Origin of the sequence: Collinsella aerofaciens (genome assembly GCF_040915545.1) — a bacterium.
GTDB lineage: Bacteria > Actinomycetota > Coriobacteriia > Coriobacteriales > Coriobacteriaceae > Collinsella > Collinsella aerofaciens_BE.
Genome location: NZ_JBCPDH010000010.1, coordinates 1 through 49,658, shown reverse-complemented (window position 1 = coordinate 49,658; position 49,658 = coordinate 1). Strand labels below are relative to the sequence as shown.

At 58.3% G+C, this 49,658-nt stretch carries 39 protein-coding genes and 5 tRNA genes; 26 read left to right on the top strand and 18 right to left on the bottom strand.

Annotated elements, in window-relative coordinates:
* Position 1: 1 nt before the first annotated feature.
* From AB5202_RS04995 to AB5202_RS04950, 10 genes are all read right to left on the bottom strand, one after another.
* Positions 2-75, bottom strand: a tRNA-Ile gene (locus AB5202_RS04995).
* A gap of 4 nt (positions 76-79) precedes the next feature.
* Positions 80-155: transfer RNA gene (locus AB5202_RS04990), tRNA-Ala, on the bottom strand.
* Positions 156-222: 67 nt separating this feature from the next.
* A tRNA-Ile gene (locus AB5202_RS04985) sits at positions 223-299 on the bottom strand.
* A 295-nt stretch (positions 300-594) separates the two neighbouring features.
* The gene (gyrA, locus tag AB5202_RS04980) at positions 595-3,303 is read right to left on the bottom strand and encodes a DNA gyrase subunit A (protein ID WP_368143666.1); all 2,709 of its coding nucleotides are present in this window, start codon (positions 3,301-3,303) and stop codon (positions 595-597) included.
* Between the two features lie 41 nt (positions 3,304-3,344).
* On the bottom strand, positions 3,345-5,375 hold the full coding sequence (gyrB, locus tag AB5202_RS04975; protein ID WP_368143653.1) for a DNA topoisomerase (ATP-hydrolyzing) subunit B: 2,031 nt from the start codon (positions 5,373-5,375) through the stop codon (positions 3,345-3,347).
* Positions 5,376-5,480: 105 nt separating this feature from the next.
* Positions 5,481-6,044, bottom strand: a complete 564-nt coding sequence (locus AB5202_RS04970) for a DciA family protein (RefSeq protein WP_368143652.1) — start codon at positions 6,042-6,044, stop codon at positions 5,481-5,483.
* Positions 6,031-7,137 (bottom strand): DNA replication/repair protein RecF, encoded by a 1,107-nt coding sequence (gene recF, locus AB5202_RS04965; RefSeq protein WP_368143651.1) that lies wholly within the window; start codon positions 7,135-7,137, stop codon positions 6,031-6,033. Before recF ends, AB5202_RS04970 begins: the two co-directional genes overlap by 14 nt.
* Positions 7,138-7,145: 8 nt before the next feature.
* Positions 7,146-8,249, bottom strand: coding sequence for a DNA polymerase III subunit beta (gene dnaN / locus AB5202_RS04960; protein ID WP_117647803.1), 1,104 nt, complete (start codon positions 8,247-8,249; stop codon positions 7,146-7,148).
* 238 nt (positions 8,250-8,487) lie between these two features.
* The gene (locus AB5202_RS04955) at positions 8,488-10,212 is read right to left on the bottom strand and encodes a DnaA ATPase domain-containing protein (protein WP_368143649.1); all 1,725 of its coding nucleotides are present in this window, start codon (positions 10,210-10,212) and stop codon (positions 8,488-8,490) included.
* Positions 10,213-10,227: 15 nt separating this feature from the next.
* Positions 10,228-11,580, bottom strand: a complete 1,353-nt coding sequence (locus AB5202_RS04950) for an ATP-binding protein (protein WP_368143648.1) — start codon at positions 11,578-11,580, stop codon at positions 10,228-10,230.
* A 345-nt stretch (positions 11,581-11,925) separates the two neighbouring features.
* Here AB5202_RS04950 and rpmH point away from each other — a divergent pair, with 345 nt between their 5' ends.
* The 9 genes from rpmH (at position 11,926) to AB5202_RS04905 (ending at position 16,967) form a co-directional block, all read left to right on the top strand.
* The gene (rpmH, locus tag AB5202_RS04945; protein WP_019127408.1) at positions 11,926-12,060 is read left to right on the top strand and encodes a 50S ribosomal protein L34; all 135 of its coding nucleotides are present in this window, start codon (positions 11,926-11,928) and stop codon (positions 12,058-12,060) included.
* A gap of 20 nt (positions 12,061-12,080) precedes the next feature.
* Positions 12,081-12,419 carry a ribonuclease P protein component gene (gene rnpA / locus AB5202_RS04940; protein WP_006236191.1) on the top strand — a complete coding sequence of 113 codons (339 nt, stop codon included), beginning with the start codon at positions 12,081-12,083 and terminating at the stop codon, positions 12,417-12,419.
* The gene (gene yidD / locus AB5202_RS04935) at positions 12,416-12,640 is read left to right on the top strand and encodes a membrane protein insertion efficiency factor YidD (RefSeq protein ID WP_368143647.1); all 225 of its coding nucleotides are present in this window, start codon (positions 12,416-12,418) and stop codon (positions 12,638-12,640) included. Before rnpA ends, yidD begins: the two co-directional genes overlap by 4 nt.
* Before the next feature lie 29 nt (positions 12,641-12,669).
* Positions 12,670-13,440, top strand: coding sequence for a YidC/Oxa1 family membrane protein insertase (locus AB5202_RS04930; protein ID WP_368143645.1), 771 nt, complete (start codon positions 12,670-12,672; stop codon positions 13,438-13,440).
* A 45-nt stretch (positions 13,441-13,485) separates the two neighbouring features.
* The gene (locus AB5202_RS04925; RefSeq protein WP_368143644.1) at positions 13,486-14,055 is read left to right on the top strand and encodes a Jag family protein; all 570 of its coding nucleotides are present in this window, start codon (positions 13,486-13,488) and stop codon (positions 14,053-14,055) included.
* Between the two features lie 97 nt (positions 14,056-14,152).
* A complete protein-coding gene (gene rsmG / locus AB5202_RS04920; RefSeq protein ID WP_368143642.1) occupies positions 14,153-14,890 on the top strand; it encodes a 16S rRNA (guanine(527)-N(7))-methyltransferase RsmG in 738 nt (245 codons plus the stop codon).
* Positions 14,891-15,024: 134 nt separating this feature from the next.
* On the top strand, positions 15,025-15,825 hold the full coding sequence (locus AB5202_RS04915) for a ParA family protein (protein WP_368143641.1): 801 nt from the start codon (positions 15,025-15,027) through the stop codon (positions 15,823-15,825).
* A complete protein-coding gene (locus tag AB5202_RS04910) occupies positions 15,818-16,723 on the top strand; it encodes a ParB/RepB/Spo0J family partition protein (RefSeq protein ID WP_250787716.1) in 906 nt (301 codons plus the stop codon). The genes AB5202_RS04915 and AB5202_RS04910 overlap by 8 nt, the downstream gene beginning before the upstream one ends.
* A complete protein-coding gene (locus AB5202_RS04905; protein ID WP_368143640.1) occupies positions 16,713-16,967 on the top strand; it encodes a hypothetical protein in 255 nt (84 codons plus the stop codon). The genes AB5202_RS04910 and AB5202_RS04905 overlap by 11 nt, the downstream gene beginning before the upstream one ends.
* A gap of 198 nt (positions 16,968-17,165) precedes the next feature.
* Here AB5202_RS04905 and rlmN read toward each other — a convergent pair whose 3' ends face one another.
* Positions 17,166-18,218, bottom strand: a complete 1,053-nt coding sequence (rlmN, locus tag AB5202_RS04900) for a dual-specificity RNA methyltransferase RlmN (protein ID WP_343007493.1) — start codon at positions 18,216-18,218, stop codon at positions 17,166-17,168.
* A gap of 85 nt (positions 18,219-18,303) precedes the next feature.
* On the opposite strand from rlmN, the gene AB5202_RS04895 reads away from it, so the two are divergent.
* Complete coding sequence (locus tag AB5202_RS04895) at positions 18,304-19,269, top strand: D-alanine--D-alanine ligase family protein (protein WP_349090258.1); 966 nt, start codon at positions 18,304-18,306, stop codon at positions 19,267-19,269.
* Positions 19,263-22,157 (top strand): helicase C-terminal domain-containing protein, encoded by a 2,895-nt coding sequence (locus tag AB5202_RS04890; RefSeq protein ID WP_368143639.1) that lies wholly within the window; start codon positions 19,263-19,265, stop codon positions 22,155-22,157. Before AB5202_RS04895 ends, AB5202_RS04890 begins: the two co-directional genes overlap by 7 nt.
* Here AB5202_RS04890 and AB5202_RS04885 read toward each other — a convergent pair.
* Together AB5202_RS04885 and AB5202_RS04880 are read right to left on the bottom strand one after the other, a co-directional pair.
* Positions 22,154-23,071, bottom strand: coding sequence for a helix-turn-helix transcriptional regulator (locus tag AB5202_RS04885; protein ID WP_368143637.1), 918 nt, complete (start codon positions 23,069-23,071; stop codon positions 22,154-22,156). The two genes, AB5202_RS04890 and AB5202_RS04885, sit on opposite strands and share 4 nt — an antisense overlap.
* A complete protein-coding gene (locus AB5202_RS04880) occupies positions 23,058-24,080 on the bottom strand; it encodes a helix-turn-helix transcriptional regulator (protein ID WP_368143636.1) in 1,023 nt (340 codons plus the stop codon). Before AB5202_RS04880 ends, AB5202_RS04885 begins: the two co-directional genes overlap by 14 nt.
* A gap of 198 nt (positions 24,081-24,278) precedes the next feature.
* Between AB5202_RS04880 and AB5202_RS04875 the strand changes: the two genes are divergently transcribed.
* On the top strand, positions 24,279-27,416 hold the full coding sequence (locus tag AB5202_RS04875) for a hypothetical protein (protein WP_368143634.1): 3,138 nt from the start codon (positions 24,279-24,281) through the stop codon (positions 27,414-27,416).
* A 22-nt stretch (positions 27,417-27,438) separates the two neighbouring features.
* On the top strand, positions 27,439-27,657 hold the full coding sequence (locus AB5202_RS04870; protein ID WP_368143633.1) for a hypothetical protein: 219 nt from the start codon (positions 27,439-27,441) through the stop codon (positions 27,655-27,657).
* A 65-nt stretch (positions 27,658-27,722) separates the two neighbouring features.
* On the opposite strand, the gene AB5202_RS04865 is transcribed toward AB5202_RS04870, so the two are convergent.
* From AB5202_RS04865 to AB5202_RS04845, 5 genes are all read right to left on the bottom strand, one after another.
* Positions 27,723-31,154, bottom strand: a complete 3,432-nt coding sequence (locus tag AB5202_RS04865; RefSeq protein ID WP_368143632.1) for a SpaA isopeptide-forming pilin-related protein — start codon at positions 31,152-31,154, stop codon at positions 27,723-27,725.
* A 301-nt stretch (positions 31,155-31,455) separates the two neighbouring features.
* Positions 31,456-32,334, bottom strand: a complete 879-nt coding sequence (locus AB5202_RS04860; RefSeq protein ID WP_368143631.1) for a dihydrodipicolinate synthase family protein — start codon at positions 32,332-32,334, stop codon at positions 31,456-31,458.
* 57 nt (positions 32,335-32,391) lie between these two features.
* The gene (locus tag AB5202_RS04855; RefSeq protein WP_368143630.1) at positions 32,392-33,303 is read right to left on the bottom strand and encodes an amidohydrolase family protein; all 912 of its coding nucleotides are present in this window, start codon (positions 33,301-33,303) and stop codon (positions 32,392-32,394) included.
* Positions 33,304-33,434: 131 nt separating this feature from the next.
* The gene (locus AB5202_RS04850; protein ID WP_368143629.1) at positions 33,435-34,568 is read right to left on the bottom strand and encodes a PTS transporter subunit EIIC; all 1,134 of its coding nucleotides are present in this window, start codon (positions 34,566-34,568) and stop codon (positions 33,435-33,437) included.
* 39 nt (positions 34,569-34,607) lie between these two features.
* Positions 34,608-36,134 (bottom strand): UxaA family hydrolase, encoded by a 1,527-nt coding sequence (locus tag AB5202_RS04845; RefSeq protein ID WP_347492282.1) that lies wholly within the window; start codon positions 36,132-36,134, stop codon positions 34,608-34,610.
* Between the two features lie 199 nt (positions 36,135-36,333).
* Here AB5202_RS04845 and AB5202_RS04840 point away from each other — a divergent pair, with 199 nt between their 5' ends.
* The 13 genes from AB5202_RS04840 (at position 36,334) to AB5202_RS04780 (ending at position 48,917) form a co-directional block, all read left to right on the top strand.
* A complete protein-coding gene (locus tag AB5202_RS04840) occupies positions 36,334-37,089 on the top strand; it encodes an IclR family transcriptional regulator (RefSeq protein WP_368143628.1) in 756 nt (251 codons plus the stop codon).
* A 120-nt stretch (positions 37,090-37,209) separates the two neighbouring features.
* Positions 37,210-37,284: transfer RNA gene (locus AB5202_RS04835), tRNA-Gly, on the top strand.
* 426 nt (positions 37,285-37,710) lie between these two features.
* Positions 37,711-39,057: an adenylosuccinate lyase gene (purB, locus tag AB5202_RS04830; RefSeq protein ID WP_368143627.1), complete on the top strand. Its 1,347-nt coding sequence runs from the start codon at positions 37,711-37,713 to the stop codon at positions 39,055-39,057.
* 138 nt (positions 39,058-39,195) lie between these two features.
* On the top strand, positions 39,196-40,032 hold the full coding sequence (locus AB5202_RS04825) for a substrate-binding periplasmic protein (RefSeq protein ID WP_368143626.1): 837 nt from the start codon (positions 39,196-39,198) through the stop codon (positions 40,030-40,032).
* Positions 40,029-41,828, top strand: coding sequence for a GGDEF domain-containing protein (locus tag AB5202_RS04820; RefSeq protein WP_368143625.1), 1,800 nt, complete (start codon positions 40,029-40,031; stop codon positions 41,826-41,828). Before AB5202_RS04825 ends, AB5202_RS04820 begins: the two co-directional genes overlap by 4 nt.
* Before the next feature lie 113 nt (positions 41,829-41,941).
* The gene (locus AB5202_RS04815) at positions 41,942-42,205 is read left to right on the top strand and encodes a TIGR03905 family TSCPD domain-containing protein (RefSeq protein WP_055287275.1); all 264 of its coding nucleotides are present in this window, start codon (positions 41,942-41,944) and stop codon (positions 42,203-42,205) included.
* Positions 42,205-43,416 carry a hypothetical protein gene (locus AB5202_RS04810; RefSeq protein WP_368143624.1) on the top strand — a complete coding sequence of 404 codons (1,212 nt, stop codon included), beginning with the start codon at positions 42,205-42,207 and terminating at the stop codon, positions 43,414-43,416. The genes AB5202_RS04815 and AB5202_RS04810 overlap by 1 nt, the downstream gene beginning before the upstream one ends.
* A 153-nt stretch (positions 43,417-43,569) precedes the next feature.
* On the top strand, positions 43,570-44,292 hold the full coding sequence (locus AB5202_RS04805; protein WP_117735814.1) for a response regulator: 723 nt from the start codon (positions 43,570-43,572) through the stop codon (positions 44,290-44,292).
* A 12-nt stretch (positions 44,293-44,304) separates the two neighbouring features.
* Positions 44,305-45,870, top strand: coding sequence for a sensor histidine kinase (locus tag AB5202_RS04800; protein ID WP_368143623.1), 1,566 nt, complete (start codon positions 44,305-44,307; stop codon positions 45,868-45,870).
* 118 nt (positions 45,871-45,988) lie between these two features.
* A complete protein-coding gene (locus AB5202_RS04795) occupies positions 45,989-46,867 on the top strand; it encodes a phosphoribosylaminoimidazolesuccinocarboxamide synthase (RefSeq protein ID WP_368143665.1) in 879 nt (292 codons plus the stop codon).
* The gene (locus tag AB5202_RS04790) at positions 46,868-47,443 is read left to right on the top strand and encodes a hypothetical protein (RefSeq protein WP_368143622.1); all 576 of its coding nucleotides are present in this window, start codon (positions 46,868-46,870) and stop codon (positions 47,441-47,443) included. It begins immediately after the preceding gene.
* 89 nt (positions 47,444-47,532) lie between these two features.
* Positions 47,533-48,813, top strand: a complete 1,281-nt coding sequence (locus AB5202_RS04785; protein ID WP_368143621.1) for an aminopeptidase — start codon at positions 47,533-47,535, stop codon at positions 48,811-48,813.
* Positions 48,814-48,841: 28 nt separating this feature from the next.
* Positions 48,842-48,917 (top strand) — tRNA-Lys (locus AB5202_RS04780).
* Positions 48,918-49,658: the final 741 nt, after the last annotated feature.

Genomic DNA, 49,658 nt, shown 5'->3' with positions numbered 1-49,658 from the left:
GTGGACCTGACAAGATTCGAACTTGTGACCTCCCGGTTATCAGCCGGACGCTCTAACCAACTGAGCTACAGGTCCATCATGGTGGAGGTTAGGGGGATCGAACCCCTGACCTCAGGCTTGCAAAGCCCGCGCTCTCCCAGCTGAGCTAAACCCCCACGGAGAAAGTAATAAACACCCCAGCGGCGACTCGGCTCTCGCTGGGGTGTTTATTGCGAAAGAAAGTGGTGGACCTGACAAGATTCGAACTTGTGACCTCCCGGTTATCAGCCGGACGCTCTAACCAACTGAGCTACAGGTCCATCGCGCAAGGGATATATTAGACGAGTCGTTACGCGCGCGTCAACAACTTTTTTGAAAAACTTTGGAGGGTGCCCGCCGAGTGGGCGAGATGGGTTAGGTTTGCTGCTCGGACAGTCCTGCGCAAGACGAAGGCCACATTAAGTGGCCTTCTTTGCGTGCGGAACTCGCGACAAACCTAACCCATCTCGCCCACTCGGCGGGCACGGGGTCCAAGGTTTTCAAAAAAGCGGTCGGCGCGCAGGTGCGCCGACCGCCGATATATGGGGTCTGATATTTCCTACCAGCTAGTTCCTCTTACTCGTCGAGGAGATCTTCTGGCATGTCGTTGCCGTCGCCTAGGTCGACTGGAGCCTCTTCGGCGTCGGCTGCGGCCTCGGCACCTTCGCCCTCGGGCTTCTCTTTGGCGGCCGTCATGCGGGCTACGGCGCAGATGCGGTCGTTATCGTCGACGGTCATCATCTTGACGCCCTGGGTGGCGCGACCGGTTTGGCTGATCTCGTCGGTCTTGACGCGAATAACCGTCGCGCCCTCCGTCACGATGAACAGCTCATGCTGCGGGCCCACCGTCTTCATGGCTGCGAGGTTACCCTTGCGCTCGGTCATCTGGATGGTGTAGACACCCTGACCGCCGCGGTTCTGCTCCGGGTAATCCGAGACCGGCGTGCGTTTGCCGTAACCGCGCTCGGTAATGACAAACAGGTCGCCGTTACCGTTGGTAATCTCCATACCAAGAACGCTCACGCCTTCCTTCATGCCAATGCCGCGGACACCGCTGGTATCGCGGCCGGTGGCGCGCACCTGGTCCTCGGGGAACATAATCGCCTTGCCCGCGGTGGTTGCCATGATGATCTTGTCACCCTCGCGCACGCGACGTACAGCGAGCAGCGCGTCGTCGTCCCTCAGGTTGATGGCGATCAGGCCGTCGCGGCGGCTACGGTCGTAGGCGCTCATCACGGTCTTCTTGACCATGCCACTCTTGGTGGCAAACATCAGGTACTCGTCGGCGGGGAACTCGCGGCAGCTGATGACGCTCGCGATCTTCTCGCCCTCCTCGAAAGGCAGCAGGTTGACGATCGCGGTGCCGCGCGCCTGGCGCGTGCCAACCGGCAGCTCGTGCACCTTCAGGCGATAGACTTTACCCTTGCTCGAGAAGAACAGCACGTACTCGTGCGTGGATGCGATAAACATCTCGTCGATAACGTCGTCCTCTTTAAGGTTGACGCCCGACACGCCCTTGCCGCCGCGCTTTTGGGCGCGATAGGCGGCCACCGGGATGCGCTTGACGTAGCCGGTGTGGGTGATGGTCACGACCATGTCCTCGTCGGCAATCAGATCTTCGACGTCCAGGTCCTTCTCGACATGGCTGATCTCAGTGCGGCGCTTGTCACCGAACTTCTTGGAAATCTCGCGCATCTCTTCCTTGATGACGCCCAGGATTTTCTCCTCGTGCGCCAACAGGTCCTCGTAGTAGGCGATGGCGCGGCGCAGGCCGTCCAACTCCTCCTGAATCTTGTCGCGCTCCAGGCCGGTCAGGCGGCGCAGCTTCATCTCGAGGATGGCCGTAGTCTGCTCGGGCGTAAAGCCAAAGCGCTCGATCAGGCGACTGCTGGCCTCAGAGTCGGTCTGCGAGGAGCGGATGATGCTGATGACCTCGTCGATATGGTCGAGAGCCATCAGGTAGCCCTCGAGGATATGGGCACGCGCCTGGGCCTTCTTGAGGTCAAAGCGGGTGCGGCGGGTGACGACGTCGACCTGGTGGTCGATGTAGTGCTGCAGCATCTCGCGCAGGCTCAGGCATTTTGGAACGCCGTTGACAAGCGCAAGGTTGTTGGCGCCAAAGGTCGTCTGCAGCGAGGTGTACTTATACAGGTTGTTGAGCACGACCTGCGGGATGACGCCCTTCTTGAGCTCGATGACCAGGCGGATACCCTTCTGGTTGGACTCATCGCGCATATCCGAGATACCCTCGATGCGCTTGTCGTTGACGAGCTGGGCGATCTTCTCCTGCAGGGTGCCCTTGTTGACCATGTAGGGAATCTCGGTAAAGACCAGGCGGCTACGGCCGGTCTTGGTGGACTCCACATGAGCCTTGGCGCGCACGGTGATGGAGCCGCGGCCGGTCTCGTAGCTCTGCCTAATGCCGGCGCTACCCATGATGATGGCACCAGTGGGGAAGTCCGGACCGGGCATGATCTGCATGAGCTCGTCGACGGTGGCGTCGGGGTTGTCGATCAGGTAGCAGGTGGCCTCGATCGCCTCGGTGAGGTTATGCGGGGCGATGTTGGTGGCCATGCCGACGGCGATACCCTGGCTGCCGTTGACCAGCAGGTTGGGGAAGCGCGCAGGCAGCGCCTGGGGCTCGGCGAGCGACTCGTCGTAGTTGGGCTGCCAGTCGACGGTGTCCTTCTGCAGGTCACGCAGGAGCTCCATGGCGGGCTTTGCCAGGCGGCTCTCGGTGTAACGCATGGCGGCGGCGCCGTCGCCGTCGATATTGCCGAAGTTGCCGTGCCCGTCAATGAGCGGCGTGCGCATGGAGAACCACTGTGCCAGGCGGACCATGGCCTCATAGACCGCGGAGTCGCCGTGCGGATGGTACTTACCGATAACTTCGCCGACCGTCCAGGCCGACTTCTTGTGCGGACGGTTGGGGTAGATGCCGCTCTCGTTCATTGCGTACAGGATGCGACGGTGCACCGGCTTTAAGCCGTCGCGCACGTCCGGCAGGGCGCGCGCCGTGATGACCGACATCGAGTATTCGATGAACGACTGCTTCATCTCACGGCCGAACTCCGAAATCTGGAGCTGGCCACCGTTGATATCCTCTCCGGCCGAGGCACCACGGTCGACTTCGCCAAAGCTCTCCTCGAGCTCGGCGTCGTCTTCTTCCTCATCATCATCGGCATCGGGGTTATAGGCGTCCGGGTCGCCGTCCTCGCCCTGCTCAGCACGGGCAAGCAGGCGCTTCAGATCGTCGGGCATGCCGGCATCGCCGGCCTCGTCCATTCCCTCGTTATTGTTGATATCGTCTGCCACGTTACCTCCTCTTAAGCGTCAAGGAATCGTGCATCATGTGCGTGCTTCTCGATGTACTCGCGGCGATAGCCGACCTCGGAACCCATGAGCTCGCGCACGGCGCGGTCCGCCACCACGGCGTCCTCGATCGTCACGCGCTGTAGGATGCGGGTCTTGGGGTCCATCGTCGTCGAGGCAAGCTGCTTGGGATCCATCTCGCCCAGGCCCTTGTAGCGCTGAACGGTGTAGCCCTTGCGTTTCTTGGTGATCTTGCCATCCTTGGCCTTGCCGTCCTCGTCGTTGTCGTCGGGGTTCAGTCCCAGGCTCTGGATGGTGTCGCGCAGGATCTCGTCTTCGGGCTGGCGGCCGTTGGGATACACGTAGTGAATCTTGTTGCGCACCTTGATGCCAAAGATGGGCGGGCACGCGACGTAAACGTAGCCGGCATCAATCAACGGGCGCATGTACTTGTAGAAGAACGTCAGCAGCAGGATGCGGATATGTGCACCGTCGACGTCTGCATCGGTCATGATGATGATCTTGTGGTAGCGGGCCTTGGTGATGTCGAAGTCGCCGCCGTCACCGGCGCTCGTCGTGACGCCGCAGCCGATCGCGGTGATGAGTGACTGGATGGTGTCGCTCGAGAACGCACGATGATCGCCCACGCGCTCGACGTTCAAAATCTTGCCGCGCAGGGGTAGGATCGCCTGGATGTCTCGGCGACGGCCGTCCTTGGCCGAACCGCCTGCCGAGTCGCCCTCTACGATAAAGAGCTCGGTCAACTCGGCGTCACGCACCGAACAGTCGGCGAGCTTGCCGGGCAGCGACGCCGTCTCGAGCAGGCTCTTGCGGCGGGTCGCCTCGCGCGCCTTGCGGGCGGCGTTGCGCGCCTTGCAGGCCTGCTGGGCCTTCTTGACGATCTCACGAGCTGGCTTGGGATGCTCCTCGAGGTAATCGGCAAGCCCGTCGGTCACGATCTTGAGCGTCAGCGCGCGCATATAGGAGCTGCCGAGCTTGGCCTTGGTCTGGCCCTCAAACTGCGGATCGGGCAGCTTGACCGAAATGACAGCAGAAAGGCCCTCACGCACATCGTCGCCAGTCAGGTTGGCGTCCTTTTCCTTGAGCAGATTCTGCTTGCGAGCGTAATCGTTGATCACGCGGGTAAGCGCGGTGCGGAAGCCTTCGAGGTGCATGCCGCCCTCGGGGGTGTAGATGTCGTTGGCAAACGACATGACGTTCTCACCGTAGCCGCTATTCCACTGCAAGGACACCTCGACCTCGCCCATCTTGGTCACGGGCGCATCTGGATCCGATTTGCCCTCAATATAGATGGGCTCCTTAAAGGCCTCGGGGACATCCTTGCCCTCGTTGAGGAACTTGACGAAGTCGATGATGCCGCCGGCATAGCAGAACTCCTCCACGTGGGGAGTCGCCTCGCGCTCGTCGGTCAGCACGATCTTGAGGTTCTTGTTGAGGAATGCCGTCTCCTGCAGACGGTTGTGCAGCGTGTCGAAATCGTAGATGCAGGTCTCGAAGATCTCGTCGTCGGGCCAGAAGCTGACAGTGGTGCCCGTCGCCTCCGAAGTGCCCACGACCCCCATCTTCTTGACGGTCTTGCCGCGCGAAAACTCCATCTCGTAGATGTTGCCGTCGCGGCACACCTGTACGACCACACGCTTGGACAGAGCGTTGACGACGGAGATGCCCACGCCGTGCAGACCGCCCGAGACCTTGTAGGCCGAGTTATCGAACTTACCGCCGGCGTGCAGGATCGTCATGACGACCTCGAGCGTCGGGATCTTTTTGATGGGATGCTCGTCGACGGGGATACCGCGCCCGTTATCGACGACCGTGATGGAGTTGTCGGCGTGGACCGTCACCTGGATCTCGGTGCAGAAACCGGCCATGGCCTCGTCGACGGAGTTGTCAACGATCTCCCACACCAGGTGATGAAGACCGCTGGCGCTCGTCGAGCCAATGTACATGCCCGGGCGCTTACGAACGGCCTCGAGACCTTCGAGAATCTTAATCTCGCCGCCATCGTAATCGTTTTCGTTTGCCACACGTCCCCCTTCAGTTAAGAAAATGTGTACAGCCTTACTAGTTTATCGTAAAAAAATACCCTCGGGAACGAGGGTATTTGGCTCTACAAGGCCACCAGATGCGATTTAAGGCTCTTTTTTGCTCTGCACGCCCTTGGCCCACTCGGCACTGGCTCTCATGGCGTTCTCGAGGGCCTCGCGCAGTTTTTGGTCCTCGATGGGCGCCACTTGGTGCTCGATCTCGGCACGCTCGGCATCGCTGAGGTCGGCATGCGGAGCCGGCGGACGCTCGGCCACGGCCGGACGCAGGCGCTCTTTGGCAGCGGGCGGCGTGTGGCCGGGAGCGGTCGTCTTGAACACCAGGCCGTCGACGTGCGCGCCGGCGCGCTCCATGCGCGCGCGGATAATCTCGCGCAAAAGTGTCATCTCCTGCGTCCATGAGGGCGAATCGAGGTACACCAGCAGTTCGTTGGACTCGGGCAGGTAGCGCAGGCCCGTCACATGGCGTCCCTCGCGCGTGCCCGAGCACACTGCATTCCAGGCGTGATAGACCGCACGGGATTCCTCTGCAGCCTCCATTTGCGCGCGGCGCTCAGGTGTCGCGGCCGCCAGGATGCGCTGACGCTCGGCATCCAAAAAGCCGCCGAAGGCGACCATTCCGTTCTCGCGCTCGTAATTAGCACGTCTCACCCATGCTCACCACCTTGGCTCGATCAAGCAGGTCATCGGTAAAATACCCCAGATTGGTGGTGGTTATGACTGTCTGGATATCATCACCGATCAGCTGCAGAAAAGCGCCTCGTCGCCCGGCGTCGAGCTCGCTCATCACGTCGTCCAAAAGCAGCAGCGGCGCGGTGCCCAGGATATCGCGTGCCACGGCCACTTCTGCCACCTTCCAGGCAAGCACCAGCGTTCGCTGTTGGCCCTGGCTGGCAAATGAACGGGCCGATCGGCCCGCGACGGAAAACTCAATCTCGTCGCGATGCGGACCCACGAGCGTCACGCCGCGACGGATCTCCTCGTCGGCGCGCCCATCGAGCGCCGAAAGCATGTGCTCATACGCCCAGTCCCTGAGCTCGTCGCGATCCTCGGTGCGAGGCAGGTCGCCAAGCGTGGACACATAGGACACGCCGGCGGGCTCGCCGGATGCCACGCGGCCATAGGCGTCGCGCACATGGCCCGACAGCCGGTCGAGCAGAGCCAGACGATGCACGAGCAGGGCCGAACCGGCGCGGGCGATAGATTCGTTCCAGGCGCCGAGCATCTCGCGGCAGCACCAGGTCTCCTTGAGCAGGGCATTGCGCTGGGTCACGCAGCGCCCGTAGGCACTAGCCAGATCGGCATAGCGCGCACTCAGCTGAACGCCAAAGTCATCAAGTGCGGTGCGGCGCACGCTGGCACCCCGCTTGACCATGTCCAGGTGGTCCGGGCAAAACAGAACGCTCGGCAGTACCCCGCGCACACCGGACGCAGCGCAGCGCTTGCCGTTGCGACTAAACGAACGCTTGCCATCTTCCACGCTCAGTCCCATGTCCAGCACACGTCCATCACCTTCGAGCCTCAGCTCGACCTTGCATGGGCCCACGCCGTCGTGCACGAGCTCGGCAGCGGTCGGATGCCTAAACGAGGCGCCACTCGTCAGCAGCTGCAGCGCCTCTATGAGATTGGTCTTTCCCGCCGCGTTGGGACCTGCGAGCACTGTCACACCGTCGCTCAGGGCAAGGCGGTAACTGTCGAAGCTGCGATAGCGCGCAACGGAAAGATCGCGTGCGAACATGATCATGGACAGTGCTAGATGCGTACCGGCATGACCAGGTACAGGTAGTTGATCTTGTCGTAGGACTTGAAGATGCCAGCCTGCGAATAGCTCTTGAGCTCCAGCGTGATCTCCTTCTCCTTGGACAGGGCATTGAGGCAGCCAAAGATGTAGTGGTAGTTGAAGGCGATGGTGCCCGACTCGCCCTCGGCCTCGACATCGATCGTCTCCTGTGCCAGGTCCTGGTCGTTGGAAATGGAGGACAGACCCATCTGGCCGTTCTCGACGTCAATCTCAAACTTGACGGCGGGGTTGGCGCTCGCGATAACGGCCACACGTTTAAGGGCGGCGTTAAAGGCGGCTACGTCGATCTTGACGCTCGTCACGCACGAATCGGGGATGAGCTGCTTGTAATTGGGATATACGCCCTCGATGCGGCGCGACACGTAGGTGGTGTTGCCGGCCTCAAAGACAACCTGGGTGTCGGTGGCGCCGATCATGATGGTAGCCTGGCTGGCCATGATGCTCAGCGCGTCGTTGAAGGCGTCAGCAGGCACGTTGAGCTCAAAGGAACCTTCGAGGGTCGAGGTCTCGACCTGCGTATCGCACACGGCCAGTCGGAAGGAATCGGTCGCGACCAGGCGCACGGTGTTGTTCTCGACCTTCATGTGCACGCCACCCAGGATGGGGCGGGCCTTGTCGGTCGAGGTGACGCGCCATACGCGGCTCACCATTTCGGACAGGATATCGGTCGGCAGCTCGACGGCGCTCTCGATGGCGTATGCCGGGAACTCTGGAAAGTCGTTGGCATCGAGCGTGTTGAGGCGGAAAGAGCTCTTCTCGCAGCCAATCAAAACCTGACGCTCGGACAGCTCAAAGGTGACCGGGGCATCGGGAAGAGTCTTGGTGATGTTGGAGAGCATCTTGCAGGGAATCACCATCTCGCCCTCCTCTTCGACATGAGCCGCAATGCGGTGACGAATCGAGATGGTGTAGTTGGAGGTCTGGAATTCCAAGATGCCGTCTTGTGCCTTGACGAGCACGCCCGACAGAATGGGAAGGGTGGATGCCGAAGCGACGCCTTTCATAACGACGCCGATGGCTTGCGTAAGCGAGCTCTGGCTGACGGTGAACTTCATCTTTTAATACCTTTCTATAGATATAAATATCTTAATAATAGTAATAGTACTGACGAAACTGTTGATTACTCCTAAAAGTGCAGGTCAGCCCTAAAAAGAGAATCGACAGGAACCTGTGTGCAACCGGGCATGTTTTCCACGTTCAAAACCTGCGCAAAACTTTTCATCACCGCAGCTCGAGTTTTTGACACCTTATAACCGCCGTTTCGACAAGTTTTCAACAGGTGTGTCCATTTACCTACGAGCGCAGTGTAATTTTATCGCGCAGCGACTTGAGGTCTTCGGTAACAGTCCGGTCTTCCTGAATCATCTTCTGAACCTTTTTATAGCTCGTGCTGACGGTCGAGTGGTTGCGGTTGCCAAACTCGGCGCCCACGGCCGTCGTCGTCATCTCGCACATCTCGATCGCCAGGTAGATAGCGATATGGCGCGCCTTGGCGATATTGGCGTTGCGGCGAGGCCCGATGAGTTCCTCGTGCGTCACACCGTATTGCTCCTCGATGACGGACTGGACCGTCTGCACATTGATCTTCTTGGCCGATGTATCGAAGTACTGGTTGGCGATGGCGTCGATGTCGTCAAAGGTGAGCTCCCCGCCCTCGCGCTCGCGATCGCCCGCTTCGCCGGCACAACGCTCGCAAAAGCTCTCGAGCTCGCGAATGTTGGTGCCCGAGACCTCGGCCATGTGTTTAAAGTGCGCGTCGGTCAGATGTCCGCCGTCGCCCCCGTAGGCCGCCAGCAGCGAGTCGTTGCCTGCCTCGGGCGCGGCGGCGATCGTGTTCTCGTAATAACGCTGCAAAATCTTGTACTTCATCTCGTAGCTGGGCTCCGCCACCAGGCACAGCAGACCGGCATTAAAGCGACTGGTCAGGCGCTCGTCCATATTAAGGTCCTTGGGAGCGCGGTCGGCGGCGATCACGACCTTCTTGTTGTTGCGGATAAATTCGTCCATCAACTGGAAGAAGTAATCCACGCTCGCGCGCTTGCCAATGATGTTCTGGATGTCATCGATGATAAGCACGTCGACGCCGTGGTATGCCTGCATAATGGGGGCGTTGCTCTTCTTTTGGCGGTCGAATTCCGTCATCAAGTCGTCCAGGTATGCCTGCGAGTTGGCGTACTTCACCTTGATCTCGGGCGATTTCTCTGCCAGCTCATTTTTGATGGCGAGCAGCAGGTGCGTCTTGCCCAGGCCCGATTTGCCGTAGATGAACAGCGACGTGCAGGTACCAGGCGTGTCTGCAAGCATGGCGAATTTGAGCGCCGAGCGGTAGGCAAGGCTGTTCTCCGGTCCGAAGACGAAGTTTTCAAACGTGAATTTCGAATTCGCTGCGAGGGGTGCCCCGTCCGCGTTTTTCTCGACTGCCGCCGGGGTCGCCGCCGAAGGCGCTGCCGGCGCTGCGGGCGAACTCGCGCTTTTCGCCGGTGGCCTGCCATTCATTTGGGTCATCATGCGGCGGAAATCGTCGGCAGACAACGTGTTTTTGATTGCAATGCCCGATTCCTCGCCGGGTGTCGTCTCGTGTGCGACGGGCATATGCGTGGCGGTCGGGATGGGCGAGGGGGCTGGCTCTACCGCCGGTGCGACCGAAGCGGTCGGCTGCGGTGCCATGGTTTCACGGGAAACATCGTCGTGTCGAGGCTCGGGCGCCGGCGTTGCCGCTGCGGTGGCGGTCGCTACCGGGTGAGTGACCGGGGCCGTATTTGCCGGGGTGCCTTGCGGTGCCACGATATTGAGCGCAATCGGCGCAAAGGCGATATCTTCCAGATAGGCCTCGATGGTCGGCTGATGCTTTTTGAGCTGGGCGATGGCAAAGCGTGAAGGGGCCTCAATCGTCAGAGTGTCCTCGGTTAAACTCACGGCGCGCGATTGTCCCAGCATATTGATGAGGCGTGCATCTTGGCCGTCGCGCTGACAAAAGGCGATGGCATCCCCAAGGATGATGCTTGCTTCCTCGTCCACTGTTTCTCCCGTTCCTTAACTTTGGGCTCGCACGCGAGCGCTGCCTATCTCGGTCAGATGATATTTCTGGCCATGTTTGATTACCAAGCCGGCCTGTGCCAAATCGTTGAGCGTTCGCGACCACGTGGGCGCTGAGTTTCCAAACGCTCGTGCCAGGTCGGTTGCGCCGCACTCCTGGTTTTGAGCCAGATAGCCCAGCGCCGCTTCGCCGCGTTCGCTCACAAATACGTTTTGCTGCGGCTGTGCAAATTGATTCGCCGCATTAGGATACATCATTTGAGCTGCTGGTTGTTGAGAACTCTGCATGGGCAGCGGCTGCTGTTGAAAACTTTGAGGCCACTGTTGGTAAGGCTGCGGAGGCATCTGCTGGGCCCATGGGTTGTACTGCGCCTGGGGCATCTGTTGGTACGGCTGCTGGTATCCCAACGGGTATTGCTGCGGGTATGCCTGTGCATATCCCGTTTGCGGCGCGTATTGAGCCGGATACCCTTGCGGGTTCGGTTGATAGGATATCTGCTGTGCAGCCGATGCGCCCGCCATCTGCTGCAAGGCTCCCACATCCTGGCCCATCGCTGGCATTGCATCGGGTATGTTCTGGGGAATCGCGCCCGAGGGTGCCTGGGGCTCTTGCACGGGGGGCATGCCAGGCTGCAGCATGGGAGGCATTTGCTGTTGCACCTGTTGCATCGCTGCGGGTTGCTGCGTGAAGGCGCCCGGCATAGGGTATGCCTGCTGCTCCGTTTCGGGTCGCACGGCTGCCCCGCGCCCGCCAGCACGCTCGATTTCCTGCACACGCTTGGGGTTCAGACTTACCGTCACGACGGTGCCGTTGCCCATGTTGTCCTCGATGGAGACGGCGCCGCCGGCGTTTTCCAAGTACTCCTGTACCATGGGAAACCCGGCGCCGGTGCCGCGGATATACCGTTTCATCTTGCTGTTTGCGCTGGTTACGCCAAAGTCGAAGGCACGCTCTTTGTCGTCGATGCCCGGACCCTGATCGGCGAAGCGGATGGTATCGCCACCGTCGAGAATCGAGATGATGGGCTCTGCAAAATGCGCGTGGATAAAGTTTTCGACAATCTCGCGGATAACCATCAGCGAGATGCGTCCTCCCTGCTCTTTCATGCACTGATAGACGGTGTTGGTTGTCTCTTCCAGGTAGGTACGGACGTCTTGCGGTTCGATGACGATGACACGTGGTGTCGATAGCATGTCGTCGTAGACCGCGATGCGCGCTGCATACATGGCCTTCGGTGCTTGTGCGGTGACCTGCTCACCCTCGTTGCGTTTTTCGCGCACGCCGGTGATGTGCTCGTTGTCGGGTGCCGGATCACCGGAATCGACCATGGTGTAGAAGTCGTCAGACATGCCGCTCGCAATCTTTCAAAAGGTTTTGAACAAATAGTAGCTCACCGCGCAATGTTTCTCATCTTTCGACAAGTTTTCAAAACCTGTTGAAAACTTTGGAAAACGGGCGAAAAGTTCTCAACATTTCCAACATGACCTGTTGAAAACTCGATGAAATATCGTGAAAAGTTGCCTGCTGCCTCAAATGCCGGTTCTGCTTATGGGGGAACCGTGTACTCTTTGCAACCTTTTACCTTTGATTTCTTGACATTTGAACATTGATTTCCCTACAATCTTCAAGCTCACGTGTCTATATCTGCGTCCGCGCCCCCGCGGACACTCGAAATGCAGCAGGAGGAACTTAAGATGAAGCGTACGTATCAGCCTAATAAGCGTAAGCGTGCCAAGACCCATGGCTTCCGTGCCCGTATGGCCACTAAGGGTGGTCGTGCCGTGCTCGCCCGTCGTCGCGCCAAGGGCCGCAAGCGTCTCACTGTCTAGCAGCGATACACACATCTCGCATGAAGACTATTAAGTCTCGGCAAGATTTCGAGCATGTGTTCAGTCAGGGGCGTCGTTTCAATCACCCTCTGATTCGAATGACCATATGTGAATCGGTTGGCGAAGGCGACTCCGGAAGGGTCGCCTTCGTTGGTGCTAAACGACTCGGTTGTGCTGTCGTGCGCAACCGATCTAAGCGTGTGATGCGCGAGGCCGCCCGCAGCTGTGGATTTCCCGTTGCGGGTTATGACATCATCTTGTTCGCGACTCCCAAGACGAGGGTTTCCTCGCCGCAGGAGATGGACAAGGCATTGCGTTCGCTTATGAAACGCGCCGGCGTTGCCGGGGAGGAGCGATGAGCAATTACGTTTTGCGACGTGTTGCCATCGCTCCTATTCGCATATATCAACAGGTTGTTTCGCCCTTATTACCTGACGCCTGCATTTATTACCCAACGTGCTCGCAATACGCCGTTCAGGCGATTGAGAAGTACGGTGTTTTGAGAGGCTGCTGGCTTGCCGTGAGGCGCATCGCTCGCTGCAATCCCCTGCACGTCGGCGGTTATGACCCTGTGCCTTAGCGGGCACTCGCTATCGGAGGAAAACTTACATGTGGGATTGGATCGTTAACATCCTTTTCGAGCTGCTCAAGCTCATCCAGACCTTTGCGGTCGACTGGGGCCTGTCCATCATCATCCTGGTGGTCATCATCCGTCTGCTGCTGACGCCGCTCATGCTCAAGTCGACCAAGTCGACGGCTCGCATGCAGGTGCTGCAGCCCAAGATGCTCGAGATCCAGGAGCGCTACGCCGACGACCCCCAGCGTCAGGCCGAGGAGATGCAGAAGTTCTACAGCGAGAACAAGTTCAATCCGCTGGCCGGCTGCCTGCCGCTTCTGATTCAGATGCCCATCCTTATCGCCCTGTTCACGCTTCTGCGCAACCTGCCGCAGTACTTTAACGAGGGCGCGTTCTCGTTCTTTAACATTCTGCCCGATCTGACCACCACGCCGAGCGCCTCTTTTGCCGATGGCTTTATGGTTGCGCTGCCTGCGCTGATCTGCCTGATCCTGTTTGCTGTCTTGACCCTGATTCCGCAGCTGTATATGTCCCGCAATCAGACTGGTCAGCAGGCCCAGAGCATGCGCATGATGGCTGTCGTCATGACCGTCATGATGCTTTGGATGGGCTGGAGCCTGCCCGTCGGCGTTCTGCTTTACTACGATGTGTCTTCTGCCTGGCAGGTTATCCAGCAGATCTTCGTGACGCAGAAGGTTATCGACAAGGCCATGGCCGATGAGGAGGAGCGCCTTAAGAACGCTCCGCTGCAGGTCGAGGTTACCCGTCGCGAGAAGAAGCCGCGTCCGCACAAGAAGAAGTAGTCGGGATATCAATCTTATTTAGGTACCTAACTTTTGGAGTACGTTATGTCTGAAGAGATCATCGAGGATATGCTTGAGGAGGTTGCCCCGCAGATTGCGGGCGATTATCCCGAGATTGCACAGCGCTACAAGGCCGGTGAAGAGCTGACCGATGAGGAGCTCGACACCATTGCCGATGTTGCGATTTCCATTCTGCGTTCCATCCTTTCGCACTTCGATGCCGCCAACTCTCCTATTGATGAGTACGAGGGCGACGAGGGCGAGCTGATTTTGGATGTTACGGCTCCTGATCTTGCTGTTCTCATTGGCCGTCATGGTCGTACCCTCGATGCTCTTCAGGTCATGTTCTCTTTGCTGGTGAGCCGCAAGCTTGGCTTTAGGTATCCGGTTGTGGTTGACGTTGAGGGCTACAGGAGCCGTCGTCAGGACAAGGTTGCCTCTATGGCTCAGTCTGCTGCCGAGCGTGCCATCCGTACTCATAAGAGTGTTTCGCTTCCGCCCATGAATGCCTATGAGCGCCGACTGGTTCATATTGCGCTTCGTGGCAATGATGCCGTCGATACTCATTCTGAGGGTTCTGACCCTGATCGCCATGTGGTGATTGTTGCTCGATAATCTAGTCGAGTTTATGCTAAGGGGACGTGGTTTCCACGTCCCCTTTTTTTTGTCAAAAGTTCTCGATACACTGATTTTTGTCAGAAAGGAGCTTTCGTTGTTAGTACTTACTGATCAGCAGGCTGATGAGATGCTCAGCCGTCTAACTTCCTATTGCAAAGAGTATTCTTTGAGCGTAACTGATACTGAGCTAAGGAAATGTATTCAGCATTTGGATTTGGTTCTAGAAACAAATAAGACAACCAATCTCACCCGTATTCTTAACGTCGAAGATGCTGCGGTACTTCATATCCTCGACTCACTTGTTTTGCTCCCTTATATCAATAAGGCTCCTGAGGGATCTATGCTCGATATGGGAACGGGTGCGGGCTTCCCTGGTATTCCATTAACGATAGCCACGCATCGTAAAGCTACTTATATTGACTCTGTTGGCAAGAAGGTTGATGCTGTCAATTCTTTTGTTCATGCTCTTGGATTGAAAAATGGTCATGCAGTTCATGATCGCCTTGAAGAATATGCTCGAAGCCATAAGAAGCAGTTCTCTGTCGTAACTGCCCGCGCACTGGCACCTCTACCGATTCTTGTTGAGTATGCGGCTCCGTACCTCAAGGATGGAGGGCTATTTGTTATTACGAAGGGCAATCCATCGGATGAGGAGCTTGCTTCCGGCATGTCAGCAGCTAAGATCTGTGGCTTCACTTTGCTTCTGAATGACGCAATCGATTTGCCTGAGGGCTTGGGCCACAGGGAGTTCATTGTTCTTAAGAAGAGTCATCTAGCATCCGTTTCATTGCCTCGTGCAAATGGCATGGCAAAGAAGAATCCGCTTGCCTAGATGTTTCACGTGAAACATAATGGATACTAACAACTTGCGGTGTTTCACGTGAAACATGGCGGTTGATATCGAATCGGAATGTTTCACGTGAAACATCCTCCGTTTGACAGCTTTAATACACACCAGGAGGGACCGTGGGATTTCGCGACGTTAAGCGTTCGAAGAGCGCAAAAGATAAGCGTATTATTGCAATCATCAATCAAAAAGGCGGCGTCGGTAAGTCAACGACGGCAGTAAACCTTGCAGCAGCACTGGGTGAACAGGGACGCAAGACGCTGATTGTCGATTTTGATCCGCAGGGAAACAGCACCAGTGGATTTGGAATTGAAAAAGAAGACCTTGATCAGTGCATCTATGATGCATTGCTGAATGACGTGCCGGCAGAATCGCTTGTTCTTGATACCAATTGCAAAAAGGTATTCGTTATTCCGGCGACAATTCAGCTTGCAGGCGCCGAAATTGAGCTCGTAAGCGCAATTGCTCGTGAAACCCGCCTAAAAGATTTGCTTGAGCCCATTCAAGACGAGTTCGATTTTATTTTCATTGACTGTCCTCCTTCGCTCGGCCTGCTTACCATCAATGCTTTGACCGCAGCAGATAGCGTTTTGATTCCGATACAGTGCGAGTATTACGCACTCGAGGGCGTTACGAAGCTGCTTGAGTCAATGAAGATGGTCAAATCACGTCTGAACAAGGGCTTAGACACTTACGGCGTGCTTATGACCATGTATGACTCGCGTACTTCTCTGTCGAATCAGGTTGTTGAGGAGGTTCAGTCGTACTTTGGTGATAAGGCTTTTAAGACTCTAATTCCCCGTACCGTAAAAATCTCTGAGGCTCCGTCTTTTGGAGAGCCGGTAATTACCTATGCACCTCAAAATAAGGGTGCAAAAGCGTATATGAACCTTGCAAAAGAGGTGATCAAGCGTGCCTAGTGCAAAGAAACGTGGTGGATTAGGACGTGGACTCAATGCTTTGGTCTCAGAAGCCGAGTATGAGACCGGCGGTTCGGCTGCATCGGCTTCAAATGCCGCATCTGAAACAAAACTACCTATTGAGGATATTGTTCCCAACCCTAATCAGCCGCGAATTCACTTTAACGAAACTGAACTTCGCGAGTTGAGCGAGTCAATCCAAGAACATGGCGTTTTGCAGCCGCTACTGGTTCGCAAACATGGAAATGGCTATGAGATTATTGCAGGTGAGCGCCGTTACCAAGCATCGAAACTAGCTGGCCTTGAAGAATTGCCTGTCATCATTAAAGAAGTTAATGATGAGGAGATGCTCGCTCTTGCACTTATCGAGAATCTTCAGCGTTCTGATTTGAATCCCGTCGAAGAGGCGAAGGGTTATCGTCAGCTCATTGATGCCAGTGGGATGACGCAGGAGGCGTTATCAAAGGCTGTCAGTAAGTCTCGTTCCGCAATTACAAATTCACTTCGTTTGCTAGATCTTCCCGAAGTCGTGCAGCAGATGATTTTCGAAGGCAAGCTTACTGCAGGTCATGCAAGAGCGATTCTTGCGGTTCCATATGAAGATGCCAGGATTCGTCTTGCTGAGAAAGTTGTTGCTGAAGGTCTTTCCGTTAGAGCGACAGAAAATCTTGCTCCATTGTTTTCTGCCGGAGAGACGCCAAGGACTCCGAGGCCAGCAACACCTCAGTCATTCAAAAAGGCTGCTCGAGTCCTTCGTCAAGTTTTCAACACGAATGTACGCGTGAAGAGCTCGCGTGGCAAGAACAAAATTGAAATCGAGTTCAAAGACGAGGAGGAGCTCTCCCGTATCCTTGGCGAAATGATTCAATTTGGGCAGGAGGATCAGGATGAAGAATAAGGTTCTCGCGGTCGTTGCGTTGGCAACCACCGTCGCCGCTGGTGCCTTTGCTGGTTATAAGATTGTGACAGATGATGAACTACGCGGTCGACTGCTGCGCGGAGCTCAGGATATCGTCGATACATCTAAGAAGAAAATGGATGTGATGACCGAAGATGTCGCCATGCGCACTGCTCAGGTGACTAAGAATCCCAAGATTAACCAAGACTGGGTTAACCATCAATGGGAAAATGTTGGTTATTAGGTACCTAACAATTACTTGCCTTTTTTGAAGGGGTCCTTGTCTGATTCATGAGACAAGGACCCCTTATTATGGCTATAAAACTAAGGTTACGTAAATCAAGTCCTCTAGGATGAAAACAAATGAAACAGCCCTGGTTGCATTATCTACAACCAGGGCTGTCGGATGTTTCACATGAAACGTTATGGGGTGCAAACTCCCCTATGCGTTCTTCTGGACCTTGAAACGTTGCTTCAACTGACCGCAAGCGGCATCAATATCATTGCCGCGAGAATTACGGATCGTGGTCTCGATGCCACGAGACTCAAGGCGGCGCTGAAGATCCTCGACCTTATGAATCGGAGACGGCTTGAGCGGGCTGCCCTCGATGTCGTTAAGCTGAATCAGGTTAACGTGGCACAGCGTTCCCTCGCAGAAGTCGCAGAGCGCCTGCATCTCGGGATTCGTGTCGTTGACGCCTTCGATCATGGCATACTCATAGGTCGGTCGGCGTCCGGTCTTCTCGGTGTAGAGCTGAAGCGCCTCGTGAAGGCGAAGTAGCGTGTACTTCTTAACGCCAGGCATAATCTTGTTGCGCGTGGACTGGATAGCGGAGTGCAGCGACACAGCGAGCGTGAACTGCTCGGGAATGTCGGCAAACTTGCGAATGCCTGGAATAACACCGCTGGTGGAGACAGTAAGATGACGGGCGCCGATGCCAATGCCATCGGGGTCGTTAAGGATGCGCAGTGCCTTGAGAACCTCGTCGTAGTTGGCAAATGGCTCGCCCTGGCCCATGAAGACAACGCTCGTGGCACGCTCGCCAAAGTCGTTGGATACATGAAGTACCTGGTCGACGATCTCTTGAGCAGTCAGAGAGCGCTTGAGGCCGTTGAGACCGGTAGCGCAAAAGGCACAGCCCATGCCACAGCCTGCCTGGGTGGAAACGCAGACGGAAAGCTTGTTACGGCGGGGCATACCGACAGTCTCGACGGAAATGCCGTCGTGGTACTCGAGCAGATACTTGCGAGAGCCATCTTTGGAAACCTGTTTGGTGAGTTCAGTCGGCGTGTCGAAGGCAAAAGCCTCTTTAAGCTGCTCGCGGAAAGCCTTAGGAAGGTTGGTCATATCGTCAAACGAACAAACGTTCTTCTCAAAGACCCATTCGATGAGCTGCTTCGCGCGGAAGGCGGGCTGGCCGAGTTCGGCCACAAGCTCGCGAATATCGTTTTGGCTCAAGTCGCGAATGTCCTGAGATTTAGTCCTGGGATTCATGGAAGCCTTTCGATTTTGGGGAAACGTAGAGGGTATCGCTACAATATGGTATCAGCTGCAGAAATTATAGAGGAGGAGTCTGCCCATGCCGGGTAAAAGCCTAGAGAACATGCACGTAGCGGTCTTGGCGGGCGGTCATTCCGCCGAGCGCGAGATCTCGCTCAATTCGGGAAAGAACGTCGTGGTGGCCTTGAAGGAGGCCGGCTACACTTCGGTGGAGCTGCTCGACACCGCTGCCGATGATTTTATGGTAACCATGGCGACCGGCGGTTTCGACGTGGCGTTTATCGCCATGCACGGTGCCGGCGGCGAGGATGGTGCCATGCAGGGTGCCATGGAGACCCTGGGTATCCCCTACACGGCGTCGGGTGTGCTGGCGAGCGCCTGCGGTGCCGACAAGGAGGTCTCGAAGCTCCTATACGCCAAGGCGGGCATTCCCATTGCCCCCGGCCTGGCGCTCGAAGTGGGCGATGAAGTCGATATCGATCATATCGTCGAGGTTTGTGGCGAGCGCTGCTTTGTGAAGCCGGCCGTAAACGGTTCCAGCTATGGCATTTCCCTGGTCCATGAGCCCTCCGAGCTTCCCGCGGCAATCGCCAAGGCGTTTGAGTACGGCGACAAAGTGCTGGTCGAGAAGTGTATCGAGGGTACCGAGATCACCGTCGGCGTATACGGCGAGGATGACGTGCGCGCCCTGCCGATCGTTGAGATCCGTAAGCCCGAGGACTGCGAGTTCTACGATCTGGACGTGAAGTATGTCGACCCTACGGACATTCATCGCATTCCGGCGCAGATTTCGCCCGAGAACTACGCTCGTGCCCAGGAGCTAGCCTGTGCCGCCCATAGGGCGCTCGGTTGCTTGGGCATCTCGCGCAGCGATTTTATCGTGAGCGAGGACGGCCCCGTTATCCTCGAGACCAATACCATTCCCGGCATGACCGATACGTCGCTGTATCCGGATGAGATCCGCCACACCGACGATATGACGTTCCCGCAGGTCTGTGACAGCCTGATCCGTATGGGTCTTCGTCGAGCGGGCATTGCATGCTAATCGAGGACGCGGTTTCATCAGGAACGCCGCAGTTTGTCATCGACTCCTATGCCACGCTTGCCGAGCGCGCCAAAACCCAATCGTTTGGTCTCATCGAGGAAGATGTTATCGTCCTCGATACCGAGACCACGGGTCTTTCGGTGCAGGACAACGAGCTTATTGAGATATCGGCGGCCCGCCTTTCGGGCCGCGAGATCGTCGACCGCTTCGATACCTTCGTGCATCCCAAGCAGCTGATTCCCGCCGAGATTACCGAGCTCACGAGCATTACAAACGCCGATGTGGCAGATGCCCCATCGGCCGTCGATGCCGTGGCCGCTCTCGCCGATTTTGTCGGCGGCTGCCCGGTGATCGCACATAACGCCACCTTCGACCGCTCGTTTATCGAGTCGGTCAAGGGCGGTGTCAACGTCAGCGACATCTGGATTGATTCGCTGGCACTGTCGCGCATCGCGCTTCCGCGTCTGGCATCGCATAAGCTGTCTTTCATGGCCGACCTGTTTGGCTGCGACTCGGTGTCGCACCGCGCCAATGCCGATGTCGACGCCCTGTGTGGCGTATGGCGCGTGTTACTCGTGGCGCTCACCGACTTGCCCCAGGGCTTAATGGCGTGCCTGGCCGACATGCACCCCGACGTACCCTGGTCCTATCGTCCTATCTTCTCGTTCTTGGCGGGGCAGAACCCCGGTTCCATCTTCTCTCTCAGCGCCGCCCGCGCCGACGTACTCAAGGCCGATCGGGCCGATGATCGCGTTGATGCGGACGAGCTACCGGTCCTTAAGATGCCGAGCCGCGAGGAAATCGAGGCGGACTATGCCCCGGGCGGCCTGGTTAATCGCATGTATCCCACGTACGAGCCGCGCGATGAGCAGATCGCGATGGCGCTCGAGGTCCGTGATGCACTCGTTACGGGAACGCATCGCGTGATTGAGGCGGGCACGGGCGTCGGCAAATCGATGGCTTACCTGGTGCCTTTTGCCGAGGCCGCACGCCGCAACAACATCACGGTTGGTATCGCGACTAAGTCGAATAATCTTGCCGACCAGCTCATGTATCATGAGCTGCCCAAACTTGCCGAGCAGCTGGACGGAGGCCTATCGTTTTGCGCCCTCAAGGGCTATGACCACTATCCATGCTTGCGCAAGCTTGAGCGCATGAGCCGCGGGCAAGTCGAAATTACGACTAAGCGTGATCCTGCCGACACGCTTACGGCAGTCGCGGTCATCACGGCGTACGTGTGTCAGTCGGCCGATGGCGACCTCGACTCGCTCGGTATTCGCTGGCGCAGCGTCAACCGTCCCGACTTTACGACGGCGTCGCGCGAGTGCGCCCGCCGCCTATGCCCGTTTTTCCCCGATAAATGCCTGGTCCACGGCGCCCGCCGTCGCGCGGCGCATGCCGATGTGGTGGTCACCAACCATTCCCTGCTGTTCCGCAATGTTGCGGCCGAGGGCAGAATCTTGCCTCCGATTCGTCACTGGGTGATCGATGAGGCCCACTCCATCGAGCGGGAGGCGCGTCGTCAATGGGCGCGCGTGGTGTCGGCGGATGAATCGCGCGTTCTGTTTGAGCGCCTGGGTGGCTCGAGCACCGGTGCCCTGAGCCAGGTTTCCCGCGATTTGGCAACCTCGGAGGGCTCTACGCTCTACTTGGGTCTAACCGCCAAGGCGATGTCGACGGTTGCGCGCGCGAGCATGGCAATCGCCGACGTGTTTGACGGCGTTCGCGAGCTCGGCCGCCGTGCCCGCGGGGGCTATGACAATGCGAACCTATGGATTGGCCCCGAGCTGCGCGAATCAGACGACTGGCATGATTTCTTACAGTCGGCCTACACTGCCATCGACGCATTGGAACAAGCTGACAAGAGCGTAGACGCGCTGGTGCAAGCCGTTGCCGCCGACAAGCCCGAGGTCGTTGTGGACCTGGGTGATATCTCGCGTCGCCTGCATGAGCTTGTCGAGAACCTCAAACTCATCATTGACGGTACCGACGAACACTACGTGTACTCGTTGCAAGTCAATCGCAGACTGCGTGCCGGCGGCGAGTCGATGACTGCGGAGCGCATCGATATTGGCGAGGCCTTGGCAACCGAGTGGCTGCCCGAGGTCCACACGGCTATCTTTGCATCGGCGACCATGACGGTTTCCAAGAGCTTTGAGCACTTTAACCATGCCGTGGGCCTCGATCGCATCGGTGCCTCGACATCATCGTCGCTGCACTTGGATTCGAGCTACGACTTCGATTCAAATATGGCTGTAGTCGTTGCGGGCGATATCCCCGATCCGCGCGATCGTGAGAGCTATCTTTCGGCGCTCGAGCGTGTGCTGGTCGACGCTCATCTTGCCATGGGCGGCTCGGTGCTCACGCTGTTCACCAACAGGCGTGACATGGAGGAGCTGTACGCTCGCGTCGAGCCCAAGATGGCTCGTGCGGGTCTGGAACTCAACTGCCAGCAGCGCAACTCGTCTCCTCGCCGTCTGCGCGATCGCTTTATCAACGAACCGACCTCGTCGCTCTTTGCGCTCAAGGCCTTTTGGGAGGGGTTTGACGCCAGCGGCGAGACGCTGCGCTGCGTCATCATCCCCAAGCTGCCGTTCTCGAGCCCCACAGACCCGCTCTCATGCGAGCGCAATCTGCGCGAAGACCGCGCTTGGGCGCGCTATTCGCTGCCCGAGGCCGTGCTCGAGGTCAAGCAGGCAGCCGGTCGCCTCATTCGCTCATCGACCGATTGTGGCGTACTCATCTTGGCCGACCCGCGCCTGGTGACGAAGGGCTACGGCAAGAAATTCTTAACGTCGCTGCCCACGAGCTCCTATCAGCGCATCGAGTCGGCACAAATCGGGCACTATCTACAGCTATGGCGCGCACGCCACGAGCGGCGCCGCTAAAGCGGACAGACGAGGGATTTTGCCATATCGCACAGACGCCCTGACAGGGCGGGGTCATCCAGGATGCGGATGGCCCCGCCCGCTGCGATTACCTGGCTAAACAGCCAGCGCTCGGAGCCGTAGCGCACATTCACTGTTGAGCTGTCTGCCCCATTGGGTTCAATCGACATAATGCCGGGCCAGTCTAGGCGCTCTGCCAAGGCGCGCGGCATGAGAAGCTTCGCGCTCCGCTCCGCCTGGGCGAGGGAGTCGTGGAGGGTCGCGGGCTCCGGTGCGTGGCGCACGACGGAGTCGTCGGTCAAGACCAAGCCCTCGATTTTATCCATACGATAGGTACGCTGTTCATCGACCGCGACATCCCAGGCAATCAGATACGTTTGATCGCCGTTTGTTGTGATGCGCAAAGGGTCGACCAAACGCTCGCGCGCTTGTGTGTCATCCATGGAGCGATACGAGATGCGGCAGCGAACGCCGTCCCGAATGGCGCAGCTCAGCTGCTGCCAGTGCGATCCGTGGGCGACGGTGTCAAAGACGCGCTGGTTGTAGCCGAGCTCCTTGGGAAGAAGGGCGCGCCGTATTCGAGCCGCCGCTTGGGGTTCGATCCCCAATGATTCAAGTTCATGGTTGAGCACGGCGCCCTCGGCGGCACTCAGACGCAGCGGTAGCACGCGCCCCGCATCACCGGTGAGGACCACGCACTCGCCGCGGCGTTCGCAGATAATACGTGCGCCCGATTCTCGGTCCGCAAGCGTCGAGACGATCTCGAGAATCTCGTCGAGCGATGCCCCCGTGATATCAAAGCGGCTGCAAAGCTCGTCTCGTGTCATGCCATTCTCGCTGGCGGCGTAGAGGGCCTCCATGATATCGATGGCGCGCGAGAGTCTTTGCTCGCTGGTGAGTTTACGCACGGGCATGCTCGTGCACCGTCCTTTCGATGAGGTGATTCCACGCCTGCTTGAGAGAATTGGGGGCGACGGGCCTCATGCCATCCATGGCATGGGCCATGCAAAACGAGGCTGCGGCTTCAAAGTCGCGCACGTCAACGGTCCAGGTCCACTCTGCTTCGGTGCGCGTGAGTTCGCCTCGTCCGCGTGTGAGACCGCTGACCATATCGGCCTGTGCCTCACGCGCGAACGAGAACGTAGCCGCAACGGGTGGACGGTCGGCAAAATCGAACTCAAAGAATAAGTAATCGTTGAGGTTGAAATCCGCAGGAATGGCGTAGGCTTTCGAAGGTCTCCAGGCGCGAATGATGCGGTCACAGCGGAATGTCCTGATGTCGTCGGTGGCATTGTCGAGGCCGCAGAAGTATGCCGTACCCTCGCGTTCGAACATGCCGTAGACGCAAACGGTCCGCTCGCGTTGTTCACCGCGCCCGTTTTGGTACAAAAAGCGCAGCGCGCAACGCTCGGCAAAGGCACTCCATACCGCATCGACGGCGGGAGAGCGGTGGATCGGTGCCTCTCCTGTCGTCGACATGCCGGTGAGGTAGGCAATCTTGGAGCGAATGTCGGCAAGCGGCGCGGCAAAGGCGGATGAGCCTGCCGCGAGTGTCTGGTCGATGGCATTGAGCAGGATGTCGGCATCGTCTGCGGTGATGAGGCCTCCCGCGGCAAACGTATGCTCGCGGTCGATCGTCCACGCGCTCTCCTCGGTTTCCTGCGCTCCGGCAGCACGAACCTCCCTGATAACGATGCCGCGTTCGAGCAGCTTGTCGCGATCGCGGCGGAACTTGCGTTTGTCTGAGTCGATATTGCCCGAGCCGTACCCCAAATCGGAATCCAGGACGATTTGCTCGGTCGTCAGCGGTTCGGGAGAACTGTTGAGTACAAAGAAAAGGTTGAGGATGCGCTGAGCCGTTTTATCGAAACCGGGCTCGGGTGCCCCCTTTTTAATTGTCGCGGTCGCGTCGCTTGCCGTCATAGAATCCTCGCATGAGAAGGTCGTTTGATGCCATGATTTTAGTCCGATATGGAGATTAGGCTATATCCTTGTCCGCTCGCGGCGTTAAGATGGCCCGAATTCGGTCGTTTGCGCTCGCTCGGGGTATACTTTCGACTATATACGGTTCTAATGTGCATGCATTGGGCCTATTTGTCGGATTATGGATGTGGAGCGCACATGGCGAACACCCAGAACTATATTAACCACCTGCTGCAGAACACCGGCATTACGCCGGCGTGCAGTGAAGAAGAGCGCCTGGCTGCTGAGGATATCGCTCAGATTTTCCGCAACCACGGCTTTGATCCCGAGGTGCAGGAATTTAATGCTCCCGCGCCCAGCAGGTTGGCGTTTGCTGTTACCGGTATTCTGGCGTTTGCCGGCGCCCTGCTGATGGGCATCGGCGGCGGTATCGGCTTGGTCGGCACCTTGCTGGCCATTGTCGGTGCCGTGCTCTACGTGCTCGAGCGCACGGGACATCCCGTGGTTTCGCGCCTGGGAAAGACCGGTGTGAGCCAAAATGTCATCGCCTATCACAAGGCCTCGGGCCCGCTTGCGTCTCCGCGCAACCGCCCGGTCGTCGTGGTGGCCCACTATGATTCCCCCCGTGCCGAGCTCCTTGCTCGCGAGCCCTACGCTCCGTATCGCGCGCTCATCGCCAAGCTCCTGCCTGTCGCCACGATCGCGCCCGCGGCTGTCGCCATCCTGCGTATCCTGCCGCTCCCCGGCGTGCTCAAGGTGCTGCTGTGGGTTGTCGCGATTTTGGCCTCCCTCGTGGCACTGGCCAATGCCGCCAATATAATCTCCAACCGTTTTGTGCTTCCCTACACGTCTGGCGCGGTGTGCAACAAGTCCTCTGTTGCCGCTATGCTCGGTGTCATGGACAACGTTGCCCCCTATCAGGGCGAAAACGAGTTCCCCGACGACATTCCGTTCGATACCTATTTTGGCGAACAGAAGCGTCGCGCCGAGGAAATGGCGCGCGCGGCGGCCGAGTATGCCGCGGCCCAGCAGCAAAACGACTACGGCAACACCATTGAATATGAGGAGCCTTCCTGCGACGAGGACGAGTTTGGCCAGCCGGTGGCGCCTGTCGATGTACCCGAGCAGGACGAGGCTTTTGATGGACAGATCGATGGTTTTGAGGGTGCCTCTGCCGACGAGACGCTGATCGGCGTTATCGCCCCCGAGGCTCAAGACCAGACTGCCCAGGCCGAAGTGTCCACCGAGGAAACGTCCACCGCCGAGCCGGCGGAGGAGCCTGCGGTGGTCGAAGCCGCCGAGCCCGAGCCCAAGCTCTATCGCAATGCCGCCGGCAATATCCGCTTTGGTTCGGATGCCATCCGCGCGCTCGGCATGCTTCCCGAGTCCTGCACGCTCGATTACGAAGAGGGCGAGGAGCCGACGTTTGAGCCGGAGCCTGCTCCCGTTGCACAGGAGCCTGCGCCCGCGGCCAATACGGCTGTTGCTCCCGCCGAGCCGGTCGCTGCCCCTGTTGCTGCCGCGGAGCCTGACGATAAACCCGTGCTCGATTCTGCAGCCGGTCTGGATATTCTGGCGCCTGCCGCTCCGGCACAGGTTGAAGACGAGACCGCCGACGAAGACTATGACGAGTATCCGCAGCGCGTGTCCTATGAGAGTGACACCGATTTCTCGGCCGAGCTTCCCTCGACAACGCCCCATGCCGATATCGCTTCCGCGTTCTCCTCGATTGGTGCCAGCGCTTCGAGCTTCTTTAAGGGCGCCCTTGCGAAGGGCAAGAAGTTCGTCGACGACTTTGAGGAAAAGCGCGCCGCTGCCCGCGAGGCCTCCGAGCGGGAGGCCATCGCCCAGCAGCAGGCCGCCGAGGCCGAGCGTGAGCGTGCGGCACAGGAGTTCGAGCAGGGTGAGGCCGAGCAGCCGAAGCCTGTCGATGTCGCCGACGCCACGACGTCCTTCGAGGCTCCGCAGCCGACATCCGCTGACGTTGCCGAGGCTACGACGTCCTTTGAGGCGCAGCAGCCGGTCGATGGCACCATGTCATTCGATGCCACGATGACATTTGAGAAGCAGGGCACCGCAATTGCCGAGCCCCTTCCCATCTCCGACGATGCCCAGGATGCCGCCGATGATTCGGTTGTCGACGAGGCCGATTCCGTTGAGGCCAGCGCACCCGAACAGGTCGAGGCTCCTGCTATGGAGCAGAAGTCCCCTGCGATTGACGAGGCTCCCAAGACGGATGAGTCCAGGCCTTATTCTACGCAGATCTTTACCATGCCCGCGCCGAGCGACCCCGGTGCCACGGTGGCCAATGTCGCTCCCACGCAGGACGAGACAGTTGACTCCCTCATGGCGCAGATTTCGTCTCAGGTGCCTCCGCGCCAACATATGAATATCCCCGATCCGGCCTCCGCGCCTGCGCCCTCTTCGTCGCCGCTGGCCTCGGTCCCCGATCCGTCGCTGCCTTCGATGCAACAGGCCAACGTCGCATCCCGCACGTCGCTGTTCGATCTTCCCGATCCTTCGGCACAGACAAATGATCCCTTTGCGACGGCGCAGGGTCCCGAGCCCACGTCGGCACCGGTCGCGGCCCCCATGCCGATCTCCTCGGGCGCACAGCCGCTCGAGACCATCTCGGCTCCTGCTTCGACGGGCGCCAAGCCGCAGAAGCGTGGCCTGGGTGGCTTGTTCGGTCGCAAAAAGAAGAACGAGCAGGACAGCATGAGCGACTGGCTGGGCGTCGAAGACGATTACGATGCCAAGAAGTCTGGCCGCGGCATTGGCTCGTGGGATAACTTCGAGGATGACGACGACGGTTGGAAGGGCGGCGCCACCTCTTCCGATGGTGCTTCTGCCGAGGATATGCTCTCGGCCGTTGCCTCCATGGGTGACGATGAGCTGCTCGGCCACGATATCTGGTTCGTCGCAACGGGCGCGTCCGATTGCGACGGCGCCGGCATGAGGGCGTTTTTGGCCTCGTATCGTGACAAGCTCCGCGGTGTGTTCTTCATCAACCTCGAGTCTATTGGTGCCGGCAGGCTTTCGGTGGTAACAGTCGAGGGCGAGCAGCAGCTGTTTAAGGGCGATCGCCGCATCATGAATCTTGTCAGCAAGGTGTGCAAGTCGTTCCACGTCGATTGTGGTGCGTTCGAGATGCCCTATGCAAAAACCGATGCATCCGCAGCGCTCGAGGCGAGCCGTCGCGCCCTTACGATCGCCGGTGTGGACGGTCCGCGCCTTGCCTACGCTCGCACCGAGGATGACCTGCCGTACAACGTCAATCCGACCAATATCGCTACGGTGTCCGAGGTCGTGACCGAGGTCATTCGTCGTTCTTAGACAGATCCGCTAAGGAGTCAGCGTGTTTTCGTACATCAAGCGCCATTGGCCCATCTATCTGATTTTGACCCTGATCGCTGTCGCATTGGGTTTTGGGGCCGCGTACGTCGTTGGCGTTAAGGGCTCGACACCCGAGACAACAATGAGCGAAGAGGTGGAGCAAGAGCAAAGCTTGGGTGCCGACGGTATTTCCGAGTCCGATCAGGCAGCCATCGATGGCGGTTCGTCATCTGCTGAATAGCCGATTTATCGTTTATGCCCAAGGCGGGCGAGCCGGGAGACTGGCTCGCCCGCTTTTTCGTCGTACTAGCGCCTCTTTGTGGCTGACCTAAGGCGAGCGAACCATATGGCTGCAGCGCCCGAGATCAGGAGTGCGGTGATGCATGCGGCGACGGGAACAGATCCCGTTGCCGGCAGGTTCTGAGGCAGGGTGCATCGTTGGATGACGCGGTCCTCATCATGCGCCTCGAGTTTATCGCCACCGCCGTTGCGGCAAAGATCGACGCGCGCGCTGTTGGCAAGTGCGGTTTGGGGCGTATAGGACGACGTTGCCTGCATATGCACGACTGCGCCTCGGGCATCCGAGTTAAGGACCGCCTTGGCATCGTCAAGATCGTCGTGTTCGTCTTTAAGGTCATCCCGGGTCCAAGAGTCCGCCTCGCTTCTGGTTGTAAAGTCGGCGGCTACCGCACCGTATTCAAAACGGATGCCCGTGATGACGGCGTCGTCTGTAAGATCAAGCTCTTTCGTATCGAGCGTGACGGACTTGTCCGTCGGGATATCTGCTTTCCATAGGTGCCACCCGTCGTAATCGACGAGACGCACATCGTCGCCCAGCAGCTTTGCAACCTCTTCCGTTTCGAGCCAAGGATTGTGGTGCCCGTCGTCAAGCGTTGCATTGACCTGCCTGCCCGTATCGCTTGTTCCTGCCGGAGACGTTCGATACCACACGTTGCACAGCCCGTTTAGATCACCGACCGCAATGGGGGTTTCAACGGCAACGAGTTTCGCTGCACCATCTTTGACGCACTCAAGGTCGTCGGTGATGGTTAACTCGTCGACCCAGGTGCTCGACTCATTTTTGGCGTCGATGGTATAGGAGAAGGCGCCTTGCGTATTGGCCCGTGCTTTGGCTCGGTTTTTTCCGTCGCCGTTGGCAACGAGTTTGCTTACGACTGGCTGTGCAATCTCTTGGCGCTTATCGACGCTTCCCCTGATCTCGATGGGGGTATCCTTCATGGCTACGGTTTGAACTTCTCCCGTGGCCTTTACTTCAAACGTTATCTCTTCGGCGAGGTCGTAGGTACGCGGAGACATCGTTTCGCGTAGGGTGTAGGTGCCGGGCGAAAGGTGCTCAATGTGGTGCGGTTTGCCGGATGAAGTCCAAGAATCGATTTCGTTGCCATTGGAGTCGCAGAGGACAAGCTCGGCGCCTGTCACTTCCTGACCTCCGCACGCGTCGACTTTGGAGACATCGATCTTGGTGTAGTCGTTGGAAACGTCAAGGCGCACTTCGATCACGGGCGTTTGCTGGTCAGCGTACGACAACTTCACAGTATGTGGGGTCGGGTTGAGCAGGTAACCTTCGGGCGCTTGTGTTTCGACGACCTCATAGGTGGCGGTACCGCATCCTAGCGAAAGATGGTCGACTCGCGCTTGCCCCCGTTCGTCGGTCGTAACGGTGGCGACGGTTTCGCCATCCAGGGCGACGATGCTGCCGTCGGTTCGCACGATGTCGCCGTCAGCGCGGATGTCAAACGTGGCCCCAGCGAGGGCGCGCCCATCTACAGCATCCGTCTTAATGATTTCGATGCTTCCGGTTGCGGCGTCGTCATAGAACGAGGCGACAGCGACCGGTGTCAGATTTCTGTCGGCGGGAATCGTTATCTCCAGGTCTTCTCCGCGCAGATACGGTTCCTTGGCCGATGCCTCGTGCACGTAGTATGTTCCGGGATGAAGTGATTCGGGCAGCGTGACGGCGCCGGTTGCATCGGTTGTGAAGGTATTCATTACATTGTGGGCCGGATACCAACATGTTTGCGAGACAGGCTCGTGGTGGCTATCGAGCAGCTGGAACGTAAAGCCGGCAAGCGGTACGGTGCCGCCGGTCTGAGCATCGCACTTTACGATTTGAAGGTGTGTCGATAGGGCATGGTTGTCAATGATGTACTGAAGCTCGGCGCCGTCTGCGGACTGCTCTGCTGCGATGGTCCATTCCCCCGCTTGCTTAAATCCTTCAGGGACCGTTTCTGCAACCTCGCGAACGGTGTAGCCCGCGCGGTCGTAGGGAATGGCACCGTGAGCGCCGGCGGGTCGCTTGCCTGCGCCAAACCATGCTTCGGGCTGGTCTTTGGTGGAGGCAAAGCCGTAAACGTTTGTGGTCAACGTGCCGACGACTTGTTGGGAGCTATTGTTGACAACTTCAAAGACGACGCCTCCCGCCGGCTGCTCAAGGCCGGACTCATCGCTATCGCCATGGTCCTTAAACTTCGAGATTTCAAGGTCAAAGGCGATGGGGATGTTGGGAATACGGCTTTCGAGCTCAACGATGCCCGTATCTCCGAGTTGCTCGGCACCGACGGTGTAGCTCCAACAGTCGTTTGAAATCAGATAGCCCTCGGGTGCTTTCGATTCGTAGATGGTAAAGGTGCCCAGAGGAACGTCATTGAGGATCGCCTGTCCGTTTTCGTCGGTCGTAAGGGTGCGAGTCCAGCCGGGAGTTGATTGCGAGACGCAGGTAAATTCAGCGCCCGCAAGCGACGCCCCAACTTGGGCGCCAGCATCCGTGGCGGCATCGATTTTTGCAATACGCAAGGTGATGGTGCCGGGCTGCTCGTTGATAGTGACATGTTCGCCGCTGTTTTGTGTGGTGAAGGTTATTCGGTCGCTTCGAGGGATATAGCCTGCCGGGGCTTTGGTTTCGACCAGGTAATATGCCGTATTGGGCAAAAGTGTTGCTTGTGCACGCCCGTTTTCGTCCATCTGGATAGCGCCGACACGTGCATCGCCCGCACTTTCAAAGATATCGAAGGTTGCGCCACCGAGTCTGTAGGTGTCGTTGCCGGCGGTGATGTCAGCCTGGGACGATTGTTTTTGGAAAGATACGGAGACGGCGGGCAGAACATAGAGCATGTCCTGGTGTCGACCCTCGCCCGAGACCGGGCCGTGATAACGCCTGGCTCGATGTGGGGCTGCCTTAATGGATCCGGACTTGGCGCTGTCGTAGAGCCAACGTGCAGCCGCTACGGCCTCGGCGTTTTCGTAAAACCTACCGCTCCTGGCAACTCCCTTGCTGTTTGTATACGAATAGGTGCCGTCGGGGTGCGTGGTTCCGTTGAGCATCCACACGGCAATCTGGGTGGCGGCGCGGGCGAGATCGGGCGACAGATTGTGGCCGCCAAAGGATGTACTGGAGGGGTATCCGTGGCAGACGATGGCGGCAAATTCGTCATCGAGCCATGTCCAGCCCTGGTTATATGTGCGCCATGGCCCTCCCGGCTTGCTGGGGCCGGGGCAGTCTTGATTCATGCAGTACGAAATCGAAGTGTCCTGTGCCTCATATTTACCGACGCCGAAGGGGCCGCAGCCGTCGCTTATAGTGCGGAAATTAAGGGCGTCGTTCCCGTCGACGGCGAGTGCGGCCCCTGGGGCCAGGCAGCCGATCAGAAAAAAGAGGAGCAGGAGCAGCGGACCTGTTGCGATTGCGCTGTGGACAGAGTGCGTGGGTGCGTTGGACATGGCTGCTCCTTATCCCTCGTGCGCCGCACGGGGAGGCCGCGGCGCTTGGGATGAGGCTACTGCCATGGTTCATGCGGGTAAGTACCGGAAGCTGACCAAAAGCTTGCCCGATTTCTGACAAATCGAGTTCAAATACAACAATCAGACAAAAGCGCAGGTAGAAGTAAATGAAAAAGGACCCCCACGGGTCCTTGTCTCCATATATTTATGAAGTTATGGAAATAAATTCATAAATTAAACAAGAAAAAAGATATTTGGATCGATGTGAAGACGATAATCTCACATCGATCCAAATACAAGTCTATGACAGGAGCTGTTCGATTGTTGCCTTTTGGTCATCACTGGCCTGTATGGCGGGATCAAAGATCGCGGTCGAGATTGGAAGACCCTTTATATTGACCGCTACTTTGATGGCAGATACAAACAAATCGCAGGCGTCGTAGACGGCCATGAGCGACGAGATGCGCTTGGCGCACTCGATGGCGGTCGCGAAGTCGCCTGCCTGGTAGGCGCCGTGCAGCCTCACAAAGAGCTCGGGCTCCACGTTGGTGAGGCCACACAGAACGCCGTTGCCGCCGCTCGCGCGGTTGACCAGGTAGTACTCGTCGAAGCCGGAAAGGACCGAGAACTCGGGGTTGACCTTGCGGACGGCGCGGATGACCTTGCGCGTGTGGCTGATGGTGTCGACCGTGTCCTTGATGCCGCAGATATTCGGATGGGCGGCGGCGAGCCTGGCCACGAGCTCGGGCGACAGGTCGGTGCCGGTGCGCGCCGGAAAGTTATATAGCACGACGGGCAGGTCGGTGGCGTCTGCGATGCCGCCGAAGTACTTTTCGGCAGCGTCGTCGGTGGGCCCGAAGTAGTACGGCGAGACCGCCAGAACTGCGTCGGCACCGGCCTTCTGGGCATAGCGCGTGAGTTCGAGGACGTTGTCGTAGGTGGTGTCACCCACGCCGACGAAGACCTTCATGCGGCCGGCGACCCGCTCGACGGCAAAGTCGATGACCGACTTCTTGTCCTCGAGGCTCACGCTGTAGAACTCGCCGATGCTGCCAAACAGCAGCACGCCGTTGATGCCCGCGTCGGCCAGGTGGTCCAGGTGCCTGCCCCACAGCTCGTAATCGATCTTTCCATCATCGTCGGTGATGGTGATGGAGGGGCAGAAGACTCCCTCAAACATGTGTCACTCGCTTTCCGGGGTCACACCCCCACGAATCCCTGCACTGCCGAGAAGGACCTAGAGGTAGTAGGCCTTGACGGCGTTATCGTAGAAGACACCCTGCTTCTCGGCGTCGGTGAAGACGTCGGAGTCCTCGATGAAGCTATAGAGGTCCTTGTAGTCGAACTTGGTGAGGACACAGGGGGAGTCGGTGCCCCAGATGATCTTGTCGGCGCCCAGGACGTCCTTCGCCATCGCGATGTACTCGAGCGCGGTGGGATACGGGTAGGCCTCGGGAGCGACGTTCCAGGGCAGCGCGGAGAGATCGACCCAGACGTTATCGTGGGCGAGGTACGGAAGCGCGCACTTGAGGACGTCGCCATCCTCAAGGGACGGGGCGAGCAGGTGACAGACGACAATGTGCAGGCTGGGGTACTTCTTGGCCAGGCGATATACGGCCTCGGGCTGGCAGCTGGACTGGTTGGGGCTGCCGATGTCGAGCACCAGAGTGGCGTCCTCGACCTGGGCGATCCTGTCGATGAGGACCGTCATCTCGGGGCCGTCGACCGCGAAATCACGGTGGTAGCCGGAAAGGCCGCCGCCCACAGAGACCTCGAACTTGAAGACGTGGGCGTGCAGATCGTTGATGAAGTGCTCGAGGATCTGCTGGGCGCAGCGGCAGAAGGGGTCGAGCATGACCGCGGCTTTGAAGCGGTCAGGCTGCTTCTCGGCGCATTCCATGGCGTACTCGTTCTGCAGGCCGTACAGGACGCCCTGCAGCAGGATGGCCTTCTCGACGTCGTTTTCGTCCATGACATCCATGAAGGTCTCAACGAGGTACTCCTTGTCTCCCTTGCCCTCGGGGATGATACGGAACTCTTCGCCGGTGGCCCAGCGACAGTTGCCGTTGCCCAGGGGGCGCAGCTCTCCGGCCTTGCCCATGGAGCCGATGTGGTCAAAGACGTGGGCGTGTGCGTCGATCTTCTTCATTTTGTTCTCCTTACGTCAAATAATGTCTAATGGATATATGGTCAGTGACGGATACGCTTTGCTGCCAGGTGGGCACCACCTCCAGTCGAACCCGCAGGCGCGGGACATAGAGTGGCCTTGCAATCCGGACGCTAGGCGGACTGCTCCTCGGCCTCCATCTCCTCCTCGGTCACGTCGTCGATCGGGACGAAGAGCGTGAACAGGAAGGCGAGGCCAAAGGCGAGCGCCAGCGAGATGCAGAAGGGAACGAACGCGCGGCTCATGAAGACGGGCAGCGTGGTGAGCGCGGGCAAAGCGAAGGCGGTGCCGGCGCAACCGAACAGGCCTGCCACGGCGGAGCCAATGCCGCCGGCGACGCATGCGCAGACCATGGGCTTCTTGAGGCGCAGGTTCACGCCGTACATCGCGGGCTCGGTGATGCCCAGCAGCGTGGTGAGCGAGGCGGAGATCGCCTGGGAGCGGAACTTCTTGTTCTTAGTCTTGAGGGCGACGGCGAGCGCGGCACCGCCCTGGGCGAAGATCGCGCCGCCGAACAGGGCCATGATGGTGTCGAAGCCGTAGACCGCGACGTTGTTCATGGCAATGGGGAACAGGGCCCAGTGCAGGCCGAGGATGACGAGGAACGGCTGGAACGCGCCGATCAGCGCGCCGGCGACGAGCGGCGAGAGGTTGTAGACGGCCTCGTAGCCCTGCGCGAGCCAACCGCCCACGATGGTGCCGAGGGGGCCGAAGACGGCCAGGGTGAGCGGGACGATAACGATGATCGTGATAGGCGGCGTGAACAGGCCGCGGAAGGTCTCGGGGATGATCTTGTAGTAGGCCTTCTGGACCCAGCTCGCGCAGTAGATGGCAAGAAGGATGGGGATGACGGAGCTGGAGTACGTCGCCTTCGAGAGCTCGAGGCCAAACAGGTAGACGGGCGCGTCCGCCGCCATGATGGTGGTGATGGACGGATACACCAGGATGCAGCCGAGAAGGACGGCGGTCACCGTGTCAACATCGAAGCGCTTTGACGAGGTGTAAGCAAGAAACACCGGGATGAAGTAGAACAGCGAGTCGGCCATCGCGTTGAGGATCGCATACGTGGTCGAGTCGTCGGTGACCATGCCCGAGACCTGCAGAAGCGTCAGGATGCCCTTGAGGATGCCGACGGAGACGAGCAGGTTGATGATCGGGAGGAAGAACGAAGACAGCAGGTCGATGACCGCGTTGACGCCGCGTTGGAACGCGTTGGGCGTCTTTTCTGGGGCTTGCGTGGTTGTCACGGTTTCTCTCCTTTCTGAAGCGTCCTGTCAGACGCGGGCCTACATATAGTTGCAGATGTGCGGAAGGGCGGTCTCGGTATAGCCAAGGGCCTCGGCGCAGACCTTGCGGCCGTTGCAGACGGCGATGATGTCGTCGAGCATCCTGTCGCGCATCTCCTCCATGGACTCGGGGCCGTAGATCGTCGGGCTCGCGTCGAGGTCGGTGTTATCCCTCATGGCCTCGTAGGTGCGCTTGTTGGCAGTCAGGCGATACACGGGCGCGATGGCGTTTCCGGTAGGGGTGCCAAGACCGGTCGAGAAGACCACGAGCTGGCAGCCGCCGGCGATGATGCCGCCCACGCTGGAGGGGTCGTTGCCGGGGGTGTCCATCACGACGAGGCCCTCGTGCGGATTGAGCTGCGCCGCGTACGGATAGACGGCGTTGAGGGGGCTGTGGCCTCCCTTGTGCACGCAGCCGAGAGACTTCTCCTCGAGGGTCGTGAGTCCGCCAGCCATATTTCCAGGGCTGGGGTTGCCCTCTCGCATCTCGGCGCCAAACATCTGGACGTACTTCTCGTAGTCGTAGACGATCTTGAGGATGTCGTCCGAAACCTGCTTGTCCTTCGCGCGGCGGGCGAGGATGTGTTCGGCGCCAAAGAGCTCGGGCGTCTCGCACAGCACGGAGGTGGCACCATGGTTGACGAGCCAGTCGGAGACCTCGCCGATCAGCGGATTGGAGCCAAGGCCGCTCGAGGGGTCGGAGCCGCCGCAGTTGGTGCCGAAGATGAGCTCGGAGATGTCAGTGGGCTCGCGGACGCACTGGTCCGCCTCGGCGACCATCTTGCGGGCAAGGCGCGTACCCTCCTCGATCGCCCTGATGGAGCCGCCGACCTTTTGGATGACCAGGGTCTCGACGGGCTTGTTGGTGCGCTCGCGAATCGCATCGACCACGATGTCGTTCTGGCAGCCCTCGCAGCCCAAGGAGACGCAAACGACGCCATAGATGTTCGGGTTCGCAGCGTAGCCTGCCAAGGCAGCAATAGTCACCTTCTGGTCGCAGTCGACCTGCGAACAGCCATTCTGGTTGTGGAAGGAGACGCAGCCCTCAACCGCGTTCGCGATCCTCTCCGTGGTGTCGGAGGCGCAGATGCTCGTGGGAAGGATCAGGACGTGGTTGCGGATGCCGACACGACCGTCCGGGCGACGGTAGCCCATGAAGGTGCGCGTGCCCTCCGCGGACGAGGAGGTCTTGGAGGCGACGGAGTCGGTGTCGGTGACGACGGAGTCCTTCAGGTCGTCGGAGCTGGCGCAGTTGTGCGTATGAACATGCTGTCCGCGCTTGATGTCCGTGGTGGCCACACCGATGAACTCGCCATACTTGACGATCTTCTCACCCTTGGGGATGTCCACGAGGGCAATCTTGTGGAACAGCGGGATGTCGTCGGTCACGGTAACGCTCGCCAGCGTGCCGTCCGGCATGGGATAGCGGGCCTCGGCGCCCGCCTCCAGTTGGTAGGTGGCGACGGCGACGTTGTCCCTCTGATCGATGACAACGGCGTTTTGGCCTTGGCTTACAGCGTCTGACATGTTTCCTCCCTATGTCCATTTGAATAACGTTCGTATTTACGAACGTTATTCGTTATACGGAACAATATATATGAAATGCTGAAGATCTCACACGGTCCCGCCGCGAATGGTTTTGGTTGGCCGGTGAACGGTTGCTTGAAGGGGCATGCCGCTATACTTACGGGGAAAGTTTGGGCGTTAATGAACAAGGAGAGTTGCCATGTCCTCGCGATATAATCCTGCTGGCCACCGCTCTACCTTGCGGGTTCTATCAATCTTTGAGGCCCTTTCGGCTACAAAGAGCGGACTTACCATGGCGGAGATATGCCGCATTGTCGGCGCTCCAAAAAGCAGTCTCTTCTCGATTTTGCACACCATGGCCGATTCAGATTACGTTAGTTATGACGAGACTACCGGTAGGTATTCGATTGGGCTTAAGACGTATCTGCTGGGCAAGGCATTCGATCGTGAGAGTGGGGGATTGTCCTCTTTTGAGACAGCCATGCGAAAGGTTGTCGCATCGTGCGGAGAGACCTGTCAGCTCGGTGTGCTCGACCACGGTCGTGTCCTCTATATTTCGCGCGTTGATTCCCCCCAGCACATCCGTCTTTCATCGGAAATCGGTAAGACCCTTCCTGCGCACTGCACGGCGATTGGAAAGGCGATCCTATCTCGATGGGATGAGGAGTCGGTTCGCTCGCTGCTTCCTTTCCCATTCGAAAAAACGACTGAGCATGCGGTAAAACACATAGATGACCTGATGCGGCAGCTCGAGGAGGTCCGAAGGTGTGGTTTTGCATATGATCATCAGGAGATGGCAGAAGGGGTTGAGTGCATCGCCGTTCCCATAGAAAAAGGCGGGCGTCTCTATGGTTTAAGCGTTTCGGTCCCTGCGTATCGTTTTGATACTGAGGTGCAAAACGGGGTAGAACACGCGCTTTCTGATGCAAGGGACCAGTTGGAGCGCGTTTCGTAGGCTTTTGTGCCGCAGTGCGCGGTGCGCGATTGCATAGTGATAACACGCCGCATTCATATTGCCCCCTTGAAATGCTCGGTATATACTATCCAAGCATTTAATTTATCCCAATGCGCAATTGCGGGCATCGCCAAGTGGTAAGGCATCAGCTTCCCAAGCTGACACTCGCGGGTTCGAGTCCCGTTGCCCGCTCCATTCGAATTTCAGGCACGGTAACGTTTCGTTACCGTGCCTTTTTCAATAAAGTGCCGGGACTCGAACCCGCCAGGGTGCGAGCGTAAAGCAAACGCGAAGCGTTTGTAGCGAGCAGGCGAAGGCGCCGGAAGGCGCCTGAAGCCGGTGCGGATTTGCGAAGCAAATACGCGGACGTCCCGTTGCCCGCTCCATCGAGCATGGGAGGCCTCGGGAACATCGGATTCAACCCGCTTTGCCCGTGCATGCGCGCCGACCGTGGCATGCCGCCCGCAGCCGGTGCGGATTTGCGAAGCAAATACGCGGACGCCCTCATGGCCGCTCTATGCTACAAAATGTTAGGTTAATGCCTACTGCCCATACTCGCACCTGCGCACGGTACAATGGTTGGGTTACGACCAACGTGCCAATAACCAAAAAGGAGCCGCTATGATCGATCGCTATACCCGCCCGGAGATGGGACACATCTTCTCCCTCGAGAACAAGTACGCCATTTGGCAGGAGATTGAGGTCCTGGCCTGCGAGGCTCAGGCGGAGCTCGGCAAGATCGGTATTTCCAAAGAAGAGGCCCAGTGGATTCGCGACCACGCCAACTTTGAGAAGGCGAAGGTTGACGAGATCGAGGAGGTCACGCGCCACGATGTCATCGCCTTCCTGACCAACATGAAGGAATATATCGACGCCGATGTTCCCGAGGGCGAGCCCAAGCCTAGCCGCTGGGTTCACTACGGTATGACCAGCTCCGACCTGGGTGATACGGCTCTGTGCTATCAGCTTACTCAGGCGTGTGACCTGATTATCGAGGACGTTAAGAAGCTCGGCGTGATCTGCAAGCGTCGTGCCTTCGAGGAGCGCAATACGCTCTGCGCCGGCCGCACCCATGGCATCCATGCCGAGCCGATGACCTTCGGTATGAAGTTTGGCTCTTGGGCATGGGAGCTCAAGCGCGATCTCGATCGTCTTGAGGACGCTCGCAAGAACGTTGCCTTCGGTGCCATCTCCGGTGCCGTCGGCACCTACAGCTCCATCGAGCCGTTCGTCGAGGAGTACGTCTGCGAGCACCTGGGCCTGGTCCACGATCCGCTGTCCACGCAGGTCATCAGCCGCGATCACCACGCCTACCTTGCCGGCGTGCTTGCCACTACAGCGGCCACCTGCGAGCGCATCGCGACCGAGGTCCGCAACCTGCAGAAGACCGATACGCTCGAGGCCGAGGAGCCGTTCCGCAAGGGTCAAAAGGGCAGCTCCGCCATGCCGCACAAGCGCAACCCGATCACCATGGAGAAGGTCTGCGGCCTGTCGCGCGTCGTGAAGTCCAACGCTCAGGTCGCCTTTGACAACGTTGCCCTGTGGCACGAGCGCGACATTTCGCACTCTTCCGCCGAGCGTGTCGCCCAGGCCGATAGCTTCATCGCGCTCGACCACATGTTCCAGTGCCTCATTCGCGTTATCGACGGCCTGCAGCTGTATCCTGCTCGCATGATGGCCAACCTCAACAAGACCCGCGGCCTCATCTTCTCCTCTAAGGTGCTGCTTGCCCTCGTCGATACGGGCATCACCCGCGAGGACGCCTACGCTATCGTGCAGGAAAACGCCATGGCTACCTGGCACGAGGTGCAGGATTGTGTCTCCGGCCCCACCTTTAAGGAGCGTCTCGAGGCCGATCCGCGCTGCACCGTTAGCCAGGAAAAACTCGACGAGATCTTTGATCCGTGGGACTTCCTCACCCGCATCGACACGGTCTTCGACCGCCTGGAGCAGCTGAACTTCGAGTAGGGCTAACCTAATTCGACCGCTTGCGGATGCATTTCAACCTTTGGCGCCTTGCCCATCTTGGGTGAGGCGCTTTTTTATCGCCGCATCAGCCCCGGGTATAAAATGAAATCCGACTGCTATTTCGATGAAGGGGGGCGTGTGCCCGGACGTATCAAGCGAGCCGCCATCGTCTCGTTTACGCTCATGCTCCTTGTCGCCGCCTGTGTGGCCGCCCTGACGTATACCGTTCGAAGCAGTTCTTCCTCCCCGAATGAAGCCGACAAAGACCTCCCGGTACTCAAAATCGGCGTTACGGATAACGACCCCTATGTGTATGTCGATACCACGGGCGATTACGCCGGTATCGATATCGACATCGCCCGCGAGGCCTGCAAGCGCGCGGGGATCAAGCCGCAATTTATCGACATATCTTGGAATGACCGTGATCGCCTACTCAAAAACGGCGATATCGATTGCCTGTGGTGCGACTATTCTCCCTGTTATCGCGAGGATAAGTATTACTGGACTGAGCCGTATTTGACCCTGACGGTTTCGGTCGCCGCCAAGAAAACGAGTGGCATCACGTCCTTGGCGCATCTCGATGGAAGCAAGACCATTGCGGTGATTGCGGGCTCGGTGAGCGAACGCCGATTGCTCGCAGGGGATCTGGATATCTCGCCGGACGTGCAAATCAAATCGTATGGTTCTGCCGAACTCTGCAAAGCCGCCCTCGCCAAAGGGTATGTCGACTGTTGGATGGCGGACGTTCAGTCGCTTGATCGACTCGTTGACCAGTATCCTGGCGTTTATCGTGTGTTCGCCGACAACGTTATGACGGTTGACCTGGGCGTCGCGTTTGATGATAGCTATGAGGGGGAGTACGTCAAAAACCTCGATACCGCACTGTCCGACATGGATCGAGACGGCACGATAGAGCACATTGTGGACAATTACAAGGCAGGAGCGACGACAGGCGGGCAAGGAGCGGAATCATGACAAATGACGAGCGCCGCTTTCGCCGAAAGAGTTTAGCCGCAGTGGGCATCGGCATCGTGGCCAGCGTTGCCCTACTGAGTCTGCTCTATATGGTTGGCACGCATCGCTGCCTTGATAAAACGCTTGGGTTCGGCCAGGAAACCATGGTGTTTTTAAAAAATGCCTGCGAAAAATATGACCGATATGAACAAGGAAGAAAAACCGAGGCGACGCACAATTTTGATGCGGCGCTCGAGTCGTTTGCGACGTTCTTGCCGCCTGATCGATTTGAAGTCAACGACGATCTGGTCGAGGAATATGTCCATACCGAGAGCCTTTCGGGAATGTTGGTCATGGACGCCGATGGTCATATGGTCGCCCATTACGATATCGACGGCCGCGATCCACTCATGCTGTGGCGAGAGGAGCTGGCCTGTTCGTCGATCGCATCGATGTATCGAGGGTCCAAAGTTTCCTACTCGACCGCTGTCGAGCGCCGCGGTGTCGACTTTGCCGTGAGTGCCGTTCCATACGGTGATGGGGTGGCGTTGGGGTATCGATCCCTTGCGGCTGAGCCCGCCGATGACTATTCATACACGATCGCCGACGTCCTTGTGAACAACACGTTCCATCAGAGTCCAACGGTGCTTGTGATGCGTGACGCGCAAATCGTTTCCTCAAACGATTCGACCGTCGATATAACCCTTGCCCGGCTTCTCGCCGATAGCGGAATTGACTGGAAAGACGAGGGCGTAACACGTATCGAATATCGGGGGACCACCTTATATGCCGCGCGTGCGGCATATAAGGACTACCGCCTGTTTGCGCTATATCCCAAATCTGAGGTCATGTCTGACAGGATTTCATTTGTCGCCGTCGGCGTCTTGGTGTGCCTTGCGTTTTGGGTCGTGGTACTGTTGGCTCGAAATATCGCTGACCACCGCAATTTGGTCGAAAAGGATAAACAGCTCGGCATTATCAATGCCATAAGCGCCATCTACGATTCGACCTTCCTTTTGCATCTTGACACCCTCGAGATCGAGGGAATCAATATGTCGCCGGCGATAGCGAAGATGTTTGCCGAGCATAGCGAGGCATATGACTTTATGGACACGGTCTGCCGGGATATCGTGAGCCCCGAAAGCCGCGAAGCGGTTGTGGGGCTCGTAGATATAAGTACGCTTCGTGAACGCATGGAGGGCGTACCGTACTTGGCTGCCGAGGTGCGAGATTGTCGAGGCACTTGGTACTCGCTACAGGTTGTCCCCCAGCATCGCGATGAGCAAGGCCGGTTGGATTCGGTCGTCGTGGCGACGCACAACATATCGATGGTCAAGCATGCCGAGGAGCTGTCATACCAAGATAAACTGACGGGGCTTCGCAACCGCAACTATCTGGAATCGCGTGGAGATAGCCTGGTAAACGAGGACTTGCCAGTGAGCGTGATTATGGTGGACTGTAATTATCTCAAGCGGACCAACGACATTTATGGTCACGAGATGGGGGATGAACTGCTGCGACGGACGGCGTCCGTGCTGCGGCGGGTGGCTGGTGCGGATTACCTGCCGATGCGCGTTGGCGGCGACGAGTTTTTGCTGGTTTGCCCCCATACTGACAACGAGTCTGCGCTCGGGCTGGAACAGGATCTTCGTCTCGGTCTTGCCGCGGTAAGCGATGAGACCCTGACGGTCAGCGCATCGATTGGCGTGGCGACCGTCGAGACGGCTGGAAATACGCTGGCCGATGTATATCGCGTCGCCGACCACAATATGTATCGGGAGAAGCGCATGGTCCACGTACAGGGTGCGGACTGCTAATCTTGCCCCCATCAGTCCAAGCATCGTAGGATGTTGAATCAGTGCCCGCGATACTTTATCGGTTCGGACGGGGATAATAGACGTCTGAAATTTCTTTCTGAGAGGGGATCTCAATGATTAGTTTTGACTACAAGCCTCAGGGTGTATGCTCTCGCAATATTCACCTCAATCTCTCTGACGATGGCAGCAAGGTGCTGGGCGTCGAGTTTACCGGCGGCTGCGATGGCAACCTCAAGGCCATCTCCAGGCTGGTCGAAGGCGCTCCCGCCGATCGCGTAATCGAGGTTCTCGCCGGTAATACCTGCGGTATGAAAAAGACCTCTTGCGCCGATCAGCTTACGCGCGCTATCGAGGCCGCTCGCGCAGAGATCGCCTAATGAGCATCGCTGATCGCTTTAAGAATGGAATAACGCGTCGAGGTTTTGTGCTGGGTGGCGCCGCTACCGGTGCTGCTGCCGTACTGGCCGGTTGCTCGAAAAAAACGGGCACGAGTGATGACGCCGCTGGCGAGCCGCAGGTTATCAAGGACGATTCGAAGATTGTCTCGATCACTGATGAGTACGAGGCTGTCGATATCGATCTTGAGCCCGCAGCCTCGTGGACGCTGCCGCTGGGCACGCTGCTGTACTACTGCGATGGCGACTACGCTGCCGCGATGATGGCGCCTGCTTCTGCCCTGCATGCCAATACGCTTGGTGTGCTCAACCTAGGCGATGGCTCGCTTACCACACTTATCGAGGATCCCATTGAGGGAACCGGTTATGCGTTTTACGACGTTCGCGCGGGTGATGGCGTGTTCGCGTGGGTCGAGATGAACTTTGCCAATGCGTCCTGGAAACTCTATGCGCAAAACCTTGCAGGCTCCTCCCTTACCGGCAACGCTGTCGAGCTCGACCGCGGTGGCGAAAACTACGATCCGCCGCTCTTCACAGCGTATGGGTCGTCGGTCATCTGGTATAAGATGCCTTCGTCCGGCGGCACCAAGACGAGTAACGATTCGTACTGCTACCGTCAGTCGCCCAGCGAGTCCAAGCCTGAGGTTATTTGGAAGTCGACGGGCCGCTTCGCATCCGCCCCGCGTGTGAGCGATGGCATCCTGACCATCTCGCCCCGCGTGCACAATGATGAGGGCGTCTATTACGGTATGACGGCGATCGACCTGACTGACGGCAACAACACGAAGCGAGCTCAGCTGGTGCTTCCTTCGTCGGTTTCGCCTTTCGAGGCCGTGTATATGGGCGACACCTTCGTGTTCTCCATTGAGGCGACGTATAGCGGTGTGGGTAGCCTGGGCAATATGGGCACCTATATCGGTAGCGAGGGCGGGCCGTACCTCTTCCTTTCGCGTGAGCCGCTCGCGTGCGCCGCGGGAAGGAAAAACAAATACCTGGTTAAAGTTCAGGCGTCGCATTTTTTGATTGACACTTCGGCCAAGACCTACGGCTCGCTTCTGTCGCCCGACCGAGCCTTGGAGTATGGCGATTATCCTGCTACGGCGGGCAAATCGAGCTCGTTCTTAACGTACGCAACGGTGCGTAACAGTCAGGGAATTCCCGAGACGGTTACCGCTCGCTTGTTCTCTCTTTAGTCTCCGAGGGGTTAAAAAGGCGTCGACAGGGGAATAAGCGCGTTGTGACTATGAGTACCGCCCGCCGAGCTATCGCACCCATGCGATGCCCGGTGGGCTCAGGTGCGTTAAAATGAGCTTGTTCTTAGCTAATTGAGACAGGGGGGCCGTGTTATGGCTTCAGATGCAAAAAAGATTCTGCTGGTCGAGGATGAGAAGGCAATCCGTGACGCTGTCGCTGCCTATCTCGAGCGCGAGGGCTATTGGGTTGTGGGCGTGGGCGACGGCCAGTCCGCTATCGAGGAGTTCGAGAAGCATCAGTTCGACCTGGTCGTGCTCGACCTCATGCTCCCTAAGATTCCCGGCGAGCGCGTTTGCCGCACCATTCGCGACACCTCGGATGTCCCCATCATTATGCTGACGGCCAAGGGCGAGATTGAGGATCGTATTATCGGCCTCGAGCTCGGTGCCGACGACTACCTGATCAAGCCGTTCTCGCCGCGCGAGCTTGTCGCGCGCGTGCGCGCCTTGTTCCGCCGTGCCCACCAGGCCGATGAGCCGGCCGTCGAGGTGCTCGACTTTGGCGATCTGGTCATTGACATCTCGGGCCACAAGATTTTGGTCGAGGGCAAGGAAGTTGACCTGACGGCTTCCGAGTTCAAGCTGCTCACCACGCTTGCTCGTCACCCCGGCCGCGTCTACAACCGCATGGAGCTGGTCGAGAAGGTGCTCGGCTACGACTTTGAGGGTTACGAGCGCACCATCGACAGCCACGTGAAGAACCTTCGCGCCAAGCTGGGCGACGACCCCAAGAAGCCCAAGTGGCTCTACACCGTCCACGGTGTCGGCTACCGCTTCGAGGCTCCGACCAAGACCGATAAGTCGGACGAGAAATAAGGGAAATCACATATGACACCTGCGCGCTTTGAAATCGGGCAAAAGCATAAGCAGGAGAACGAGGCGGGTTCCAAGGCTAGTTGGAACACGCCTCGTTCCGATTCACGGCCAACGATGAGCTATCCCTCGCGCATGGCCCTGGCTTTTGCCCTGACATCGCTCATGACGGTATTGGTGCTGGTGGGCGTAGTCTCCGTTGTATGGGGCACGGTTTTTACGGATTACACACGCTCCAATATTGTCGAAATCGCCAATTCCGCTGCCGAAAAGTTGGCAACGTCATATGAGGAAAACGGTTCTTGGACCGCGGGGGAGCTGCGTACGGTCGCGACATCGAGCTTGGTGTCCGACGATCTTGGTATGCAGGTCGTCAATAAAAAGGGCGTCATCGTCTACGACGACTCGTGGCCCTCGGCAAGCGCTACTGCCGATGTACGCGAAAATCAGGCGACGACCGACGATGCGAGCGGAAAGAGGACATCGCACAGCCCAGTCTCGTCTGCTCCCACCGATTCCAATAGTGTTGCCAACGTTGAGATCGTGACGTCCTCCGGCGAGCACGTGGGTCAGGTCAAATTGTGGGCGGTTGGCTCCGATGCCCTGCTCACCAGGGCAGACTCGGCATTCAGAGAGAAGACCTTTAACGCCATGGCCCTTGCCGCGGTTGTGGCCGTCTGCATCTCGGTCGTTATCGGAGCGCTTGTGTCGCGCATGCTTACCAAGCCGATTCATCGAATTACGAGCACGGCCAAGCAAATTCGCGACGGCGATCTGTCCGCTCGTACGGGCTTGCGCGGCGATGATGAGATCGATCAGCTGGGCGAGACCTTCGACGAGATGGCCACCTCACTCGAAAAGGATATGAAGCACGAGAAGCGCCTGACCTCTGATGTTGCCCACGAGCTGCGCACGCCGCTCATGGCCATGCTTGCAACGGTCGAGGCCATGCAAGACGGTGTGTATCCCACCGATGACGAACACCTGGAAACGGTCGCATCCGAGACGCGTCGTCTGGCCCGTCTGGTGCAGCAGATGCTCGACCTGTCGCGCATGGAAAACAGTACCGCGCCACTCAACCTGGAGCCGGTGGATATGGTGCCGTTTGTGCGCTCGATTGTGAATGGCCAGGAGCGCTTGTTTGCCGACCGTGACCTGCGTTTGCGCTTTGCAGATGAAACTCAGGGGCATGACGATGTCGTCGAGGCCGATCCCGATATGATCACGCAATGCGTCATCAACCTCATGAGTAATGCCATGCGCTATACCCCCGAGGGCGGATGGGTCGTGGTGTCGGTGCTCAGTGACCGTAAACACGTCGATATTGCGGTCTCGGACACGGGCATTGGAATCGCCAAGGAAGACCTGTCGCGTATTTTCGGACGTTTTTGGCGTGCCGACGCCAGTCGCGCCCGCGAGGCGGGCGGCCTGGGCGTGGGCCTCGCCGTGACCAAGCAGATTGTCGAGCGTCATCATGGCTACATATCCGTGGAGTCGGAGCTTGGAAAGGGTACGACTTTTACGATTCATCTGCCTCGCGAGCACACGGCGGACGCGGCATCTACTACAATGGAGCACTAGCTTTTCGCTATTCGGTGAAGGAGGGGTTTCGTCCCTGCCGCTCCGAGTTTGCGAAAACGTGCGGGGAAGAACCCGCATTACTGTCGTATTTAGGTAAGGAGTGACTCACGTGACAACGATGGAGCGTCGTCCGGATTCCCGTGGCAAGGTTCGTGATATCTATGATGCCGGTGAAAACCTGCTGATGGTCGCCACCGACCGCATTTCTGCGTTCGACTTTATTCTCCCCGACGAGATTCCGTTTAAGGGAGAGGTGCTCAACCGCATCTCGGCATTCTGGTTCGATAAGTTTGCCGACATCGTTCCCAATCACCTCGTCTCCATCGACCCGGCGGATTTCCCCGAGGAGTTTGCCGAGTATCGTGACTACCTCGCAGGCCGCGCCATGCTGGTCAAGAAGGCCCAGACGATTCCTATCGAGTGCATCGTCCGCGGCTATCTGACCGGTTCGGGCAAGAAGACCTATGACGAGAACGGCACCGTCTGCGGCATTCAGCTGCCCGAGGGTCTGACCGAGGCCTCCAAGCTTCCCGAGCCGCTGTTCACGCCGTCCACGAAGGCCGAGATCGGCGACCACGACGAGAACATTTCGTTCGAGCGTTGCTGCGAGATCGTGGGTGAGGATATCGCCACGCAGATTCGCGACCTGTCCCTCAAGATTTACAAGGCCGCTGCCGAGTATGCCGCGACTCGAGGCATCATCATCGCCGACACCAAGTTCGAGTTCGGTGTCATCGATGGCAAGGTTACGCTGATCGACGAGTGCCTAACGCCCGACTCCAGCCGTTTCTGGCCCGCCGCCAGCTACGAGGAGGGCAAGATTCAGCCTAGCTACGACAAACAATTCGTCCGCAATTGGCTCAAAGCCAACTGGGATATGACGGGGGAGACCCCGCACCTGCCCGCCGAGGTCATCGATGGCACGTCCGAGCGCTATCGCGAGGCCTTCCAGATTATCACGGGCTCCCAGTTCATAAGCATGAAGGAGAACGCATAAGTGAGTACCCGTAGCGCCACGAACAAGCGCACGCAATCCCACGAAGTTACCGGGGTTGCGCGCAAGTCCGCCGCATCTGCTAAACCCGCCCGCCAGGCAGCGAGCTCCGTTCGCGTCGTGCCGGCATCATCCAAGGCACGCCGCAAGGAGCTCGAGAAGGGCGAAAACCTGGAAGGTCTTTCCAAGGAGGAAAAGCGCGCCCGCAAGGCCAAACAGCGCGCCCGCGAGGATCGTATCTACACGGTGTCGAATATTCTCCTCAAGCAGGATGGGGACTACACCAAGCGTCGCCGTATTTGGTGGGCTGTGCTCGCTATCGGCATGGTGCTCGTCGTGGCAATTTGGGCTTCGCTCTACTTCGCTCCCGGCGGCACGGTGTCCAGTCCTGTTCAGATGGTCGGCATTGTTTTGTCCTATGTCATCATCCTGGGTGACTTTATCTACGACTTCGTTCGTATTCGTCCCCTGCGCAACATGTACCGCACGCAGGCCGAGGGCATGTCCGAGAACAAGCTCAACGCTCTTATCGAGCGCTCGGCTGCCGAGGAGGACAAGAAGGACTCCAAGAAGAAGTAGCGTTTGCATACATACTTATCGCTAAGATATAAGGCGCGTCGTTTTTGCGGCGCGCCTTTTTACTGTTCTATAGATAGATGGAGTGGCACATGATTCGAGCTGCCCTGACGGTCGAAGAAGCTCTGGAGGGCATGAAGGCCCTGGAGCCCAAGATTAAAAACTATGCGCGCCTGGTTGTCCGCAAGGGCGTAAACGTCAAGCCCGGCCAGGAGGTTGTCGTTCAGTCTCCGGTCGAGTGCGCACCCTTTGCCCGCGTGGTGGTCGCGGAGGCTTATGCCGCCGGCGCTGGCCACGTGACGGTCATTTGGGCCGATGATGCCGTGACAAGGCTTGCGTACGAGCATGTCGATAAAAGCTATTTTGAGCAGACGCCCGAGTGGAAGCGCCTGCAGCTGGATTCCCTGGCCCAGGACGGTGCCTGCTTTATCTTTATCGAGGGTGCGGACCCTGCCGCCCTTAAGGGCATCGATCCCGCTAAGCCTGCTGCAGCTTCTAAGGCAAGGAATACGCAGTGCAAGGTTTTCCGCCGTGGACTGGACTACAACATCAACCCGTGGTGCATCGCCGGCGCGCCGGTCGTGGCTTGGGCGCGCGAGGTGTTCCCGGGAGACGCCGATGGGGTTGCAATCTATAAGCTGTGGAATGCGATTCTGCACACCGCTCGCGCCGATGGCCAGGACCCGGAGAGCGACTGGGAGCTTCATGACGCGGCGTTCGAAAAGAATTTGCACTTTCTGAACGACAATCGTTTTGACTGCCTGCATTACACCGCGGCAAATGGAACCGATCTGACGATTGGCATGACGAAAGGTCACGAGTGGGCCGGCGGCAAGGGCAAGACGCCCGATGGGCACCCCTTCTTCCCCAACATTCCCACCGAGGAAGTATTCACCTCGCCCGATCGCATGCGCGCTGACGGTATCGTGTACTCGGCCATGCCGCTCATCCACCACGGCAATAAAGTCGACGATTTTTGGATTAAGTTCGAGGCAGGCCGCGTAGCGGACTACGATGCCCGCGTGGGCAAGGCGACGCTTGCGAGCATTATTGACACCGATGAAGGTGCCGCTCATCTGGGTGAGGTCGCGCTCATTTCCAAGAACACTCCGATCCGCGAAAGCGGCGTTCTGTTCTATGACACGCTCTATGACGAGAACGCTAGCTGCCACCTTGCGCTAGGCGTCGGCTTCCCTGAGTGCATCGAGGGTGGGTATGACATGTCCAAGGAGGAGCTCCTGGAGCATGGCGTTAACGTCTCGAGCACGCACGTCGATTTTATGATCGGCACGGACGACATCGATATTACGGGCATTACGCCTGATGGACGTGAAGTTGTGATTTTCCAGAACGGCCAATGGAGTTGGGAATAGTCCCAGACCGTGGTACAATGCCACCCGCGGGCCGTTAGCTCAGCTGGCAGAGCAGGGGACTTTTAATCCCAAGGTCCAGGGTTCGAACCCCTGACGGCCCACCATAGAATAGAAAAGCGACTGGCGGATGCCGGCCGCTTTTTTGTTGCCAAGGCATGGGTTCGAACCCGTCGGGGCGCGGAGCTGAGTAAACGCGTGAGCGTTCGCCAGCGCAGCGCGCAAGGCGCGAAAGCGCCGCAGCGGCCGCGTGCGAAGCGGGCTGAACCCCTGACGGCCCACCATAGAATAGAAAGCGATCAACTCCGGTTGGTCGCTTTTTTGTTGCCGCGGCACGGGTTCGAACCCGAAAGGGCGCGGAGCTGAGTAAACGCGTGAGCGTTTGCCAGCGCAGCGCGCAAGGCGCGAAGCGCCGCAGCGGCCGCCTGCGGAGCAGGCTGAACCCCTGACGGCCCACCATAGAAAAGAAAGCGATCGACTCCGGTTGGTCGCTTTTTTGTTGCCGCGGCACGGGTTCGAACCCGAACTTCTCTATATATAAGAACGCTTGGCGAACAAAACCTGCCTTTTACCGACGGGAAACAAATGGTTGATGGTTTTGGAGTAAAGTGGCGCTCCAGAGATGACCGATGCCTTAACACCTATAAACCAGCTGGTCATCGCCAATATCAGAAGCTGCTGCTTCGAATACGGCCTCAGCGAAGCAACTGAGGGTTCTATTTATTTGTGAACAAAATATGGAGTGCCAGATTCCCGCCCGCGGGGGCCCTCCGGTCTGGCAATATATCTCCTTGCCGCGCGGCCCGGTCGAACCGGATCAGCCGCAAAGCGTGCACCTTGAGAACCGG

Coding starts and splice junctions, on each gene's coding strand:
- AB5202_RS04905 (WP_368143640.1), top strand. CDS start 16,713: ATGAAGAATAAGGTTCTCGCGGTCGTTGCGTTGGCAACCACCGTCGCC.
- AB5202_RS04820 (WP_368143625.1), top strand. CDS start 40,029: ATGACAAATGACGAGCGCCGCTTTCGCCGAAAGAGTTTAGCCGCAGTG.
- AB5202_RS04815 (WP_055287275.1), top strand. CDS start 41,942: ATGATTAGTTTTGACTACAAGCCTCAGGGTGTATGCTCTCGCAATATT.
- AB5202_RS04880 (WP_368143636.1), bottom strand. CDS start 24,080: ATGACGGCAAGCGACGCGACCGCGACAATTAAAAAGGGGGCACCCGAG.
- AB5202_RS04895 (WP_349090258.1), top strand. CDS start 18,304: ATGCCGGGTAAAAGCCTAGAGAACATGCACGTAGCGGTCTTGGCGGGC.
- AB5202_RS04785 (WP_368143621.1), top strand. CDS start 47,533: ATGATTCGAGCTGCCCTGACGGTCGAAGAAGCTCTGGAGGGCATGAAG.
- AB5202_RS04950 (WP_368143648.1), bottom strand. CDS start 11,580: ATGTCTGACGACTTCTACACCATGGTCGATTCCGGTGATCCGGCACCC.
- AB5202_RS04810 (WP_368143624.1), top strand. CDS start 42,205: ATGAGCATCGCTGATCGCTTTAAGAATGGAATAACGCGTCGAGGTTTT.
- AB5202_RS04865 (WP_368143632.1), bottom strand. CDS start 31,154: ATGTCCAACGCACCCACGCACTCTGTCCACAGCGCAATCGCAACAGGT.
- AB5202_RS04845 (WP_347492282.1), bottom strand. CDS start 36,134: ATGTCAGACGCTGTAAGCCAAGGCCAAAACGCCGTTGTCATCGATCAG.
- recF (WP_368143651.1), bottom strand. CDS start 7,137: ATGATCATGTTCGCACGCGATCTTTCCGTTGCGCGCTATCGCAGCTTC.
- AB5202_RS04855 (WP_368143630.1), bottom strand. CDS start 33,303: ATGAAGAAGATCGACGCACACGCCCACGTCTTTGACCACATCGGCTCC.
- yidD (WP_368143647.1), top strand. CDS start 12,416: ATGAGCAATTACGTTTTGCGACGTGTTGCCATCGCTCCTATTCGCATA.
- AB5202_RS04925 (WP_368143644.1), top strand. CDS start 13,486: ATGTCTGAAGAGATCATCGAGGATATGCTTGAGGAGGTTGCCCCGCAG.
- AB5202_RS04800 (WP_368143623.1), top strand. CDS start 44,305: ATGACACCTGCGCGCTTTGAAATCGGGCAAAAGCATAAGCAGGAGAAC.
- AB5202_RS04795 (WP_368143665.1), top strand. CDS start 45,989: ATGGAGCGTCGTCCGGATTCCCGTGGCAAGGTTCGTGATATCTATGAT.
- AB5202_RS04875 (WP_368143634.1), top strand. CDS start 24,279: ATGGCGAACACCCAGAACTATATTAACCACCTGCTGCAGAACACCGGC.
- gyrA (WP_368143666.1), bottom strand. CDS start 3,303: ATGGACGAGGCCGGCGATGCCGGCATGCCCGACGATCTGAAGCGCCTG.
- AB5202_RS04805 (WP_117735814.1), top strand. CDS start 43,570: ATGGCTTCAGATGCAAAAAAGATTCTGCTGGTCGAGGATGAGAAGGCA.
- rlmN (WP_343007493.1), bottom strand. CDS start 18,218: ATGAATCCCAGGACTAAATCTCAGGACATTCGCGACTTGAGCCAAAAC.
- AB5202_RS04890 (WP_368143639.1), top strand. CDS start 19,263: ATGCTAATCGAGGACGCGGTTTCATCAGGAACGCCGCAGTTTGTCATC.
- rnpA (WP_006236191.1), top strand. CDS start 12,081: ATGAAGACTATTAAGTCTCGGCAAGATTTCGAGCATGTGTTCAGTCAG.
- dnaN (WP_117647803.1), bottom strand. CDS start 8,249: ATGAAGTTCACCGTCAGCCAGAGCTCGCTTACGCAAGCCATCGGCGTC.
- AB5202_RS04930 (WP_368143645.1), top strand. CDS start 12,670: ATGTGGGATTGGATCGTTAACATCCTTTTCGAGCTGCTCAAGCTCATC.
- rpmH (WP_019127408.1), top strand. CDS start 11,926: ATGAAGCGTACGTATCAGCCTAATAAGCGTAAGCGTGCCAAGACCCAT.
- AB5202_RS04860 (WP_368143631.1), bottom strand. CDS start 32,334: ATGTTTGAGGGAGTCTTCTGCCCCTCCATCACCATCACCGACGATGAT.
- purB (WP_368143627.1), top strand. CDS start 37,711: ATGATCGATCGCTATACCCGCCCGGAGATGGGACACATCTTCTCCCTC.
- AB5202_RS04885 (WP_368143637.1), bottom strand. CDS start 23,071: ATGCCCGTGCGTAAACTCACCAGCGAGCAAAGACTCTCGCGCGCCATC.
- AB5202_RS04840 (WP_368143628.1), top strand. CDS start 36,334: ATGTCCTCGCGATATAATCCTGCTGGCCACCGCTCTACCTTGCGGGTT.